Source organism: Synechococcus sp. C9, from assembly GCF_022984075.1.
GTDB lineage: Bacteria > Cyanobacteriota > Cyanobacteriia > Gloeomargaritales > Gloeomargaritaceae > Gloeomargarita.
On the sequence record NZ_JALAAD010000001.1, the window covers coordinates 1950742 to 2008046 of the forward strand.

Here is a 57305-nt window from a genome sequence, read left to right on the forward strand (position 1 = left end):
CACCGCCGTATCCCCTGGTGCCAACCGCTGGCGCAACCGCCGGGCAATGGCGGCTAACAGTTTATCCCCCACCCGGTAGCCCAAACTGTCATTCACCTGTTGCAGGCGGTCAATATCCAAATGCACCACCGCAAACAGTAAACTGGTTTCCACCGTCAACCGCTCCCACAGGGTTTGCAGGAGGGACATGAACATATTCCGGTTGGGCAGACCGGTGAGCGAGTCATGGTACACCCCCGGCAAAACCGCTGTACTATCGGCGGGTAAACGCATGGACGGGGAGGGGGGGAGGGTGCCTATCGTACTGAGGGCGATTTTGTAGGGTCCAATTTGGAAGCGGTCCCCATCCTGAATCTGGCGGTTGGTGCCCAGAAAGTGTTGCCCATTCAAAAACGTGCCGTTGGTACTCTTATCCACCAATTCCAGTTCGCCCTCTTTGCCCACAATCAGGGCATGACACCGGGAAACCTGCTTATGGGGCAAAACCACCAGGGTGCCCTCGCTGTCATTAATCGCTGTCCGCATGGCTTGTTCATCCCGCCCAAATGCTACCGGTACCGTGACCAGCCGTTGTTCCACAGTGCTTGTGGCTGGGTCTTCCCAACTCAATTGCAGTTCCACTGCCATGTTTGCCTGGGTGATTTGTCCATACTAATAGATAGTAGTCTAACGGGGGAGACCGCCTTACGGAAATCTAACCTTATACTAGAGCCAGAGTCCCGTGCCAATTCAGGTGTGGGCTTGTTTATCCGTGTCATCTTTGGGGATGAGGAGTTATGACCAATTGTCCTGTTGCCATGTCCACGCAAGTGCTCCCGGAGAAAGGGAGTCAAATCGTTCGCCAACACTACCCGAACTACAAGGTGATTGTTTTGAACGATGATGTCAACACCTTTGAACACGTCGCCCGTTGCCTGGTGCAATACATTCCCTGCATGACCCCCGACCGCGCCTGGGAATTGACCAATCAGGTGCATTACGAGGGGCAGGCGGTGGTGTGGGTGGGTCCCCAGGAACCGGCGGAACTCTACCACGAACAACTCAAACGGGCAGGGTTAACGATGGCTCCCCTGGAAGCGGCATGAACTTTCGGGTACAGGCTCCCTTTGTCCCCACCGGCGACCAACCCCGAGCCATTCACCAGATGGTGCGGGGACTCCAGGCGGGGCATACCTACCAAACCCTCCTGGGGGCAACGGGGACGGGGAAAACCTTTGTCATGGCGAAAGTCATCGAGCAGGTGGGGCGACCCACCTTAGTTTTGGCGCACAATAAAACCCTCGCCGCCCAACTTTGTAATGAATTGCGGGAGTTTTTCCCCGATAATGCAGTGGAATATTTTATTAGCTATTACGATTACTACCAACCCGAAGCCTATATTCCCGTCACCGATACTTATATTGCCAAAAGTGCTTCGATCAATGATGAAATTGATATGTTGCGCCATTCCGCCACCCGGTCTTTATTTGAACGGCGGGATGTGATTGTGGTGGCTTCCATTAGTTGCATTTATGGGTTGGGGATTCCCAGCGAATATCTAAATGCTGCCATCCGTTTGCAGGTGGGTTTGATGGTGGATTCATCCCAAGTCTTGCGGGCATTGGTGAGCATTCAATACGAGCGGAATGATGTGGAATTGGGGCGGGGTAAATTCCGGGTGCGGGGGGATATTTTAGAAATTGGTCCCGCCTACGAAGACCGGGTGATCCGGGTGGAATTTTGGGGGGATGAAATTGAAAGTATCCAATTACTAGACCCAGTGACCGGAGCCATTTTAGAACGGGTTGAGCAAATTAATATCTATCCTGCCCGTCACTTTGTTACCCCCCAGGAACAGTTAGAGCAAGCCTGCATCAATATTGAACAAGAATTAGAAGCCCAGTTAGCTTATTTAGAATCCCAAAATAAACTCCTAGAAGCCCAACGGCTTAAGCAACGTACCCGCTATGATTTGGAACTTTTGCGTACTGTGGGTTACTGTAATGGGGTGGAGAATTATTCCCGCCATCTGACCGGTCGTCCCCCCGGCTCCCCCCCGGAATGTTTGGTGGATTATTTCCCGGAAGACTGGTTATTAATTGTGGATGAATCCCATGTGACCGTGCCCCAATTGCGGGGGATGTATGAAGGGGATCAATCTCGCAAACGGGTGTTGATTGAACATGGGTTTCGCTTGCCCAGTGCCGCCGATAATCGTCCCCTGAAAGCCGATGAATTTTGGCAAAAGGTGAAACAGTGTATTTTTGTGTCGGCAACCCCGGGGGATTGGGAGCTAGAAATTTCCCAACAGGTAGTGGAATTAATCATCCGTCCGACGGGGGTATTAGACCCAGAAATTGATGTGCGACCTACTACGAACCAAGTGGAAGATTTGACTGGGGAAATTCACCAGCGGGTACAGCGAGGCGAGAAGGTTTTGGTCACCACGTTAACCAAACGTATGGCGGAGGATTTGACCAGTTATTTCCAGGAACATCACCTGCGGGTCAATTACCTCCATTCGGAAATTGATGCCATTGGGCGGATTGAAATTTTACAAGGACTGCGGGCGGATGAATGTGATGTGATTGTGGGGGTGAATTTACTGCGGGAAGGACTAGATTTACCAGAGGTTTCTTTGGTAGCAATTTTAGATGCGGATAAGGAGGGATTTCTACGTTCAGAACGCTCTTTAATTCAAACCATTGGTCGGGCGGCTCGGCATGTCAACGGGCAGGCGATTTTGTATGCGGATGTGATTACCGAAAGTATGGAACGAGCCATCCAGGAAACCCAACGCCGTCGCCAAAAACAAATCGCTTACAACCAAGAACATGGCATTACCCCCCAACCCATTCGCCGCCAAGCCACCAATCGCATTTTGCAAACCTTGGAATTTTCCCGGCGGGTACAGGCGAAAGAATCTCCAGGCAGTTATGAAACCGCCCCGATTCCTAGGAGTGAACTGCCGGGTTTAATTCAGGAATTAGAAGCACAGATGCAAACGGCGGCGCAAAATTTAGAATTTGAACAGGCGGCTCGTTACCGGGATCAAATCCAGAAATTGAAGCAACAACTCGCTTCCCCAGAACGATGACCTACTGCCTGGGAATTTTAACGAAATCAGGTTTGGTGATGGCGGCTGATTCCCGTACCAATGCGGGGGTTGATTACATTTCCACCTATCGGAAATTATTTGACTTTTCCGTACCCGGAGAACGGATTGTGTTGATCTGTACCTCTGGGAATTTAGCCATGACCCAGGCGGTGATCACCCAATTGCGCCAGGACATTCATCACCAACACCCGGAGAATTTGCATACCCTCGGTTCGCTCTATGACATTACCAATTATATTGGCAAAAAAATTCGCAAACTTCAGGAGGAAAATCGCCCTTGGCTGGAGCGGGATCACATTGATTTTCAGTGTAATTTATTACTAGGGGGACAAATTCCCGGAGACGAACCAGAATTGTTCCTCATTTATCCCCAGGGAAACTGCATTCACGCCACCCCGGAAACCCCTTTTTTACAAATCGGTGAAACCAAGTATGGGAAACCAATTTTAGACCGAACCTTAACCTATCATACGTCCCTGGAAGCGGCGGCTAAATGTGCTTTATTGTCCATTGATTCCACCATGAAATCGAATATTTCCGTAGGACCGCCCATTCATTTAGTTCGATATGAGCGGGATAGTTTTCGGCTTAACCATTGGCTGGAATTACGTTTGGGTGACCCGTATTTACTGCAAATGCGCCGCTCCTGGGAGCAGTCTTTGAAACAGGCGTTTGCTCAGATGCCTGACCCCCAGTGGCAGGGGAGTTCCCAGGAGGTTTCGGGCTGGGACTATCCTGGTTAAAAGCTCGGAATGACAACGGATGGGACTACAGCGATCCTGATCCTCGGAGCCGCCATTTTAGATTACCTGGTGGGTGACCCGCCCCAATGGCTCCATCCCGTGCAGGTCATGGGTTGGATCATTAATCATTATTGCCGGTTAATTTGGGCAAGCAATTTGGGAAAAGCCGGGGAAAAAATCGCCGGTATTGTATTAGTTATTGTGCTGATTGGCAGTACCATTGCTAGTGTGATAATTTTAATTATCTTTACGCAAATACGGCATAGAAATTTAGCCCTAATTTTACAAATGATTCTGTTAGCGAGTTGCTTCGCAGGACGCAGTTTACACCGGGCGGCGATGGAGGTATTAGCCCCATTAAATTCGGGTGATTTACCCCAAGCTCGCCAAATTCTCAGTCAATATGTGGGGCGGGATACGGCACATTTGGATAGGGCAGAAATCCTGCGGGCGGTGCTGGAAACCGTGAGTGAAAATGCCACCGATGGGGTGATGGCTCCCCTATTTTATGCACTTTTGGGGGGATTCCTGGGGCAATCTCCGGCGGTGTGGGCTTTGGGCTACAAGGCTGTAAGTACATTGGACTCAATGGTGGGCTATCGTACCCCCCCCTACACCCACCTGGGTTGGGCAAGTGCCCGTCTGGATGATGTATTAACATGGCTTCCCTGTCGTTTGGTGGTCATGACGATTGGGTTCCTATCAGGAAAACCTCGGTATGTGTGGCGCATTTGTAGTCGCGATGCCCCCTTTGATCCCAGTCCCAATTCCGGTTGGAGTGAATGTTGTTATGCGGCGGCGTTGGGGGTGCAATTGGGCGGGGTGAATACCTACCGGGGGGTGGTGAAAATCAAGCCTAAATTGGGGGAATCGCACCGAGAAATTACCCCAACAGTGATCAAACAGGCATTGCACCTAACTCGATGGTGTTTTTTGATTTGGTTGGGGCTGGGACTGTTGCTCCTGGGGATATTGCCAGGTTAATTGTGCAATTGGGGCTTGGGCGGGTTCACCCCAAATCACCTGTTCGTGGCGGTAATGTACCGTGCCGGGGGGTTGACCTTTGAGCCGTTGCACATATTTAGCGGGGGTGTAAATCACAGGCACTTGCTGGCTGTGGCGACTGCGGCTGTAGTAGGCGGCAATGTTGGCGGTTGTCTGTAAATCGGCTGTACTAGGGCGAGTGCCTGGGGGGAGGCGCAAAATCACATGGCTACCGGGAATTTCCTGGGCGTGAAACCAGAGGTCATAGTCGTTTGCATAGGTGAAGGTTAGGGCTTCATTTTGGCGATTGTTGCGCCCCACATAAATGGGATGACCGTCAGGGGTAGCAAAAGTTAAAAAAGGGATGGTTTTCGGTCGGGAATTCGGGCGATAGGTGCTGGGTTGCCAATCGTAGCCCTGTTGGGCAAGTTCGCTGTAAATTTCCGCCAAAATTGCCAAAGCATTGGGGGAAAGTTCCAATTGTTGCACGAGGGTTTCCACCTGTTCTAGGTACGCTAATTGTTTTTTAACTTCTGCCAGCAGGGGTAATACGGTATCGTTGGCTCGTTTGAGTTTTTGATATTTTTTGTATAAATCCTGGGCGGTTTGCAGGGCGTTTTTCTCTGGAGGAATGAGGATGGTCATGAGGGTGCCAGTGCTAAAATCCGGTAGTTGCATTTCCCGCATGCCGGGTGCCCATTGGTGCAAGTGTGCCATGAGTAAATCCGCTTGGGTACGATAGGATTCGGCGTTGGTAACTTGGCTGAGTTTTTCGCTGAATAGTTGGGCTTTTTGGTGGAGTTTTTTTTGTTGATTTTGCAGTTTTTGCCCCAGTTGATGCACCTGCTGTTGGAATGTTTGTGTCCCCAAATGGTGCTGATAATAATCCTGAAGTAATTCACTCACGGTGGCATAGGATTGGGTGATGCCCCACCCCAACACGGTATAGCCTTGAGCCGTTAATCCGGGGGTAAACTTTTTCGCCTGCAATGTTTCTAACCAGGTCTGCCAAAGTGCCCATAATTGCTCCCATTGCTGGGATGTTATTTGATTAACTGGAATGTCCGGGTCAAGCTGAAGCATATACCCCATTTCCCGTACCAATTTCATGCTCAGTCCCCGGTAGTTTTGGAGCAATGCCCGGCTGAGTGGGATGGGGATCAAGGTCAGCCGTTGGTGCCAACGCTCAAACGGTTCCTCCCGCTGGGGTGGGGGTTGGGTTAAGCTGGGGGGCAGTTGGTACAGGGTGCCGGTTTGCAGGGGGCGTACCCGGGACTCCTGGGCGCTGACCTGGTGGGCGCAGGTGAGGATGGTGCCGTCAGCGTGGGTGAGGATGGCGTTGCTGTAGCGTCCCATCACTTCCAGGTAGAGGTGCCATTGGGCGGGTTCACCGGGGCGGGGGGCAAAGTGCAAGTCCACCACCCGTTCCCAGGGGTCGCTCAGGCGCAGGTCGGTGAGCGCCAGATGCCCCAGTTTCTGCCACAGTTGTTGACTAAAGGTAAAGGTGTCCGGCTCGGCGGGGGGCGCAGGGCTGAGGTGGAGGCGGCTCGCCTGGGGATGCCAAGAGAGGAGCAACCAACCCCGTCCGTGCAGGGTACGCAGGTTCAAGTACAGATGATGTTTATCCGTTTGCAGTATTTTTTCAATACGACTAGGCACCCAATCCCGTTGCAATTCCTGGTATACGGCGACCAAGGTGGTGAGGTCGCAGGGTTGGAGGCTGGTTTTGGCAGGGTTCATTTGTGCAGATAGGCAATCAGTCCCCGTGCCCGATGGTAGGCGGTGGTATTGCCCTGTTTGTCGAAAATTTGGGCGGCGCGGCGGGCATCTTCTAAAGCGGCGGTGGTTTGCCCCAACAAAGAATAGACCAATCCCCGTTGAAACCAGGCTTCCCCGGCGTTGGGATTTAACTGCAACGCTTGGCTAAAATCCTGAATTGCCCCTTCCCGGTCGCCCTGTGCCGCCCGTACCGTCCCCCGCCCGTAGTAGGCTTTGGGTTCCTGGGGTTGGTGGCGCAACCAGAGGTCGTATTCCGCCAGACTGCGCTGGTAATCCTTCATCTCCTGGTAAAGGGTCGCCCGGTGGGCATGGGCTTCGGTGAGTTCCGGTTGGAGCAGTAACGCCCGCCCCCAATACTCCAACGCCAATTCCTTCTCTCCCAGGGCGTGATAAACCAGTCCTAAATTGTAGCAAATTTCCCCACTGGTCGGTTCCAGGTGCAATGCCCGTTGTAAATCCTCCTGCGCCGCCTGCCAGCGTTCCAAACGGCTATAAACCCAGGCACGGATGGCATAAACTGTCCACCAGTCAGGGCGCAGGGCTTGTACCTGGTCTAAATCCGGGAGGGCACGGGTGGGTTTTTTGCCCAGGCAGTACAAATAGGCTCGCAGTACCAGGGCTTCCGTCAGTCCATCCTCCAGATACAACGCCCGTTGACAGGCGGCTAAAGCCTCTGGAAATTGCCCCTGTTGGGTGTAAATCAGTGCCTGGAGCAGATGGGTTTCCGCCTGCTGGGGTTGCAGGGCTAACGCCTGTCGCAGGGAAGCCAAAGCCGTTGAACTCTCCCCGCTGAGGGCTTGCTGAACCCCTTGGGCTAGATAGTGGGCAACTGGCGCCAGCGGTTCCATAGGGTCACCACAGGGATTACCCCCATGTTCGCACAGGCAGAACCGGGTCGCAACTAGCGGGGCAGGGGGAACCGGCGCAGGGGTTGGGTAGGGGGGGGCATTTGCCGCAGGGTGGCTCGTCCGGGAATCTCAATGAATCCGCCGGTACGGATGGAGTCTTCTAGTTCCGTGCCCGTGAGGATGGCTCCGGTAAAGTCCGCTCCCCGCACGTCCGCCCCTTTCAAATTGGCATAGCGTAGGTTGGCGTTGCGGAAATTCACTCCCCGCAGGTCCGTATCGGCTAAGTTGGCACCGCTCAAATCCGCCCCGCTCAGGTTGGCACGGGTGAGGTCAGCCCCGGACAAATCCGCATTCCGCAGTTCCATGCGCCGCAGGTCGGCTTCCCGCAGGTCACAGTTGACACATTTGTTGGTACGCAGGAGTTGACGCACCTGTTCCGGTTCGGCACTGGCACCCGGCAGGGCGATCAGGGTGACTAAGGCAAGGGTGAGGATGGGGATTTTCATGGCAAACACTCCTAAGTAGTAAGTGAGTTAAACATAACTAGAATTTCACCACTCAAGACGCTCAGGGTTCGGGAAAAGTTCCGTTGCGACGGGACGGGGGATTTAAGATGGACTATAGATGGCAAGGAATTTAGGGGCTGGGATACCTTGTCCATTCGATTCAATTTGCACCCTGTGGATACTATGATTTTAGCGATTGGGTCATCATGGGTTTGGATTTGATGCCTGTTCATCGTTCCTGCGGATGCCCATTATGATTGTGGAAAATTTCTTCATCCGGGCTTTTGATAAGGCACGACGAGGGGATTATCAAGGAGCAATTCTGGATTACACCCAGGCATTACAGGTGAATCCGGGGGATGCGAAGGCGTTTAATAATCGGGGGTTTGCCCATTTCATGATCGGGGATTACAGCCGGGCGGTCAGTGACTATACCAGTGCGTTACAGCTGGACCCCCGGTTTGGGGAGGCGTATTACAATCGGGGGATTGCCCGGTTCATGCTGGGGGATTACGAAGGGGCGGTGGCGGATTATACCCAGGCGATTCACCTGCGTCCCCGGGACCCCAAGGCGCATGGCAATCGGGGTTTTGCCCATTTGATGCTGAAGAATTATGCTCAGGCGATTGAGGATTACACGGCGGCGCTGGCATTGCACCCGGAGGATGCCAAGGCGTATTACAACCGGGGGGTGGCGTATCTGGGGTTGGAGCAGTACCGGGCGGGGTTGGCGGATTTAGACCGGGCGTTGCAGATCAATCCTGAGTTTGCGGAAGCCTACAACAAGCGGGGCAGTGCCTATTTTGAACTGGGACAGGTGCAGGAAGCCCTGCAAGACTACCAGGAAGCCCTGCGTTTGAATCCGACCCTGGCGGAGGCGTATTACAATCGGGGGGTCGCCTACGGGGAACTGGGGCAGGTACAGCGGGAGATTGAGGACTATTCCGAGGCGATCCGGTTTAACCCGGAGTTTGGGGAGGCGTATTACAATCGGGGGATTGCCCGGTTTATGGCGGGGGACAAGCTGGGGGCGGTGGCGGACTATACCAAGGCGATCCAACTCAACCCGGAGGATGCCCGGGGGTATAGCAACCGGGGGTTTGCGTACCACAGTTTGAACCAGATTGCGGAGGCGGTGGCGGACTATACGGTGGCGTTGCAACTGGACCCGAATTTGGCGGAGGTGTACAGCAAGCGGGGGAATGCCCGGTTTGATTTGGGGGATGTGGCGGGGGCGATTGAGGATTACACGGAGGCGATTCGGATCAACCCGGATTATGCGGTGGCTTATTATAATCGGGCGACGGCTCGGTTTGATTTGGGGGATGTGTTGGGGGAAATTGAGGATTACAATCGCACGTTGCGCTTAGACCCAAATTTTGCGGATGCCTATTTGAACCGGGGGTTGGCTCGTCTGCGCTTGGGTAATAAACGGGAGGCGTTGGTGGATTTTCGCAAAGCGGCTTCCCTGTTTGAGCATCGGGGAGACCAGGTGATGCACCAGCAAATTCTTGAACTGATGCAGACGGTGACCAAAAGCAGTCTTTAACCGATAATTTGTAAGTTTTTACCCTATACTAAGTCCTTTTTCAAGGGTATCTATAAAACTCTATAAAATTCAGTAGTTTGTCTGTTGCAGGCATATAGAAATTTTCCAGAACCAAGGACGGGGGCGGTGCCCCTGCGACCCCTATTCCATTTTCATTTATAGTCAAGCAGGGTAAGGTCGTCCTATTGTAAAATAGATATTTTGAAGAAAAGCGATGGCAAGACCATACAGTTACGATTTGCGTCAAAAAGCAGTCGAAGCAGTCTTAAATGGGGCAAAACTAGTTGAGGTTAGTGAGTTACAGCCTATTCATGAATTAAAGGATGCAGAGAATCTTATTTCCAAGGTCTATTTGCTTAGAGCCAGTGGGTTTACAGATGTATCCCTTAATCACTTAAAAGGCTGTATTTTTTAATCTCTTTGAAATAGCTGGTAAAAAGTATTACTAACAATGACTTCAAAGTCAACAAATAAGCTATGATCATGAAGTTGGCGTGCTAGGGTATGGTGACGACGATTGCGACGAATAGCGGTCAAAGAATTTTGATTGGTATCAGCGTTCAAAGCCTGATCAACAATCGGTTGTATTCCCGTATTTCGACGGACTAAAATATAGTCAACTTGGGTTTCCGGTTGACTCAAAGCAACACTAAATTCATACTGATGAGGTAAGATAAATACATGGGAATCGTGCAGTAAGTAAATAAAGCTAAAATTCACCGCATCATCCAACAAAACCTTCTGCCCTGGACGCAGTCGCTGAAATAATACGTTACTGATTTCCTGCTGGTCTAGTTGCCTCTGTCGCCAACGAAAAACAGTTCCACTTTGGGGAATGTCTTGTCCGGTGATTTGTCGCCAAACTAAACTCTCATCAGGCATGAGCCAGTTACGATTTAATGAATTTCCAGCCAGATAGATACTTAAAATTAAACCAAAAACTGTGAACCAAAGAAATTTAGAATCCACTCGGTCAGGCTGTAGTAATGTGACTGGAATCAAAATGGAAAATGCACCAAAAATAGCTACTTGTGGCAGAAAATTATTTTGCCAAAACATAATAATTAGCAGTAAAATTGGTGAAACTATTAATAGAATTCTAGCTACTAAAAAATTTCTGATTTGATAAAAAACCAGAATACATAATACATAATAAACCGGAAGCATTCGTCCCATCCAAACAATACTCGTTCCCAGGGCTGTTAATCCCGGTGCTTGTTCCAATAAAAACTCCAGACTCGCCCACCGTAAACCATTACCGGGAGCATAGGTAAAATAAAATGGATCATCACTAATTAGCCAGTTGACATATAGGAAACTAGCGATACTCACAAAACTCATAAACCCAGTGACTACGACCAGGGTAAATTTGAGTTGTAGATGATGACCTTGCACACAAAACCAGGATAAAATCATAAAAACTGGTAGTAAAAACCAAAATTCGTAACGCAGGAGAAATAGGGGAGCTAAGGTCAAACCGAGTAACACTAAATTCACACTCAGAGGGTATTTACGGTCACGGGGATTGATTAAATGCCAATAAAAAAGCAGACTTAATCCCAGAAATAAACTGACTGCTGTCCAGGTGGGACTGGTCATTAACATGATTAAGAAAGCTGGGTTAATAACCAATAAAATGAGAATAATTCCTCGCCATAACCTACTACATGGCAATTGACTCCCTAACCAGAGAATCAACCCGACCAAGCCCGTGCCGATTAACACTTGGGTAGAAATTGGTGAACCCAAGAGCATGGTTAAATAAATTAAAAAAGGGGGAAATGCAAATCCAATTGCACTCAAACGGGGGTCAGGACCTTGGGCGGCAATAATCGCTTTAGCCCCAATAAACTGAAATTCTAAGCTCAGCAAATTCTGAGTATCTAAAAATATCAAAATGCCTGTTAAAGCGATACTGACAACCGTGCCAATCCCAAAATTACGCCAGAAGTTAGGAAAAGAATTCATAACCATAGTTTGTAGTAATCTAGGTTTATACGCTAGGCTTCGCCATTTATTTTACGGGAAAAACCCCTAACAATCTATAGAACCTGTGGGCAATTATTTTAGGGCACTTCTAAAAATAGGTCGCAGGGGGGCACCCCCGCCCTTGGTTCTGGGTAATATGGGTATCTCAGCGAAATAATCTGCCAGTGGTGACAATAAATAGAGGTGCCCTAAACTTAGTAAGGCTACTTTTTTATGCCCTTTTGTGAACATTTATGGTAATTTCAAACAAATTTGCGACATTCGCCTTTACCTGCAAACCTTGTCCTAGAAGGGGATACAGTGATTACCAGTGCCTCAAAGTGTTGCATTTTCTTGTGAAACGACTATAACATTGCTGGGTTGGTGGATCATTGTGAACGGGAATCTCTTTGAAATGGCAATTTTTGAACCCCAAATGGTTTAAGAAACGCACCAAATGTTCCGGCAATGGTGCTACTACCGTCAACCATTCCCCTGATTGGGGGTGCTGGAAATGTAATCGCCAGGCGTGCAGGGCTTGCCCCGGTAATTGGGTTGTCCCTTTGCGACTGTACACCGGGTCGCCGACCAAAGGATGCCCCAAATGGCTCAGATGCACCCGAATTTGATGGGTTCGCCCCGTTTCCAACCGAAAGTACACCCAACTGTAGTTCCCCTGGGTCGCCAACACCCGCCAATGGGTCACCGCCGGTCGCCCGGTGGGAATCACCGCCATTCTTTGCCGTTGCTGGGGATGCCGCCCGATGGGAGCGTTGATGGTGCCCGTTTCCTGGGGCAATCGCCCGTGAATCACCCCCAGATATTCCCTGACCATCCGCCGGGTTTGGATTTGGTTCTGCAAATGCTGTTGCGCCAGCGCCGTTTTCGCCACCACCATCACCCCGGTCGTGTCCTTATCCAAACGATGCACAATGCCAGGACGTTGTTTGTCCGCCATCCCCAAAAAATGCGGGCAATGGGCGAGCAGGGCATTCACCAACGTACCGTCCCAATGACCGGGCGCCGGATGTACCACCAACCCCGCCGGTTTGTTGAGAATCAGTACATAGTCATCTTCATAGAGAATGTCCAAAGCAATCGGCTGGGCGGGCGTATCCAGGGGTTGCGGGTCGGGAATGTGCAGATGCACCCAATCCCCCGGGCGCAGGGGGTAATTTTTGTCCGTTTGCACCTGCTGGTTGACCTGCACACAGCCCTGTTGGATCAGCTTTTGCAGGCGACTGCGGGAAAATTCTGGACATTGCTGTACCAACCCCTGATCCAGGCGGGACATGGGCTGAACCACCTGAAATGCCCGCACTTCCATTGGCATCCTTAGTGGCGGTAACTCCAATCTGGGCGCAACCGTTTGGCTCCCCGCAGATAGGGATGGACGAGCCGCTGGTGGGCTGGCAAATGGACGTGGGCAAGCAGGCGAATGCACCGGGGCAGTTCCTCATGCACCCGCATATGCTGTACATCCAACATCGCCACCTCATCCCAGTGTGGGCGTTCCCGGGCAATGGTCGCCGGATAAATCGCATCCAAATCCGCCGTCACACTAAACGTCACACTCAGCAATTGCCGGGGGTCAAGCTGATTTTCCCGCTCCAGGGTATCCAACAACTCCAACACCGCTTCCCGCATCGCCGGAATGGTATTGGCTTCCGCCGTCGTCGCCCCCCGCAGTGCCCGCCAAGTCCAGCCATCCACCATATCAGGTCTGACTTGTGACTACCGGGGTGGGTTGCTGTTGCAGGGCATTGTACAGCCGATTCAGGGCATTCATATACGCCTGCGCCGAAGCCACGATGATGTCCGTATTCGCCGCATGACCGCTGTAGGTGCGCTGGTTGTGCTCCAGGCGAATCGTCACCTCCCCAATCGCATCAATCCCCGCCGTCACCGACTGGACGGAAAATTCCACCAACCGATTGGGCACAGGCACCACCCGGTTAATCGCCTTATAGACCGCATCCACCGGTCCCGTTCCCGTCGCCGCATCCGTCCGTTCCTCGCCACTGGGCAAGCGTACCGTCACCGTTGCCGTGGGAATTTCATGGTCACCGCAGGACACCTGCACCCGCTCCAGGCGGAAATTCACCACCAGGGGGGTTTGCATCTCATCGCTGGCGATCGCTTCCAAATCCCGGTCGGTAATCTCTTTTTTCTTGTCCGCCAATTCCTTAAAGCGCAAAAACGCCCGGTTCAATTCCTGTTCATGCAGGTCAAACCCCAACTCCTGCAGACGTGCCCGGAACGCATGACGACCGGAATGCTTGCCCAACACAATCTGATTCGCCTGCCAGCCGATGGTACGGGCATCCATGATTTCATAGGTCTGCCGATGCTTGAGTACCCCGTCCTGGTGAATCCCCGACTCATGGGCAAAGGCATTCGCCCCCACAATCGCCTTGTTGGGCTGTACCACCATCCCCGTCAAACTGGACACCAGACGAGAGGTTTTGTAAATCTGAGTCGTATCAATGCGGGTCAAAGGTTCAGTAGATTCCGCCGGTCGCCCCAAAAACGGATTAAAGTAACTGCGCCGCACGTGCAGAGCCATCACCAACTCTTCCAACGCCGTATTCCCCGCCCGTTCCCCAATGCCATTGATCGTCACTTCCACCTGCCGGGCACCCTGCTTGATCGCTTCTAAAAAATTCGCCGTCGCCACCCCCAAATCATTATGTCCATGCACGGAAATCACCGCCCGGTCAATGTTCGGGACATTTTCTCGGATGCCTTTGATCAATAAACCAAATTCCTCCGGCATCAAATACCCCACCGTATCCGGGATATTTACGGTCGTCGCCCCCGCTTCAATCACCGCCGTCAGTACTTGGTACAGATACGCCGGGTCAGAGCGAGCCGCATCCATCGGGGAAAATTCCACATCATCCACATAGCTTTTCGCCTTTTGCACCATCGCCACCGCAATATCCAACACCTCACTGCGGCTTTTGCGTAACTGATGCTCCAGATGAATATCCGAGGTGGAAATAAACGTGTGAATGCGAGGATGCGCCGCTGGTTCCAACGCCTTCGCCGCCGCCTCAATGTCCGCCGGAATCGCCCGTGCCAGCGAGCAAATGATGGATTCCCGCACCTCCCGGGCAATCGTCTGCACCGCCTCAAAATCCCCCGGACTGGCGTAGGCAAACCCCGCCTCGATAACATCCACCCCCAGCCGTGCCAACTGGCGGGCAATCACCAGCTTTTCTTCCGTGTTCAAACTCGCACCGGGGCACTGCTCGCCATCCCGCAAGGTGGTGTCAAAAATCAAAATCCGGTCACAGGTCATGGCAGACAGGGCAAAAATTCATCTTTTTATCATAGAGCAACCGCCGGGAACTTGGGAATAGATGCCGGGGAGAGTGTCAACGGAGACGAATGTTACCAAAAATTAAAAATTTACTCATGTCATCTATCTGTATGAAAAATCCGGGTGACAGAGAGTACAGCCCCAGACATAGAGGATAAACATTACTTGACAAATAACGGGAAAGCAATTAATACGAAGACATCCCAAGGTTAAGGAATCATTATGACTAAAAAATGGGTACAAATCAGTCCTTATCAGGCTAAGGTTATTGAAGAGCCTCTTGGTATAGTAGCTAGTATTCGCCTTAGCATGGGTATTTTAAGTGAATTTATGTCTTTTTCCATTATGGGTTTGGATCTATTGAAGGTTATCTCGCTTCGAGAACCAAAGCCGGGGGCTACGCCCCTGCGACCTATTTTTAGAAGTACCCTTATTTTATTTGTAATTTTTATTATACTTTTTGCGATTTTGTCTCGTCTTATAATCGAATTGATTGAATTCTATTTGCTACATGGTGAGCCTATTTCTAAGTCTGTAATAGATGTAATAGAGCTGTTACCACTTATATTTTCTTGCACTATTTCCATTGTCCTATCTATACTAATCTGTCTGGATATACCAGTTAATGATGAGTTGATTTTTGATTTAGATCAAGGAACCTTAACACACCTTGTCCGCTCTCGTTTTGCCAAACTATTAAAACGCCCAAGTTCTATAAAAAAAAGATTGCGTCTATCTAATTATTCTAAGGTTTCTTTGCGGGTTGACTCCGACTTGGATAGTGATAATAATCGGTACTATTTCTATTCCCTGGTGATGAGCGGTGATTCACAAAATAATTATTTCCAGATAGACTGCTCAAGTGGTTCTTATTCATTAGATAAACTAGACCGTAAAGAATTAGCTGAACTTGAGCATTTAGGTCGCCAGTTGGCAGATTTTTTGCAGATTCCTTTGGTTTCAGAAATAGATAGAGATATCGAAACTGCTGTCGAAAAAATCTATAAAACTCTGAAATCTAGCTTTGGTCAAAGCCATGAATACCGCATTGTCAACTCGGAAGATTTCTGGGGTTACGTTGACTTAGCCTACTACCATCGCCTGCAGTCTGCCCTCGTAGAACAGGGATGCACTTGGGCAGGGGACATTGAAGATATGACCGTTGCGGAAGAATTACGAGAATATAATAGTCGAACCTTTATTCGAGTAATGATCAACTCTACCCACAATACCAGCATCGGTTTTTACCATTTTAATCCCAAAATACCCCTGGGATTTTTAGTGCAAGCAAAAGTTATAGACTGTGAAACAGAATTTAGTCCAGAGAAGTACTTAGTGACCACCAATGTGAGCAAAACTCCTTTTGATTACCCACCAGGTTTTGATGTCGTTCACTTACCTGGCAATACAAGCTATAAAAATGTCCTGAAAACCCATTACCAAAGATTACAAAGAGCCATGTCGAATTGGGGTCTATTCCCCACTAATTTACATAGCTTAGAAGATGTTTTAGCAATGCAAAAACGGATGCAACAGGCGAAAGTTACCTACAGGAAACGAATTGGCTACATTACCCAGGAAGAACTCAATCGCTTCAAGGTTAGTCCCGAAATTGCCAGAGAAGTTGGTCGCCGCCTTCGGGAACGATTTACCCACGATTCTTGAAATATAGGTCGTAGGAGTTTATTCCTTACTAAAGGCTTTTATGGTACATGGTTTTACAAAATATGTATTTGTCAATCCTGGGAAACGGTAGCGATCCTAACTGAGTTTAGAATAGCAGGCTTACCATCCCTAGTTCTGCGGAACTTCTGCTTATAAAGCATTCAATTAAAACTATTATCATATCCCCATATGCATCACTGATAGTGAATAACGGGTGAGTTTGGGAAAAATTCTGGCGGGGCGAGGGAGTGCCGGTTGATCTAGAGCCAACAACCATATTCATGATCATTTCATCTTAAACGGGGATGGTAGGAACGGAGGCAAGTCATTGGGGTCGGCATTTTCCGAGGAAACTTCCGGTTGCAGTCCAGAAAATAGGTCTCTATCGGGGATATTCTGGGGTAATATCAATTCCGATTGGAATGTGCCAGCTAACCCCGTCTTGAGCATTCATGCGGTTATTGTGTTTGAGTAATGGCCACGGGGAAGACCGGATCGCCGGGACGATTTTGGCGGCTTTGCAACAGATGGAGGCGGCGGCTATCCTGCGGGCACTCCCCCTGGTGGGAACGGGGCAGACCTACCGGCAGTTGGGGATTCCTCTGGTGGGGCCAGCACGAAATTTGCCCTCGGGGGGGTTTTTGCAGACCGGGCTGGCGGAGGATATGCGGGCGGGGCTGTGGGGGCTGGTCTGGCAACAGCGGCGGGCGGTGCGGGAATGGGCGCAGACATCCCCCCGGGGGGTCGTGTTGGCGGTGGGGGATATTTGGCCTTTATGGCTGGCATGGCAGAGTGGCCGGTCGTTTGTGTTTGTCGCTACCGCTAAGTCTGAGTACCATCTGCGGGATGAACAGGGGCCCTTGCCCAAAACCCATTGGTTTGAGGGGTGGGCGGGTTCGGTCTTTTACCCCTGGGAACGCTGGTTGATCCGCCGCTCCCTGGCGACGTTTCCCCGGGATGAATTGACCACTACCTGGTTAAAACGCTGGCAGTTGCCGGTGACCTGGGTGGGTAACCCGATGATGGATGACCTGGAACCCCAGGGGGAATTGCGGATTCCGGGATTTACGGAGGCGATGGTCATTGTGTTACTGCCCGGTTCTCGTGCGCCCGAAGCCTACCGGAATTGGGAATTGATACTCCAGGCACTGCCGGGGGTGATTGAGAGTTTGACGGCTCCCCAGATTTTGTTTTTGGCGGCCATTGCGCCGGGACTAGACCGCACCCAAATCGAGGCGACCTTACAAAAATATCGCTGGCCGGTGTTTCCGGGGGTGGGGTTTGGCTACGACCAGGTGGGCATGGTGGTGACCCAAGGGCATTTCAACGATTGCCTGCATCTGGCCCATGCGGGGATTGCCCTGGCGGGGACGGCGACGGAGCAGTTGGTGGGTCTGGGCAAACCGGTGGTGAGTTTTCCGGGCAGGGGACCCCAGTACACGGCGCATTTTGCCCGCTATCAACAGCGACTGCTTGGCCCTTCCCTGCGGCTGGTGGAGAAACCGGAGGCGGTTGGGCCAGTGTTGCAGGACATTCTCACCAACCCGGATGAGTTGAATTTTATCGCCCGCAATGGTCACCAACGCCTGGGCAAGCCGGGAGCCAGTGTTGCCATCGCCCGTTTTATCCGGCAGTATCTACGGAGTTAATGCACTGCTCCACTCCCAGCTACAGGGTAGGAAAATTAAGGGCACCTCTATCAATTCAAAGTTAGCGGTCGTAGCGCCCTTGGTTCTGGGTAATAAGGGCATTCCCACGATGGGAGTTCTGGTTGGCTCAAATAAATAGAGATGCCCTTGAGATAATTTAAGAATCAAATTGCCATAGCACTTCTACTCGATTAACGAACAAAAATCGCCCAGAATCAAAGAACCAAAAAAAGAACCAAATAAGGGGGCAGTGTCCCTGCAAGCTAGGTTCTAAATTTAGTTAGGATGGCTGTATCTGAAAATAGCGATCCCAAGGGCGCAATGTCCCTTGTTTGATTTTTTAATTTTGCCCAATATTGCTGTGTTCAAGCTCCATTTCATCCTCCGGTAATTCCAAGCCAATTTGCCCCAAGGCTCCCTTGCGAAAATCGTTGAGTACCATTTGGGCACTGCGGTTGAGGTCACCCCCACATTTTTTTTCTGCCAAGGCCGCCAAATACCCTGCCGGTGTGTGGTCTTGGGGGCGGAGTTGATAACGTTTTTCCAGTCCATTTTGGGGGTGCCTAGCCTGGGCGGGCAAGTGCCACCACCGTTCCAAAAATGCCAAAGCTATTAAATAATGGTCATATACGGCTTCGCTAATATCATCACAGATTGCCAGGTGAATTGCCGCTTGCTGGTCTTCCAAACGGGGTGGGAGAATGCCGGGCGTATCCAGCAGTTCTAAATCACCCCCCAGGCGTACCCATTGACATTGCCGGGTCACCCCCGCTTTAGGGGCACTAGCGGCAACCCTGCGTCCCAACAACCGATTGATCAAAGCCGACTTCCCCACATTGGGACAGCCCACCACCGCTACCCGCACCGCCCGGGGAAGCATCCCCCGCCCCTGACGACGTTGATTCAGCCGTTGACCCACCCGTGCCAAGGCCTGGCGTAGCTGGCTTAACCCCTGTCCCTGGCGGGCTTCGGTCAAAATTACCGGACGGTCAGGGCGGGTTAAATACGCCATCCACGCCTGAGCCAGGGGGATGGGAATCTGATCCCGCCGGTTCAGGACAATGACCCCCGTGGGAGCCAGGGTCGCCAGCAAAGGATGGGTACTACTGCGGGGAATCCGGGCATCCCGCACCTCGATCACCACATCCACCCGTTGGAGATGCGCCGCCAGGGTTTTGACCGCCCGAGCCATGTGACCCGGGTACCATTGCAAAGGAGGTGACTGCATCAGGCGACAAAGGCTTACAATAGACAATACAACTAGGTCTAATAAGCCCAAATAAGTCCAAATACCTCCACCATTATCCCCAATTCATCTCCTGAGTATCCTGCCCCGCATGAGCAACGACCGTATCCGCATCTATGACCTCTCCCGTGACCTGAACTTGGACAACAAATCCGTGCTGGAGTTGTGCGACCGTTTGAACGTCAGTTACAAAACCTGTAGTAGCACCATCACCGAAGAAGAAGCTGAGCGTATCCGGCAGGCGGTGCAAAATCGCCCTACCCCGCCCCGTCCCATCCCCAGAGGCGAAACCCGCCCCAGCCCACCCAAGGAACCCCCCACCCCCCGGAACAAGGAATTACAAATTCGGAGCTACACCTATCGCCAGAGCGAGGAAGGGCAACCCAGCCACAAACCAGAAGCTCCCGTCCGCCGGGAACCCCCTCGCCCCAGCCAACCCGCCGCCCGCCCTCCCCGCCCGGAACAAGGAATTACAAATTCGGAGCTACACCTATCGCCAGAGCGAGGCACCGGTGTCCCGACCCGCCACCCCTCCCCGCCGCCCTGCCCCCGCCACCCCCGGAACCAGCGGTCGCCCCTGCCCTCAAAGCCCCGCGGATGCGTCCCGACCCTACCCCCGAACCCAGCACGGTGGAAGTGGTACTGTTTCCGCCCAAGCCCAAACCGGACAGTAAAACCCCCCCCAAACGCAAGACCCGGGAGCAGGAACTGGCGGACGAAGAAAAGCTGAACAAACTCAGCGCCAGCCTCAAGGGGAAACGGCGGCACCGGGGACGGGAATTAGACGAGGATGAGGACCTAGACCTGGTGGATTTGGAACCAGACATGGACACCCGTGGCACCACCGACGGGGGAAATAGCACCGCCAGTGTGTACTTAGTGCGCCCGCCCAAACCGAAAAGTGCCACCACCCCCACCACCGTCAAACCCAACCGCCCCCAAACCAGCCGTCCCCGCCGGGGCGAACCCGTGAGCCGCACCCCAGAGGCCACCCCCCCCTCCCCCAGCAAACCGGAACTATTGGAAGTGACCGGGAGTTTGACCGTGCAACAGTTGGCGGAACAGTTGGCCGTCCCCGAAACCGAGATCATCAAAACCCTCTTTCTCAAGGGCAAAATGGTCACCGTCACCCAAGCCCTCGACCTCCCCACCATCGAACTGGTCTGCCAGGAATTGGGGGTGGAAGTGGTCACCACCACCACCGACAACAGCAGGGCGGCCCGGAAAGAGAGCGAGATGCTCGAAGCGGCCGACTTGGATAACCTGCACCGTCGTCCCCCGGTGGTGACGGTCATGGGGCACGTGGATCACGGCAAAACCACCCTCTTGGATGCCATCCGCAAAACCCGGGTCGCCCAGGGGGAAGCGGGGGGGATTACCCAACACATCGGGGCGTACCATGTGGATGTGCCCCACGAGGGGACGACCAAACGCATTGTCTTTTTGGATACCCCCGGCCACGAAGCCTTTACCGCCATGCGGGCGCGGGGTGCCAAGGTCACGGATGTGGCCATTTTGGTGGTCGCCGCCGACGATGGGGTGCGTCCCCAAACCATTGAGGCCATTCGCCACGCCCAGGCCGCCCAGGTGCCGATCATTGTCGCCATCAACAAAATTGACAAGGACGGGGCGCAACCGGAGCGGGTGAAAACCGAACTCATGAACTATTCCCTCGTGGCTGAGGAATACGGCGGCGACACGATCATGGTGCCGGTGAGTGCCCTCAAGGGGCAAAATCTGGACACCCTGCTGGAAATGATCCTGTTGGTTTCAGAAGTCACCGACCTGTATGCCAACCCGGATCGCCCCGCCAAGGGCACGGTGATCGAAGCCCACCTCGACCGCTCCCGGGGGCCCGTGGCCACCCTACTGGTGCAAAACGGTACCCTGCGGGTGGGCGACCCCCTGGTGGCCGGTGCCGTCTTTGGCAAGGTACGGGCGATGATCGACGACCAGGGACAACGGTTGGAAGCCGCCCCTCCCTCCTCCGCGGTGGAAGTGTGGGGGTTAACCGAAGTGCCCATCGCCGGGGATGAATTTGAAGTTTATCCCGAGGAAAAACAAGCCCGGGCGATTGCCCAGGAACGGGCACAGCAGGAACGGAACCGCCAACTCACCCACCGGCAAATCAGTTTGGGAACCTTCTCCCAACAGGCCCAGGCCGGGCAATTAAAAGAATTAAACCTGATCCTAAAAGCGGACGTGCAGGGTTCGGTGGAGGCGATTGTCAATTCCCTGAAACAACTGCCCCAGCAGGAAGTCCAACTGGGGATTCTCCTGGCCGCCCCCGGAGAAGTCACGGAAACCGATGTGGATTTAGCCGCCGCCAGTGGTGCCGTGATCATTGGTTTCAATACCACCCTCGCCCCCAGTGCCCGCAAGGCCGCGGACATCGCCGGGGTAGATATTCGGGAGTACAACATCATCTACAAACTCCTGGAGGACATCCAGGGGGCAATGGAAGGCTTACTGGAGCCGGAATTGGTGGAAGAACCCCTGGGGCAGGCGGAAGTCCGAGCGGTGTTTCCCCTCTCCAAGGGGGTGGTGGCCGGGTGTTATGTGCAATCCGGCAAACTACAACGCAACTGCCATCTGCGGGTACACCGGGGCAACCAGGTGGTCTGGCAGGGCACCCTGGATTCCCTGCGTCGGCTCAAGGACGATGTGCGGGAAGTGGCCGCCGGTTATGAATGCGGGGTCGCCTGTAGCGATTTCCAAACCTGGCAGGAAAACGACCAGATCGAAGCCTTCCTGCGGGTCACCCAACGGCGCAAACTCTCCTAACTGGACAAACCGGGGTGGGTGATGGACAATAGCAGAAAAATTGCAGTATGAATCCATGCGTTTATCATCACCGAAACCCCCCAGTCAGGCGCGCCATCCCCAGCATTTAGCCGAGGTGGTGGAAACCAGCACCAGCGAATTTTGTGCCCAGTGTTTAGAGCCACCGGTGTTGGATTTTCCCGTCATGCCCCCCTTTGGGTGTTGGGTGCGTTCGGAGGACAGCGAAACCAAAAATCAAATTTTCGGCATCGTTTATCATGTCAGTTCCAGCCCCATTGATAGCGTCCATCGCACCCGGGCGTTGGGCTTATCCTTAACGGAATTGCAGGAACAACAACCCCAGATTTTTGCTATGTTGAAAACCGAATTTCGGGCGGTGATTGTTGGTTTTCAACCCCCGAAAACCCGCACTTATTATCAATATCTGCCCCCCCGCCCCCCCCAAATTCACCAGGCGGTGTATCAATGCGAACCAAAGGAAATTATTGCCTTTACGGAGCAGTTGGAATTTTTGCGTACCTTGACCCAACTCACCTCGGCACCGGTGGATGGATTAATAGGAGCGGTACTACGTCATCTGTATGAAATTCGCCACGCCGACTCCCAGTGGTTGATTCAAGCGGGCCGGAAATTGAGCTTGATTTTGAAGGATGATTATGACCGTTTGCGGGCGATTTTAGACCAGTGTCAATACGAAGAACATTTTTATTAATTAATTCTAGGGCACGTCTGGGACATTGTTATTTAGGGCATCTCTATAGCGATTCTACTTGATTAACAAACAAGAATTCCCCAGAACCAAGGACGGAGGCGGTGCCCCTGCGACCTATTTTTAGAAGTGCCCTTTATCCATTCGAGGTGCCCATAAATTGCTTGATTGGTAAGTAGAAATATAGTTATTTCGCAAATAGATGCGACACTTTTTAGGCACTGGTAATCGCTCTATCCCCTTCTAGGAAAGGGGTTGTAGGTAAAAGTGAATGTCGCAAACTTGTTTGAAATTACTATAATAGCAAGGAGGGTACCCCAAATTAATGAGCGAGTTCGTTGACGAAAATACTCACCAGTAGTAGTATCCCAGCGACAAATTCCACCAATTCAATCCCAGGCATGGCTAAAATTACCCCAGTTAAGGGGGGTGAACAATCCTCCGTTAGCATACCCGATCATTTGCATGGACAATAGGGTAGCAGTATTTTGCATTGGGTCAAATTCTGAGCGGCGGGAAGCCTTCCTGAAAATTGGTTTATTACTAGGGATTGTTCCTCCTGAAAATGCTTGCACCTTGACCGCTTTGGGAACCTCAATTCTGATAAAAATTTGGTCGGTTAAGTTACTGTTTGATGGGGCATATAGCAATCCTATTCTGGACAATTTTTTAGAGGCTTTATAAAATGAAAGCGTCGGGTTGGTATCAAGTCATGGCCCGCAAAGAAATTATTCTATTATTTTGGGATTGTCCGTACTGCGGTCATAAGCATATTCCAGGGCCTACCCGTCGCTGTCCTGGGTGCTTTTGGTGGCGGGATCGCACAGTTAACTTTTACGAAGCTCCCGATTCGGTGGTGTTGTCGCCCGCAGAGGTGGCTCGTTATGCTGGCCCCGACTGGATTTGTAAGACGTGTGGGGCGGCCAATCCCGAAACCGGCGAACCCCGGGAACAATTGGTATGTGGTAAATGCCATGCGCGGCAAATTGATTTCGGTGGGGGCACGGCACCGCTGGAAACCCTCCCGACCGGCGTAGAGGTGGAACGCCACCAGCCACAAAGTTCGTCACACGGTAACCTGCGGCAACGCAACCCAGGCTTGCCCACCAGCCCAATGACGAGGGGGGTTGTGGCATATTCCCAAACCAGCAATTCATCAAGGTCATGGGGCACTCCTATCAAGTTGGTCTTAGTGGGTCTGTGCGGCTGTTGCAGTTTTGGGGTGGTTACAGCGTTCAGCTGGCTCATTACCCGTCCTACCGTTGTGACCGCCGAGGTACTGCGTCGCCATTGGCGGGTAGAGGTACCCATTGAAGAACAACGCCCCGGTTCTGAAGGGGGTTGGACATTGCCAGCAGGTGCTTACAATGTGCGTAGCGAAAAACGTCAAAAATCCACCCGCCGAGTCCAGGTAGGCACTAGGACGGAGGAGGTCAGAGTCTCTTACGAAGAACGAGTCGGCACCCGTGAACAATGCACCACCGTATCTCGGGGTGACGGCACCGGGGAACGGGTTTGCTCGGATGAACCTATCTACGAAACCCGTTATCGCACGGAGACCCAGAGGGTTCCCATCTATAGGGAGGAGCCGGTCTATGCCACGTGGTACACCTACACCATCGTGCGCTGGCGACCCCTACGAACTGCTGTTGCTGAGGGTACCGAAGACACGCCCCGCCTTCCGCCTGACGTTAAATTGGCAACTCACCCCTACCCCCAGCGGACGTTATCCCCCAAGGAAACCTGTTTTGTAGATGCAAAAGTCCAAGAAGTCCGCTATACCTGGAAGATTGCCTGTGCGGAATACAATTTGGTGGTCACTGAGCAAACCCAAACCTTTTGGAAAAAGCCCAATTCCGATGAGGTGACGTTGCAACCACCCCAATGAGGGTTTTTGGTCACTGGTTTGACCCTGGCTTTCTTCTGTCATGGGTAATGGCGGAGTTGTTATTTTTGAATGCTTTTGCACCCAGGGTAATATAGCAATCCTAAATGAGAATAGAACGAGGCGAGTATTGGTCTATTTTTTTAGGGCACTTCTATGAATGCAAAGTTAGCGGTCGCAGGGGGGCATCCCCGCCCTTGGTTCTGGAGAATTTCTGTATGCCTACGGCACGCAAGCGAACCCTAATCAAATAAGACTGCTATATGACCTTATCGTGAGTCAATTTACTTAGAACGGGTAGCGCAACCCCATCGGCGGGGAATTTTCGGTTACAAATCGCTACCATTGGCACCCATCGGGAAACCCCATCCCCTACACTTGAGAAGCAGTGGGGGCGAGGTTATGGATTTAGACCCAATCACAGCGGCGAGTTTTGCCATCATTGACCGGGAAATTGGTAGCCATCCCTGGGGTTGGACAGCGGCGGAATACGCCATCATCCGACGGGTGATTCATGCGACGGCGGATTTTGAATTTAAGTATCTTCTGCGGTTTAGCCCCCAGGCGATTCCCTTGGGGATACGGGCACTACGCCAGCAGGCTCCCCTGGTCACCGATGTGGGTTTGGTGGCACAAGGGGTGAAAAACCATCTCGCCGCCCGTTTGCCCAATCCCCTGGTCAATGCCCTGGATTTAGCACCCCCAGAACCGGGGGGAGAAACCCGTGCCGCCTTGGGAATGGCGAACGCCCTCGCCCAATATCCGGGTGCCCTAGTGGTGATTGGCAACGCTCCCACTGCTCTTGCCAAACTCTGTGAACTGTACCCCGGATTAGCCACCCCCCCTGCCCTGGTGATTGCCGCCCCCGTGGGATTTGTGAATGTTTTGGAAGCCAAAGCCCACCTCGCCCAGACCCCCGTGCCTCAGATTGTCGTGCAAGGGCGCAAAGGAGGTTCCCCCGCCGCCGCCGCCATTACCAACGCCCTGATTGACTTGGCAACTTCAGAGCCGCCCCACCAAACTGCGAGCCGTGCGGATTAATTCCCCCTTGTCCACCGGTTTGGTGAGATAAGCCGCCGCCCCCTGTTTCATCCCCCAAAATTTGTCAATGTCCCCCTGTTTGCTGGAGCAGATAATGATGGGAATATCCGCTGTTTCCGGTTGTTTTTTCACCTGGCGGCAAAATTCAAACCCACTTTCCCCCGGCAAAACCACATCCAGGACAATTAAATCCGGCTTTTGCTTATCCAAATACTGCCGTGCCTCCTCCGCACTGACCACCCGGTTGACCAAAAAACCTTCCCCCTGCAAATAACCCGCCAGCAGGGCGGCTTCTGGTTGCATATCTTCCACAAGTAATACGGTTGCCATAGGAGTTTACGCCAGGTTCAGCAAATGCGTGGATCACTTTTCTTCTATCCTACATCTTGAATGGGCAACCGGAGCAAGCTACCCACTACCCCGGTCACCGCTTTCACCGGCACGTTCATTTTGTCTTTAGGACTTCAGTACATCCTGGGGTGTCCGAGTCGCCTGGAGAGACTGTTCCAGGTTTTTAATCTGCCGGGATTGCGTCTGAGCGGTCAACCATTGCCCGAGCAGTTGGTCCAGGGAAAACCACCCCGCCCCGTTCACCGCCAAAAACAGGAAACAAGCCGCATACACACTGGACAATTCCAGATAGGGAATGCTGAACCCCGCCACCTTGAGGTGATGGTAAATCGCCACCGCCATCGTTGCTACCAGGCTCAAAGCCGCCAACCGGGTACCCAACCCCAAAATCAACAATACGGAACCCACGATCTCCGTACCAGCCGCCACATAGCTGAAAAAGATGGGGAACGGCAACCCAATCACCTGCACATAGGCTTCCGCAAACCCCGGAATATCCGCCAATTTGTCAAAGCCGTTGTGGATCATCATCACCCCAGCAACAATTCGCAACACCGACCAAGCCACCTGTTGCCCCACCCAAGGGGTACCATCCGACCGCAATAGCCAAGCCATCCGAGCCATCAAACCAGTCATAACCAGACTCCTACAGATCAGAAAAATGAGAATCAATGCTAAGCATTGTTAATTAATGTAACACATATTTTACGGAGTTGGGGGGTGTGCTGGGGAAAGGTAATTGACAAAAACTATTTTTTTGCTATCATGCCGTCAAAGATTGGTAAACTCACATAAGCTCTATTTGGCGAGCGGATTTGTATGTCAGGTATCTCGGATTGCATCGTTCGCCCGGCGGAACTGGAGCAATTATTGAAATTAAGTCAAAAAATTAGAACCGGGGTGCAACGGTTAAAAACCGCCAGTGACCAACTGAATATGCGAGACTATCGGCGAACGATTACGGATTTGGAACAAGACATCGGGCAATTTTGGGGTATTTGGCAGGAATTTATCGGCATAAGCCAGACTTTTGCTGAACAAATGCAGGAATTTCTACACAGTGCCGATTATGCAGAACGGATGACGAATGCCTTAACATCGGTTAAAATTCCCTGCACGGGTGATTTTCCCAATTACGATATTCCCCCGTTCAAACTGTCCATCAAACCGAATCAATCCCTAGCGAAACTGAGCTTGGGGAAAAAAAGTTCCCAGACCCATGCTTTGGCTCCGACAATTTTGGCGGATTGGGTGGTTGAGAAATACAAAGCCTTACTGAACCGTCCTTTTGCCCAAGACCGGTTTTGCAAAGAACTCCTCAGCGTTTACCCCTATCTAACCCAGGGGAATTGGGGGACGCTGGTGCCACTCCAGGAGGTTTACAAACTCCTGACCTTGAAAACAGAAACCCGGCAAGAATATCCCGAATCCCATTTTATTTTTGATTTAGGTCGGCTCCTCGACCAGTATGAAATTACCTACGCAGGATATTACTTTGATTTCAGTTCCCACAAAGAAACAAAAAAGAACTATACCGTCATCAATCCGCAGGGGCGGGAGAAGGCAATTGGCATGATGAGTATTCGGCAAATCCCTCAGGAAACCCAGGATACGACACCGATTCAACAGGGAACTAATTAGAAATTTTTATGTTGATAGAACCCGATGATTTATGGCTTTTGAGTAAGGGACAACCCCCCCAAAGTGATGAGCTATTGCAACAAATGACCCTTAGTCGTCATACTTGGCTAGATTATATCCATGACCGTTATCTCAAAAACTATATTGCCCAGGGGGGGAGTAAAGTTAAATTGCTCGTAGGCGGGCAGGGCACCGGCAAAACCCATCTGTTACGGGTTGTGCTTGCGGATGGGAAAAAATTAGGGTATCAAACGGTTTATTTATCCGCCCGGCAGTGTCCCTTGAATGATTTGGTTGGTCTCTATCAACAGATCGCCCGCCAAGTGGTGAATGAGGATTTAGTGCGGGGTCTATGCTGTCGGGTTGCCCGGGCAATTTCGGAAACCACGGACTATGATGGGGCAGGGGTATTTGCGCCCCAAATTTACGACGAATATCCGAGTCCAACTTTGGCGAATGACCACATCCGCAAAACCGCAGGCAAAATTATTAAAAAAACTGACTTAAGTTCTTCTTTTAAGGCTTTTGCTTACCAAGTGGTTTGTCACCGCATGATCAATCATTCCCCCGCCAATATTGAGTTAGTGTGTCAATGGCTGATGGGACAACCTTTAGAGCGACAGGATCGGGAAGCCTTCTATTTGTTTGAAAAATTAAATAAAACGAACGCTAGGGATTGGTTAAATTCCCTGATTTTATTATCCCAATTCGCTGGTAAAAAAGGCTTAATTATTGCCATTGATGACCTGGAGGTTATCGCCGAAAAAGCGCACGGCAATCGCTACAATTTTACCAAGAGGCAGGCGGATGACATTTGCGAGTTAGTCCGGCAGATTATTGATGATACGGAAATTCTGAGTGGTTGCTTCTTTTTATTGAGCGGTAGAAAAGAAATCATTGCCGACCACCCCCGCAGTTTTCGTTCCTATGATGCGCTATGGATTCGTTTACAAACCGGTTTGGCTGATTACAAACGATTTAATCCTTTTGCGGATTTAGTAGATGTGGACAAACATTTAGCCGCCCAGGGGGACACCTTTGGGAGCCGGATTTTTGCCAAGATCAAAAGTTTACTTAGGGATGTGGAATTGGGTGACATTCAGCCCCCGGAAAACTATCGTTCCCTCACCAGTGAACTGCAACAGATGGTGATTGATGCCGTGTGTGAACGGGGAGGTAACTAACTCATGAATCCCACCTTGGCAACGCAGATTATTGAATCCTTACGGGCGGGGATTCCCACCAGAGCCTCCACCTTGAATTTGAAAAGTATGCGAAATCGGTTGCATGAACAATTCAACCAGGATTTGTCCCAGTTATCGGAAGGCAGAGGTATCCCGCAAGGACGGTTGATTTGGGGGAAATATGGGCAGGGCAAAACCCATGAATTGACCTGTTTAGAACACCTAGCCCTTGACCAGGGATTTGCAGTCAGTCGCATTACCCTAAACCGTCAACTTTCGGGGCAGAGACTCGATCATTTATACAGCAAACTGGCGGCTTTCATTCGCACACCCCAATCCCGTTTGTTAGGCATTCGGCATATTTTAGACCAAAAAAGTTCTGCGGATTTACCCCACACTTTGATCCAAAATTTTGACCGATATACCCATCCCTTACCGGCGATTATTTTAGAAGCCTATTTTCACACCTCATCGGAAGAACAGGAATTATTGTATAACCTCCTACTGGGTGGACAGATGCCCATTTCCGAAATTCGCAAAATTTATAAAAGAACAGTGGGAAGTTCCTTGCCCCCCTTGCCTGGGAATTTTGTGCGGACAAGACATAGCCAAGCCTACTTTGAATTGATGGCTGATATTCTGATTTGGTGTGAGTATCGGGGCTGGGTGATTTTGATTGATGAAATCGAATTAATTGCCCGTCTAGGTACAGTAGGTCGTCTGAAAGCCTACCATCATTTACATTGGTTGCTGAATTGTGGCGGGGAACAAACCCTGCCCATTTACACGGTGGGGGCGGTGGCGACATCTTTACTGGATTTGTGGCAAAATCCCCAGGGGCGCAATCAACTCCCTGACCAAAGCCGGATGTGTGAATTGGCGAAAGAACGGAATAACGGTTATTCAGAAGCAAAAATGCGTACTTTTTTTACCTATGCTCAGGACGAACGGATATGTCCATTTATCGAACCCATGAACCGGCAACAATTAAAAGAATTACTATCAGAAATTACCGCTATTCATGGTATCAGCTACGGGTGGCAACCGGAAATTGATATTGACCGGGTGATCAATGCCATCGGCAATGACCCCGTTCGCACCCACATTCGGGGTTTATTGGAAACCTTAGATATGCAGTATTTAGGGGATAGGGAATTTGTGCCCCGGACAAGCACCCTCACGGAATTAAGTACCGAGGAACAAGAATCCTATTTTCAAGAAGAAGTGGAACCATAATCTTGCTATATAGCAGTCCTAAATGAGAATGGAACAGGGGTCGCAGGGGCACCGCCCCCGTCCAAGAAGCACCTGCGGTGTATGGTTCTGGGAAATCTCTATTCACTAATCAAGTAGGATTGCTATAGTCAGATTGGAGACATTTTGGAAACCCCTTGACACCTAATGAAATTAGTACGCTATCTCCACACGGCACTCACGGTCAATGACCTGGAACGTTCCCAGCATTTTTATGGGCAAATTTTGGGCTTGAAATTAGTGGATCGTGATTTGAAGTTCCCTGGCTGTTGGTATGAAATTCAGGGCATCCAAATTCATCTGATCCACCAGCCCCACCCACCCCTGCCGTTGATTGACCCGAACCGATGGGGACGCAATCCCCACTTGGCTTTGGCGGTAACGGATTTAGCCCAGGCGGCAGAGGCGTTATCATCTGCCGGTTATCCCGTGCAACCGAGCAGTTCCGGGCGGGCGGCTCTGTTTACCCAAGACCCGGATGGTCATGTGATTGAACTCAGCCAGTGGGAACCGGAACCCAGCGGTTGCCATCTATAGAAAATGGTTGAATGTTGGCGGTCAATGCCATTTTGCCCATCCCACCCCAAGGTACTGTAAAATATGGCAAGCTATGGTTAGTCACCTTTTGCTGATGGTTTTCTGTCATACATTATGCTGACCCTTGACCCGCTGGTTCAGGCTTCCCAACCGGATATACCTATGACCTTTCCCCGGCGGCGCACCCGTCCGGTACCGGTGGGGGATGTGACCATTGGCGGGGATCAGCCGGTGGTGGTGCAGTCCATGATCAACGAGGACACCCTGGATGTGGCGGGGTCGGTACGTGCGATTCAACGGTTGCATCAGATGGGCTGTGAAATTGTGCGGGTGACGGTACCTAGTTTAGCCCATGCCCACGCCGTAGCCGAGATTCGTCAGCAGTTACAAAAACAATATAAGGATGTGCCCTTGGTGGCGGATGTGCATCACAACGGCATGAAAATTGCCCTGGAAGTGGCGAAACACGTCCACAAGGTGCGGATCAATCCGGGGCTATATGTGTTTGAAAAACCGAAGGAAAACCGCACGGAATATACCCAGGCGGAGTTTGATGAAATTGCCGAAAAAATCCGGGAGACTTTGGCACCTTTAGTGATTTCCCTGCGGGAACAGGGCAAAGCCATGCGAATTGGGGTGAATCATGGTTCTTTGTCGGAACGGATGCTGTTTACCTATGGGGATACCCCGGAAGGCATGGTGGAATCGGCACTGGAATTTATCCGCATTTGTGAATCCTTGGATTTTCGGAATATCGTCATTTCCCTGAAAGCCTCACGGGTGCCGGTGATGCTGGCGGCGAATCGGTTGATGGTCAAACGCATGGATGAATTGGGGATGGATTATCCGCTGCACCTGGGGGTGACGGAGGCGGGGGATGGGGAATACGGGCGGATCAAGTCCACCACCGGCATTGGGACGCTGTTGGCAGAAGGGATTGGGGATACGATTCGGGTGTCCCTGACGGAAGCCCCAGAAAAAGAAATTCCCGTGTGTTATGGCATTTTGCAGGCGTTGGGTCTGCGCCGGACGATGGTGGAGTATGTGGCTTGTCCTTCCTGTGGGCGCACGTTGTTTAACCTGGAGGAAGTCCTGCACAAGGTACGGGCGGCAACGAGCCATTTGACGGGGCTGAATATTGCCGTGATGGGCTGTATCGTCAACGGGCCGGGGGAAATGGCGGATGCGGACTACGGTTATGTGGGCAAAACGCCGGGGATGATTTCCCTGTATCGGGGTCGGGAGGAAATTAAAAAAGTACCGGAGCAGGATGGGGTAGCGGAGTTGATTAACCTGATCAAGGCGGATGGACGTTGGGTTGAACCACACACAAAAGGGGATGAATGATGATGCAGAAAAAATGGCCGCTGGAACTGGCACGGGGGGTAGCGATTGGGGCGACGGTGACGGCGGCGGCGGGACTGCTGGCGACCGGGGCGGGCAAGCAGAGTTGGGCGGGGTTGAAGGAAAGTCCGAAGCAGTTGGTGGATGAGGTCTGGCAAATCATCTACCGGGACTACGTGGATGCCTCGTTTAATAAGAATGATTGGCGGCAGGTGCGGCAACAGGTTCTCAGCCGGGAGTACAGCAGTAAGGAGGAAGCCTACAAGGCAATCCGGGAGATGCTGGAGAAGTTGGGCGACCCCTACACCCGGTTTATGGACCCCCAACAGTTTGCCAATTTGCGGGTGGACACCTCTGGGGAGTTGACGGGGGTGGGGATTCAACTGGCGCAGGAGGAGAAAACCGACCGTTTGGTGGTGATTGCCCCGATTGAAAATACCCCGGCGGCACGGGCGGGGATTTTGGCGCAGGATTACATTGTTTCCATTGATGGGCGGAGTACTAAGGGCATGGACATCAACGAGGCGGTGTCCCTGATCCGGGGTCGCCCTGGCACGACAGTGCGTTTGGTGATTGAGCGGGGCAAACAAACCCTGGAATTTACCCTCAAGCGGGAGCGGATCGAAATCCATGCGGTGCGCCATGAGCTGCGGGAAACGCCGACCGGCAAAGTGGGTTACATTCGCATGACCCAATTCAATGGCAACGCCTCCCAGGATGTGCGGGAAGCCATCCGCAAGCTGGAAAGCCAGGGGGTGAGTGGATATATCCTCGACCTGCGTTCCAATCCGGGGGGGCTGTTGCAAGCCAGTATTGACATTGCCCGGATGTGGATGGACAAGGGGACGATTGTTTCCACGGTCACCCGGGTGGGGGAAGCGGAGCGGTATGAAGCCTCTCGGCGACCTTTGACCGAACGCCCGCTGGTAATCCTGGTGGATGGGGGTTCTGCCAGTGCCAGCGAAATTTTGGCAGGCGCATTGCAGGACAATGGGCGGGCGACCCTGGTGGGCACCAAAACCTTTGGCAAAGGGCTGGTGCAATCCGTGCGGGAGTTGCAGGATGGTTCCGGGGTGGCGGTCACGATTGCCAAGTATCTCACCCCCAGCGGCAAGGATATTAACAAAGAGGGGATTGTCCCGGATGTGGAAATCAGTCTTACGGATGAGCAACGGGAAAAAATCATCCGAGACCGGGCGATTGGCACTCCCGCTGACCCGCAGTATGCCCGGGCGGTGGATGTGCTGACGGATTTGGTGCGCCGCAATACCAATACCCTGCGCCAAGGTTCTGCTCGGTAACGTCCCCCATGTCCCACGGGATCATTTTAGGCTGGTTGCTGGGGTTTGCCCTGGTGCATAGCGGCTTGGCGGCACTGCGTCCCCGGGGGGAAAAGCTTCTGGGGGCACGGGGTTATCGGGTTCTTTTTGCCAGTGCCAGTCTGTTGGTGGTGGTGCCACTGCTGGGTTATTTCTTGAAACACCGCTATGATGGGGTGCAGTTGTGGCAGGTGCAGGATGTGCCAGGGGTACGGGAATGTGTCCTGGTATTAACGGTCATTTCGTTTTTATTTCTCTTTCCCGCCACGTTTAATTTGGGGGAGATTAGTGCCATTCAAAAACCACAAATTCACCTTTATTCCGAGGGGATCATTCGTATCTGTCGGCACCCGCAGATGGTGGGGCAAATTATTTGGTGTATCGCCCATACCCTGTGGATTGGCAGTTCATTTATGGTGGTCACATCCCTGGGGTTGATCGCCCATCATCTATTTGGGGTGTGGCATGGGGACAGGCGGTGGGCGGCGCGTTATCCTGAGGCATTCCCAGCGTTAAAGGCGAGTACTTCCGTTATTCCCTTCCTAGCCATTATCCAGGGCAAACAAAAGTTGATACTTCGGGAATTTCTGCGTCCGGCTTATGCGGGGGTGGCGGTGTTTGTGATTGCCGTTTATTGGTTGCACCCGCAGATGTGGCTTTGGGCGGAAAAGATACCTTGGTGAAGGAATTTTAGGTTTTTTCAATACGGATTCATCAGCGATGTCCGTTCATGGGCGGGGGGTTGAGTAAGGCATCCAAAATCCGGCGGGTATCCTGGCGCAATTCTTCGATAGTTGCAAAGAAGATATATAGCAATCCTAAATAAGAATGGAACAGAGGTCGCAGAGGCACCGCCCCCGTTCTTGGTTCTGGAAAATTTCTGTATGCCTACGGCACGCAAGCTAACGCCAATCGAATAGGACTGCTATGTAATCACTGTCCTTGGATAACATGAATATTATAGCAAGATGATTTTCTGCTGGTGCCAGTAAAGAAAATAGAGTTTTCCTAAATCCTAGGAGCTTTTGGTAACACCTAAAATCAGTACTGGAATATCAATGTCGGCAACACCTCGATGTTCCAAATCCCATACAAACTGTTCAAAGTAAGAAACACCTGTGGACATTTGCTCAGCAAACTCTTTAATCGGAACAATTTCTATACCAACATTAATGGCTTTCAGATTGCTAAAAATAGTCATCTTTGCACACACATTATAAACCATAAAAGCGTACTTGCCAAACTAGACTTCTACCCCCACCTTATTCTTAATAAAATCCATTTCTCTGAATGGGCTTTTAGAAGAATGAATCCTACTTTGATATTCAGGAGTATAGTATTTTTGAGAATAGTTACAGGGAATTCGGTGTTTTTGCCAGTGCCTTGCCACGAATGCACTTTTAAATGACTTATTGAGTTTAGATGGTTGATAGAGTAACCGTCCTGGCATCGTTTTCTCTTTACTAATTTTTGTCTTGCATATTTCACTATCAATTGAACAAATAATTTCCTGGACTTCTCGAAGTTCTTGAGCATAATCTTCTTCGATGACTTCTTGACCATTGTTAAAAGAATAGATACCAGAAGTGTTGAAAGGTAGGTAAAGGCAGAAAAAGAGGGGTCAAAATATGGTATTCTAATCCATATAAACCAAAACATGAAACAACTATGAAATTCAATTCTTTTCCAGGGATTGTCAAATTTTTGCTCAAAGACCTGCCGACTAATGATTATCCAGTTCTAAATTCTCGCTTATTTTGTTCAATCTGGTTTACTGGCATTTTAGACAAAGGAATCAACAGTTTACGGGACTTATTTTACCAATTAAATCATGCGGGCATTAAGGTTGACTTATCCACATTTTCTAAGGCGAACAAGACAAGAGACCCACAAATTTTTATGCATCTTTATCATAAATTATTGCATTATATTGAGTCAGCTTATCCTGAAAAGAGGTTGGTTTTATGTCCTTTTGATGCTACCGTAATACCGCTGATGAGTAAGTTATTTTGGCTCCAAGGCTATCGCCAAGTAAAGTTAATAACCACTTTGAATCAAGATACGAAATCCACGGGTCATTTAATCGTTAGTCCTGGAGGGGCACATGAGATTAATTTTGGTGAAGATATTGTGAAAATGTTGCCGGAAAATGGAGTCGCAGTCGGGGATAGAGGGTTTTGTAGTCACAAAGTATTTGACCAATTTATCGAAAATGATGCCCTTTTTATTATCCGTATTAAGTCGAATTGGAAATGGGATGAAAACTATCATATCACCACAGAACGAGGTAAGGTGAGAGTCGTTTGTTTTGGCAATGTTCAACAGAAAGTAGACTATTATTTAGCTACCAATATTCCTGAGGATGTAATGAGTAATGAAGAGATAGGGGAAGCCTACAGACAACGCTGGGCGATAGAGGTACTATGGAAATTTCTAAAGATGAACTTAAAGCTGGATAAAATGATGAGTAAAAATTTGAATGGAATTACCATCCAAATTTATGTAATTTTAATAGTTTATTTGATATTGCAACTGTTAAAAGTTCCACGGATGTATGGAAGTAAATTAGTAGATAAGTTCCGATATATACAAATTTTAATACGGCAGGAGTGGAATTTTGTCCATTGGCTCAATCGGGTCGTCCCACGCCTCAATATGTAAAGTTTTGTTGCAGGATTCAACACTTGTGAATAGATACCTGCAATCATCATTTATCTTTTACTCACTATCTTTAGGCTTTATATGAGAATTAGCTTGCCATTCATCTGGAATTTGAGCCACCTTTTCCCTGCCAGTAGGTTGATGTACAGGTTTACCTAAAGGACGAATTTTTAGCGACCCATCCCAGTAACGGTGAATTCTATCTCTAGCAATTTCAATATAACTTTCTTCTTTTTCACTTCCTATCGCTCTCCGAGAATGCATGATAGCGGCGATCAAAGCACTGCCAACTCCTGCATAGGGGTCAAACACCCAATCTCCTTCGTCGGTCATAGCTAAAATGCACCGTTCTACCAATTCTATCGGATACTGACAGGGATGAATAGTTTTTTCAGGATGATTTGATTTAACATTGGGAATATCCCACAGTAGCTCATCCCATTCTTTCGCTATTAACTCCCAAATATCCGATGGATTTTTCCCAAGGGGATTACCCGAGGGTTCACCAATTTTTTTCCCTTTGAAATGACGTTTACCCGGATATTTAGATGGGACTCTGACAGCATCAAGATTAAATTTGTAATCGTTGGTTTTGCTAAACCATAAAATTGTCTCATAGCGACCAGAAAATCGTTTAGAAGCGTGTAATCCGTGCCCAAAGTACCAAATAATTCGATTTCTCAAGTAAAATCCTAATTCCTTAAAAATGGGATAATAGAGAATATCTAAGGGGTAAACTTCACCATTTTGAACGAAATTTCCAACTTGCCAGCAAATACTGCCGTCGTCTTTTAAGATTCGTTGTAGCTCTTTAATAATATTTGCTTGAGATTCCAGATAAGCATCTATTGAGGTTTTATTTTCATAAATTTTACCTATATTATAGGGGGGAGAAGTAATAATTAAGGCAATACTTTTAGCCGGTATTTCTCGAATTAAATGACTCGCATCCCCCGGATAAAGAATGACCTGAGCATCAGGTTGATAGTGATTAACAATCTTGGGAGTAACATCCGCAAATAAAGGTAGGTTAAACATCGGTTAATAAAGGTATTCAAAGCTATTGATGCCTGGGTTTGACTGCTTCATGATTCCGGTTGAACTATCGATTCCATACTACGTCCCTGCGCTAACCGGAGTGCCGCTTGTAACCGGGGTTGGTCGTACTGACGTTGGTGCAAAATTAACCAGGATTGCATTAAATCGGGACCGTGCATCGCTCCCATTAACGCCGCCCGTAAGGTTTTCATCACGGCTCCTTTTTTTACCCCGCACTGTTGCACTGTCGTTTGCACAATTTGCTTGGCAGTGTCCACATCCCCTGGACTGGTTTGATCCATGAGGGCGGTTAGGATTGCTTGGCTCTCAGGTGGTTGCAATTGGGCAATGGCTTCCGGGTCATAATCCGGCAATTCACTCATATAAAATCGGGCTAATTCTACCCCATCTTTGAGGGTGACTAAACTGGGGGCAATTAACTCCGTAAGTTGCTGTAACCAGGGCTGATCCGCTTCGGGATCAAATAGATAACCCGCCTGTTGCCAAAACGGGATCAATTCACTGCACAATTGCTCTGGGGATAATTGGCGGATATAGTGGCTATTTATCCAGTTGAGTTTATCCCAATCAAATTTGCTACCCGCTTTGTTCACCCGCTCTAGGGAAAATAAGGGTATGGCTTCCGCTAGGGTAAATAGTTCTTCGCCCGCCGGGGGAGACCATCCTAAAAGGGTCATATAATTAGTTAAAGCTGGAGCTAGATAACCCATATTCCGAAAGTCGGAAATGGAAGTGACCCCATCCCGTTTGGAGAGTTTTCGCCCTTCCGAATTGAGAATTAAAGGGGTGTGGGCAAAGTAGGGAATCAGGGCATTTAGGGCTTCATAAATTAAAATTTGTTTCGCCGTATTGGCTAAATGGTCTTCCCCGCGAATCACATGGGAAATTTGCATATCCACATCATCCACCACCACCGCAAAATTGTACAAGGGTTGCCCATCGGCACGGGCAATCACCATATCTCCGCCTAAATCACTCCCCTGCCAACGCATTTCTCCCCGGATGAGATCGTGCCAGCGGATTTCCCGTTGGTCATCAATGCGAAACCGAATCACGGGTTGCCGCCCCTGGGCTAAAAATTCGGCTTCTTGTGCGGGGGTCAAATCCCGGTGCTGATTGTTGTAGCGGGGGGCTTGTTTTTGGGCTTCCTGTGCCTGCCGCATCGCCTGCAATTCCGCTTCAGTTTCGTAACTGCGATAGGCTAATTTTTGCGCCAATAGTTGCTGGATAACTTCTTGATAACGATGGCGGCGTTGGGTTTGCCAAATCGGACCAATATCCCAATTCAAGCCCAACCATTGCAGACCGGTGATGATATTTTCGGTAAATTCCGGGCGGGAACGCTCCTGATCCGTGTCCTCAATCCGCAAAATAAATTCCCCGCCGTGATGTCGGGCAAATAGCCAGTTGAATAGGGCGGTGCGGGCGGTACCGATATGTAAATTCCCCGTCGGGCTGGGGGCGATGCGGACACGAACGGTCACGGTGGTTCTCTATCCTTGGCAAAAGGAACAATCCCCATCTTAGCCCAGTAGGTTGGTGCACCCATGACCCCCGCTTCAGTTACAAAAATTTATTTTCGGCTTGACCTGGTTTTATTGCTATCAAGTTGCATTAATTCTAATATGGATAAGGAACTTTGTTAGGACCTATTAGCAATTATGGGGATTTCACGGCGTTCGCTTTTGTGGGGGGGTGGCTCCCTGGTGACAGTGATGACGGTGGGGCGTTTAACCGACTCTGAACGGGTTTTGGCGCAAACCAATGTGGTCAATGTGTACTCATCTCGGCATTACGATAGTGATAAGGAGTTGTTCCGGCGGTTTACCCAAGCGACGGGGATTCGGGTGAATGTGGTGGAGGCACCGGATGACCAACTGATTGAGCGGATTCGCAGTGAGGGGAATAATTCCCCGGCGGATATTCTATTTACGGTGGATGCGGGGCGGTTGTGGCGGGCGCAGGAGGCGGGGATTTTTCAGCCGGTCAATTCGCCGATTTTGACCCGTTCCATTCCCAGTGCGGTGCGGGAACCGGGGAATCATTGGTTTGGCTTTACCCGCCGGGCACGGGTGATCATGTACCACAAGGACCGGGTGAAACCGAATGAGATTTCCACCTATGAGGAGTTGGCGGACCCCAAGTGGCGGGGGCAGGTGCTGATCCGCTCGTCCCGGAATGTGTATAACCAGTCGTTGGTGGGGGCGTTGATTCGCCATATCGGTCAGGCACGCACGGAGAAGTGGGCGCAGGGGGTGGCGCAAAATTTGGCACGTCCACCGCAAGGGGGGGATACGGATCAAATCCGGGCATTGGCGGCGGGTGCGGGTAATTTGGCGGTGAGCAATACCTATTACCTGGCACGGTTGCTGAAATCCCCCAAACCGGAGGACCGGGAGCTGGCGCAGAAAATTGGGATTATTTTCCCGAACCAAAACTCCTGGGGCACTCATGTGAATATCAGTGGGGCGGGGATGGTGAAAACGGCTCCCAACCAGCGCAATGCCCAGCGGTTTTTGGAGTTTCTGGCGACCCGGGATGCCCAGGAGGCGTTGGCAAAGGGCAACAATGAATACCCGGTGGTGGAGGGGGTGCCCATTGACCCGGTGGTGGCGAGTTTTGGGACGTTCAAGGCGGACCCGATCAATGCCAGTGTGTTTGGGCGCAACAATGCCCTGGCGTTGAAAATTACCGACCGGGCGGGCTGGGCTTAAATCAATCAGTCCCTTGGTGAACCGAGAGCGGCTGACCCATTGGTGGCACAATAGGTTTAATTTCTGTGTGCCTGAGGTGGGTTAGCCATGCAATCTTTTGAGCCAGTTGCGACCTTGGAACAGCGTTTGCCCCAAGACTTAAAGCCCTTGGCGACTTTGGCGTTCAATTATTGGTGGACGTGGTCGGGTCAGCAGTTGCGACTTTTTAGCACGATTGACCATCAACTCTGGGAGGAGTGTCACCACAATCCGGTGCTGTTTTTGCAAAAGGTGTGCCGGGAGCGGTTGGATGAGGTGGCGACGGACCCGGACTATGTGCAGATGGTGCAAACCCTGATGGTGCGGTTCCGGCAGTATATGCAACCCCGGGATTGTGTCTTAGCTCCCCGGATCAGCCCGGAGCGTCCGGTAGCCTATTTTTGTGCGGAATTTGGCTTGCACGAGTCCCTGCCGATCTATTCCGGGGGGTTGGGGATTTTGGCGGGGGACCACCTCAAGTCGGCTTCGGATTTGGCTTTGCCGATGGTGGGGGTGGGGTTGCTCTACCGGCAGGGCTATTTTCGCCAACGGTTGAACCGGCAGGGTTGGCAGGAGGATTATTACATTGACAATCAGTTTACCGAATTGCCCCTGGAATTGATGCGCTCCCCGACGGGGCAACCCCTGACCGTGACGGTGGAGATTCGGGGGCGCCGGGTGGTGGCGCAAATCTGGCGGGTGCGGGTGGGACGCACTGACCTCTATCTGATGGATTCGGATGTGCCGGAGAATGACCCGATTGACCGCTGGTTGACCGGGCATTTGTACGGGGGGAACCAGGAGACCCGGATTGCCCAGGAAATTTTGCTGGGGATTGGCGGGGTGCGATTGCTACAAACCCTAGGGCTGGAGCCGGGGGTGTACCACCTGAATGAGGGTCATGCCGCCTTTGCCCTGTTGGAGGTAGCCAGGATGGAAATGGCACGCACGGGGCAGTCCTTTTATGCGGTGGAAGCGCAGGTGCGGCAAAAATGTGTGTTTACCACCCATACGCCGGTGCCAGCGGGGCATGATGCGTTTTCGCCGGATTTGATGGATTCGTTTTTTGCCAGCTATTGGCCCGAGTTGCAGTTGTCCCGGGAGCAGTTTTTGGCGCTGGGTGCCCGCCGGTTGGGGGACCCCTGGGAGCCGTTTAATATGACGGTGCTGGCGTTGCGCTTGACCCGGGCGGCGAATGGGGTGAGCCAATTGCATGGGGAGGTGTCCCGGCAGATGTGGTCCATCCTGTATCCAGAGCGACCGGTGGCGCAGGTGCCGATTGGGGCAATTACCAACGGGGTACACGCCCAGACTTGGACAGCGCCCCTGATCAGCGAATTGTTCCGTACCTATGTGCATCCCGAGTGGGAAACCCACCTGCCGGACCCGGAACTGTGGGAGCGGGTGAGCGAGATTCCCGACCGGGAACTGTGGCAGCGGCACCAAACCCTGAAACAACGGCTGATTAGTTATACCCGCACCCGGGTGTTGCACAGTCGGGAACAGCGGGGGGAAACTCCGGCGCAGTTGGAGGCGATTGCCCATTGGCTTGACCCGCAGGTGTTGACCATTGGCTTTGCCCGTCGGTTTAGCCCCTACAAGCGGGGGCATTTGATCATCCGTGACCCGGCGCGGGCGAAACGGTTGCTCACGAACCCACAACGCCCGGTGCAATTGATTTTTGCCGGGAAAGCCCACCCCGCCGATGAGGAGGGCAAACGGATTATCCAACGGCTGATGGAATGGTGCCATGACCCGGAGGTGCAACAGCGGGTGGCGTTTATCGAGGACTACGATATGCACACGGCGCGCTGTTTGGTGCAGGGGGTGGATTTGTGGCTGAATAATCCCCGCCGTCCCCTGGAGGCTTCGGGCACCAGCGGTCAAAAGGTCTGTTTCAACGGGGGGATCAATTTCAGCGTGTTAGACGGTTGGTGGTGCGAGGGCTACCAAGCGGGGGTGAATGGCTGGGCGATTGGGGAGGATTTGCACACCAGTAACCAGGAATTGCAGGACCAACTGGACAGCGAGTCCCTGTACCGTTTGCTGGAAACGGAAATTGTCCCCATGTACTACGACCGGGATGGGGAGGGTTTGCCCCGGCAATGGTTGCAACGGATGAAGGCTTCCATTCGCACCAATGCGCCCCGGTTCAATACCGCCCGGATGCTCCAGGACTATATTGACCAAATCTATGCCCCCAGCCCGGAATTGGCTCTGAGCAGGGGGTAAGGGATGGCCCGGGTGATTTGGGAGGTGGATTTTTATTCCCGCCCGGTGCTGGATGACCAGGGCAAAAAACTCTGGGAACTGCTCCTGTGCGACCCCCAGGGGACGGAGTGTTTTGCCCAACCCTGCCCCCCGGATCAGGTGAATAGCCAATGGTTGCGGTCTGCCCTGGCTCCCTGGGTGCGGGACAATGCCATTACCCACCTGCGCTCGTTTCGTGCCCCCATGCTCCCCATGCTCACCCGGGCCTGCGAGGGACTACAGGTGACGGTCCTGCCCAGTCGGCGGGTGGTGGCTTTGGCCCATTGGCTCAACCAGCGTTGGCGGACGGTTTACAGTCAAATGCCGGGCTTTCAACCCCTGGCCGCTCCCCCGCCCGTCGGGGTACCCATGACCCCCCAACCCCTGCCGGAAGCCCTACGGGGGCAGAAATGGGCGTGGGGAAATCTGTTGTGGGGGGATATTTGCCAGGAGGGAAGCGAGTGGGCAAACTTTGGGGAGTTATTACCTTGGCAATACATTTCCCTGCCTGATAACACGGTGATTCCTGGGTTAATTATCTATTCGCCTCGTGCCCAAGCCCTGGCCGCCTGGATGAGTGGCTGGGAATTGGCGCAGGTGCAGGTGGAGGGACAGCGGGTGATTTTGGAAACGGGAATTGAGGAGCGGTGGTTGTTTGCCGCCCAAAATTTCGGGGCAGGGGATTTTCAAACCGCCCAAACCCACGCCCAGGGGGTGCATTTCCTCGCCATTCAAACCGACCCAGACGCAGACACGCTGGCGGGTTTTTGGTTGATGCAGTCCCTGGCTTTGGAGTAATTAACGCTGGCCAGTGATGATAAATGCCACCCGTTGCCCGATATTCGTGGCATGGTCGGCCATCCGTTCCAAATGGCGGATTGCTAAAGCCAGCAGGAGATAGGGTTCCAAGCGGGAGGGGTACTGCTCCGGGGTTGCCACCGCCTGCAAAGGGGTTTCCGCCAACCGCCGATACACCTTGGCGTACAGTTCATCCACCACCTCGTCCATTTCCTTGATGTACTGCCCGACCGTGGCATCCAAATCCGCCAGCGCCACCAGACTGGTCGCCAACATCCGCTGGGAGTGGGTGGACATGGCTTGGATGTCCGGTAAACATTCATGCACCGGGTAGGGGAACAGGCGAATGGCAATTTCCCCCAGGTCTTCGGCGTAGTCGCCAATCCGCTCCAAATCCCGCACCAATTGCATAAATGCCCCCAACATCCGGGTATCCTGGGCTTCCAGAGGGGGCAAGGTCATCATCCGCAGACAGTCCACCTCGATCTGGCGGTAAAAGCGGTCAATCTGCTGGTCCATCAGGGGAATTTCCTCGGCGGCTCCCAAATTCCGATGAAATAGGGCTTGATGGCAAAGTCGAAAGGAATGCTCCACCAATGCCCCCATACGGAGTACATTTTGCTCCAATTGGCGTACCTGCCGCCGAAATGAAGCACTGTTAGCCGGGGAGGGGGTCGCTGTCAAGCAGGGTGTTCCTAAACGGGCAAATTGATAACATCTCTATCTGTAGCGTAATTCCTGGGGGTAAAGTTTTCGTTAAGGTTTGGTGGGCATGGGCATGATCAAAACTCCCAGTGAACTGGCGTGAACCGGTGGCGTAAACTGGGATCATTCACGCTTGCCCCCGCTAATTAACGCATGGTTCGCACCGTATTGACATTACAAACGTACAAACAACAGCACCGCAAAATCGTGGCGGTGACCGCTTGGGATTACCTGTTGGCGGAAATTTTAGACCAGGCGGGGGTAGATATGATCCTGGTGGGGGACTCCCTGGGAATGGTGGCGTTGGGGTATGAAACCACCCTGCCAGTCACCTTAGCGGAGATGATCCACCACGCCAAGGCGGTGCGGCGGGGGGTCACGTCGGCGTTTCTGGTGGTTGATTTGCCCTTTTTGAGCTATCACATCAGCCCAGAACAGGCACTTCAGAATGCGGGGCGAATGCTCAAGGAAGCGGGGGTGCAGGCGGTGAAACTGGAAGGGGGGAACCCGGCGCTGGTGACAACGGTGGGGCGGCTGGTGCAGGCGGGGATTCCGGTGATGGGCCATCTGGGCTTACTGCCCCAGGCGGTGCATCGGTTGGGGGGCTACCGGCAACAGGGCACCACCCCAGACACTGCGGCCCAACTGCTAGAGCAAGCCCTGGCGCTCCAGGAGGCGGGGATTTTTGCCCTCTTACTCGAACACATCCCGGCGGCATTGGCCCGGGACCTGACCCAAAAATTAACGATTCCCACCATCGGCATCGGGGCGGGCGCAGACTGCGATGGACAAATTTTGGTCACGGCGGACCTGTTGGGGTTAACCGCCCATCCCCCCCCCTTTGCCCCAGCCTACGCCAATCTTCGGGCGCAGATCACCCAAGCGGTGGCCGCCTACAGCCAAGCGGTGCGGGGAGCAACGTTGCCCTAGTCTGCCCCGATTCGCTATAGTAAACAAAACGTTAACATTCTGTAATAATTCCCATGTCCTTGGTTTCGGTTGTCCCCTGGTTCCGGTTGGATTGTGTTTGGGAGGGGGAGGAGGCGGATGTACCGCCGGGGATGCTGTCCCCTTGGTGGCGGTTGCTCCTGCTCAGTGATGGTTCCTTGACCCGGCATTTGCACTTTATCACCGGGCAGGAGGTGTCGGTGCAGGTGATTGACATGGCACCGGTGGGGTGGTTGCGGGAGGATGCCCCGGCAGAACTGAGCCAAATCCCAGGGCCTTGGGTGCGGCGGCAGGTGTGGTTGCAAACCGCCAGCGGGGAACGCTTGGTCTATGCCACCTCCTGGTGGCCGGCGGGGTTGGTGGATCAGTATTTACAAAACCGGGATTGGCCGATTTGGACCAGTCTGCGGGAGTTGCGCCTGGAACTGTACCGGGACATTCGCCGCCTGTACTATGGGCATTCGGAGGTCTTGGCCCGGGAATTTGCCAGCCCTGACCCGTTTTGGGGGCGGCATTATCTGTTTTGGCACCAGGGGCGGCCCTTGACTTTGATCTATGAGGTGTTGTCCTCCCGGTTGAGCCGCTATCTGGGGGTCTCAGGTGCCGCCGAAGAACTGCTCAATCTGCGCCCGTAGTGCCGCTAGGGGTTGCCCCTGATGGAAAATCACATCCGCTTGGGCGGTCTGTTCAATTTGATCCACCACCTCAGGGGGCAGGTTTAACCATTCTACGAGGCGGCGGTACGCCCTCTGCTCAGCGGGGACAATGGCGGTTTCCCCAGGGCTGGCACCGGCTTGGATGAGTAAATAGCTCAGCCGCAACAGCCACTCCCGGTGATGGTCGGGGGGGGATTTTTGGAGCAATTCCTCCAGGTCGTAGTAGGCAAACAGGCGGTCGTAAAGTTCGCTCCACAGGTGATCCTGGTTGACCCCATCCTGACCGGCAAATTCCGGCACCAGTTGGTCCAACAGCAGGCGAATTTCCTGGCGGGTGAGACGGCCATCACTCCAGGCCACGGCGGCTAAAATTTGTAATAACAATTCCTGTTCAGGGGACATCAGGGTTTCGGGGGTTTGGGTGGAGGTTCTGGTGTCGCCAGCAGTTGGGCGACGGTAACCAATTCTAAGCCCTTGGCACGCAGGGTACCAATCACCCCCGCTAGGGCATCGGCGGTACTGCCGTAAATGTCGTGCATGAGGATAATCGAGCCAGCCCGGGCCTGATCCCGCACCGTCTGGATAATCCGTTGGGGGTTGCGGTGTTGCCAATCCCGGGTATCCACGTCCCAGATCACCACAGCCAGCCCCAATTCGGCGGCCAAACGGATGGTACTGCGGTCAAAACTGCCGTAGGGGGGTCGAAAATACTGGGGACGTAGCCCCGCCGTTGCGCAGACCAAATCCTGGGTGGTGTGAAGTTCCTGATATACCCTGGCCTCGCTCAGGGCGGTCAAGGTCGGGTGGTTGGTGGTGTGGTTGGCGACCTCATGCCCCTCGGCGCGCATCCGCCAGAGCAATTGAGGGGAGCGGCGAACCATCCGTCCCTGGACAAAAAAGGTGGCCGGTACCCCCTCCTGGTGGAGAATATCCAGAATCCGCCGGGTCTGTTTGGCATCCGGGCCATCGTCAAAGGAGAGGGCGACTCGGGGGGTGTGGGTGGGTCCCCGGTAGATCACCCGGCCATTGACTGGGTTGGGGGGGGTGGTGCAGGCAGTAGCGGGTTCTGGGAGCGTCACTTTTTGACTCTGGTAGGCCACCACCTGATCGCCCTGCCACACCTGTACCCGTAGGAGCCGTTCCCCGCCCTTGGTAATCCGGGTCAGCCAGCGGTATTCCGGCCCAGCACCGGTTTGCTCCCCCAAGGACTCCTGGTCCAGCCAGACCACCACCCGGTCCGCCCCCGTCACCCGCACGACCACCTCGTACACCCCATTGCGGGACAGCAGTTGCGCCTGCAGTGGCAGACCCCGATTCGGTTGGTGGGTCATCCCCCCCGGAGGAACCGTCCGCAGGGCGGTCAAGACCTGCTGTGCCACCTGGGACAACCCCTGGCAATTGTCCCCCGCTCGGTAAGCAGGCATCGCCACCGCCAATAAATACCGTTCCGTCCCCGCCAGTACCACCCCACTGTCCACGCAGTCCCGGCTGAGTACCCACCCCGGTTTGTGGCAAATGCGGGGGGTACGCCCCAACGCCGCCCTCGCCCCCGGTGCCAAAAACGACGGCTCCGCCCGACAGAGGGACTCGGTTAAGCGAGCTACATCCTCTGGGGAAATGCGAAATTGCTCCTGTGGCTCCAACTCCCCATGCAGCACCACCCGCCGCACCGCTTCGGTCATTTCAAACAAATTGGCGCAATTTCCCTGAGCCGGACATCGCTCACCCCCTTGAGAACGCCGGGGTGGAATGTACTTTTGCCGGTTCCCCTCCCGCAGGGTCAGCCCCGGACTGGCATAGATATTCACCGCCCCACTGTACCCCCGTTGCACCTGAGTAGTGGGAAACCCCCGCTCTGGGGTGAGAAATTTTTGATTCAGCCAATCCAGCCCCACCAATTGCACCGTCAGGTCATAGTCCAAATTGGAACTTTCCCGAATCGAACGGTCAATGATCCGCTCCAGCCGGTCCCGCATCCGGGGCAATTCCACCGTCGCTTGGCTGGTAAATCCCTGGGTATAGGCCCATTCCAACGCCGCCACCGCTGGTAAAATTTTCACCGTCGAAGCGGGCCAAAACCGCTGACTAAAGGCTCCCAACCCCGCCTCATAAAACCGATAGGCCGGCCGCCCACCCACCCCCGGTTCAATCCGCACCGCATACACCGCTGTCCCCGCTGGTAACCGCACCCCTTTCCGCCCCAGGGTTTCGGGGAGAAACTGCCGATCCATCACCCGTCGCACCCCCCATTCCCAGGGCACCGGCGGCACAACCGGCTGTGGCTCCACTGGGGCAACGGCTTCCGACTCCGGGGATTGCTGAGCGTGGGCATGATGGAAACGGTGCCACCCCCACCCCAACCCGCTGACCGCCAACACAAGTCCCAGGGGTAACGCCCAGGCAAATCGCCGCTGGGGGACAACAATTTCCGTCTGCCAAAGCACCTGTGCCGTCTCCTGCGCCACCCGCAGATGGATTTGGGCAAACCCAAAGGAACCCCTACCCACCAGCCGCCCCAGACGACGTGCCAACCGCCCCTGTTGTTGGGGTGTGAACGCCTGCCCCGCCCAGGTCAGTTCCACCTGCAAAACCGGCGGATGTTGGACATAGACCGCCCGCACCACACCTTTACCCAGCACCGAATGCACCACCCGTTGCACCCGATGAATATCCCCCTGGCCAGCCAACTCAGGCCACCGTTGGGCTACCATCTGCCTCACTCCCACACCGTTGGGACACTTCACACGTCACTAGGATAATAATTAATTAATAACGATGGCTGTGGGTGAGGTAATTTCGGTCAGAAATGATCAAGATACCTACAAAACTAACACCCGTTTCCCAGAGGTGCAAGGGCTGGAATTTGTTGATGGTGAAATTTAATTTTGGAACAAGGCCACATCCTCTAACAATTGGGGTAAACCAATCTGGGTACTCACCCGCACCTGGGGATGTTGCACCGTGACCAAGACCTGCGCCGCAAAGGGACTCGGCCAGACATTGGGGTTACAAAATAATTCCAGATAGACCGGCTCGGTATGCACAAAATTCCATTCTGGGCGCGGGATGGGACTCTGCCAACTCTGTTTCAGGGCATGGAGTTGTTGAACCAATTCAGAGACAGCGGCGGGGGGAACATCCACCCCCAGGGAACCCTCCGGCAAATGCAAGACCAGCATGATCATCCCCAGAAATCAATGATGGACTTAGCGTACAATGCAAAGGCTAGACTTGATCCACGCCCATGTCCCCCAACCCCCGCCAAGACCTGCTGGAACTGATTACCGGGTTAGCCTATCAGGAAGGGGACTTTGTACTCAGTTCTGGGGTGAAAAGTTCCTACTACATCAACTGCAAGACCGTCACCCTCCATCCCCAGGGGGCTTATCTGGTGGGGCACCTGTGCCGAGCCTTACTTAGCCCGGATACGGTAGCGGTGGGGGGCTTGACCCTGGGTGCCGACCCAATGGTGACCGCCATCAGTTTGGTTTCCGCCACCACCCCCCAACCCGTCAGTGGTCTGATTATCCGCAAGGAACCCAAGGGACACGGGGCACGCAGTCAAATCGAAGGTCCCCTACCGCCAGCGGGGAGCCAAGTTACGGCGGTGGAAGATGTGGTGACGACCGGGCAATCCTTGGGGTTGGCGGTGCAGGTGCTACGGGCGGCGGGCTATCAGGTATCCGCAGGAATTACCCTGGTGGATCGCTTGGAGGGGGGGCAGGCGTACTTGGCGGCAATGGGGGTGCGTTTGACCGCCTTATTCACCCTATCTGACATTCAAGCCCATTACCGACGGGGTTAAATGCCTCAGCCGCTCGTCCATCGGTTGCGATTGCCCACCCTATATAGCCATCCTAAACGAAGGGCATTTTTATTTAATTTATTTTATTTATTTGAGCCAACCCATAGCCTGCGTGGCGTAGCCATAAATCTCATCGCTGGCATACCCACATTACCCAGAACCAAAGACGGGGGCGGTGCCCCTGCGACCCCTATTCTATTTTCAGGGAACCTCTATTTATTTGAACCAATCATCAATCCCATCCTGGGAATGCCCATATTAGCCAGAACCAAGGGCGGGACTAACTTTGAATTGATAGAGGTGCCCTTATCAAAGAACTTGGGTCTAAAACCCCGCCTAATGCCTCCGGCACGGCTACGCCTAGGAAGGCGGCTTTTGCTATACTAAAACCAGAGGCGAAGGTAATCAACCTCTCTAAAAACCTGATAGCCTAACGGCTAAAAAAACGGCTAAGAAACGAACCAAGATTTTGCGTGGCCACTTGAACGGTACCGTAGGGCATACGGGAACCGCCATTGCTTCGCAACACTTTGTGAACGCAAGAGGGAACGCTATGGCTTGCGCCACCTGCGGAAGGGGAGAGCTTGACCGCTACTTTGAGCAATGAAAATTGTTGGAAGCAAGTCATCTTGTTGAACCAAGAATCCCCGCACCTTTAGGTCGGGGAGTGTCAATTCACTTGCTTTTTTTGGCATACCACTACCCGCCACCCAAACTATGAGAAGCGAGTTCTCTGTAGTGGTCAAGGCATGACTCGTACCAGGAGTCATCGGGGCACTGGCTAAGGACATCCTTGCCCCATTGGTTAATTATGCTAAACTAAGGCTTTGGGATAACGGGTCGGTAGCTCAGCGGTAGAGCATTCGGCTTTTAACCGATTGGCCCTGGGTTCGATCCCCAGCCGACCCATAGACCCATACCTCAAATCAAAATCTGGGAATTTCCTAGGGCTTTTAGCAGAGATACGATTGCCATAGAACCACCCCCAGTTGCAAAAAACCAGCAAATTTGGGAAAAATAGAGGCATTACTCCCGCACCAAGGCTACGCACAAACGGTCAGTCAGCGAAGCAAATAAGTATGCTATCTAATAATCTGTACGAAACGGATTTCTATGCCTGGACATTGGAGCAGTCCAAGTTGCTCAAGGAAGGAAACTTTGAGTACCTAGATATTACCCATTTGGTGGAGGAAATTGAGTCCTTGGGGAGACAGGAACGCCGAGAATTAGAAAGTCGTTTAGGGGTATTAATTGGGCACTTGCTCAAGTGGGACTACCAGCCGGAAAAGCGTAGCAAAAGTTGGCGGGCAACGATTCGGGAGCAACGGCGGTCAGCCCAGAAACTGCTTCTACAAAACCCTAGTCTTAAACCCTATCTGCTAGAGATCATTGCTGATGCCTATGAATCCGGTAAGAATTTAGTCATCGGTGAAACGCCCTTAGACGATAGTGATTTGCCCGAAAACTGTCCTTACACCTTTGAACAACTATTTGATCCTAATTTTCCCTTTAACTCTGAAAATAACGGCACCAACTAAGTCCCACCTCCAGAAATATAGCAGTCCTATTTGAGGTAGTGCTATCTTTGTAATGCTCAAGAAATGGTAACAAGGATTCTCAGGCAGGTCGGTGGCTTTGTCTCTTCAGGGAGAAGCGTCACGGGTGAATATAGGATGAGACATTGCTCAAATACCGATGAGATAAGGCTTTGTGGGAATTTGCTACCTAGAACTTAGAGAGCCTATCGTCTGGAATGGCAGACACTCCTTTGGGAAGACATGGTGCTGATTGTAATAAAATTGTAATAATAAACAATTACTTGGATAGCACTACCGGCATCTCTTTGTCCTCTCATTTCAATGGCGTGTATCCTACAATAATGCAAAAGACTGTATTCGATCAGTAGCGGTTCCCAAGAGTTAATTACTTTTTGTTTTTGGTTCTAATTTCTGCACGTCTTTTTCTTTGTGGGGATGGGTGCCCTGGGATTTTTTCCAACTAATTCCAGCCGCTTCAAGCAAATCATAGTAACTGGTACGGGAAGCAAAAACCACATTAAATTCTTCGGAAATATAAGATTCCAATTCCTGGATATTCCAAGAGTTTTTTGCCTGTAGCCACTTAATCACTTGCTCCCGTTCCTCGGCGGACAAAAAACCTTCTGAACCACGATATTTTAATGCTAAACCCGCTACTCCTTCTTCCACAAAATGCTGTTTCCATTTACTGATAAATCCAGAAGATACACCGAGAATTTCCATAATTTGCGCATGGGTGTACCCCTGCAAGGTCATCTTGACCGCCAGTGCCCGTTTGAGTACCCTTGGGTCACAGTTTGACTTGATTAGCTCATTTAATTTGTCCATCCTTACGCTTCCTTGGCTCAGCTACATTTGCATCCATTTTCTCACATATTATCTGAGATTACCAGGTGAACGCCCCGTTGGTTTGAACCTGTACAAGTGCTTTCCCTCGGCTGGAGAGTTTTGGAGAAGCGAGATGGTGAGGTGTCTGCGCCCACGGTTTTTCTTGAATGGCTGGCACTGGGTCGTGATCAGTTTACCGAATGGGCGGGTTGGTGTTCAGCAGAGTTATGGACGTGGGGGGTGGGCTGTTTACAAAAGACGGAAGCTACGCCCCTACGACCCATTTTTAGAAGTGCCCTATAATTGAGTTTAGTTACTAACTCGCTTTGGTACGGATTTTATGAATCGTTGGCCGCCCCCGGACACGCCTTTGTACAATCATTCCCTTGCCACGATTGAAGACTGGTTGGAGACTTTGGGGGCACGGCGGGATGAACAGGAATTGCATCGGTGGTCCTTACAGCGGGGGGCGTGGCAGGCGGAGTTGTCCCTGGAAATTGAGGAATTGCAGGTGCGGTATTTGGGAGCGGCGGCGGGACGAGACCTGGTGCAAAATTTCAAATATGCCCTGAGCCGTCAGGAGATGGAAGCGGCTATTTTGCGGGGGCCGTTTGGGGATGCCCCAGCTACCAGATTGGATTAATCTATAAAGAAACAGAACCCCCGGAGGATTGGTGATGGATGTGGTGTCGTTGGCGGCTTTGAATACGGGCACAATTCTGCCGGAACTGGTGGTGGTGGTGACCCTTACCCTGGTGCTGTTGGCGGATTTGTTGGTAGGGCGGCAGGCTAGCCGTTGGACACCCTATCTGGCGGTGGCGGGGTTGCTTGGGGCGGTGGTGAGTTTAGCCTTCCAGTGGAATATGCCGGTTGCGGAGGGGTTTTTGGGCAGTTTCCAAGCGGATCATCTGGGGATTTTGTTCCGGGGGTTGGTGGCTCTGGCTGGGGCACTGAGTATTTTGATGGCGATTCGCTATGTGAATGAGGCGGGCAGTGCCCTGGGCGAATACATGACCATCCTGCTGGTGGCGACGGTGGGGGGGATGTTCCTGGCGGGGGCGGATGAGATGGTGATGGTGTTTGTCGCCCTGGAAACCCTGGGATTGGCGTCCTATCTGCTGGCGGGGTACATGAAGCGGGATGTGCGCTCCAATGAGGCGGCGTTGAAGTATTTGCTGATTGGGGCGACGAGTTCGGCGATTTTCCTGTATGGTTTGTCGCTGTTGTACGGTCTGTCCGGGGGAGAAACCCGGTTGAGTGCGATTGCCCAGCAGTTGGTGCGCCAGGAGGCTAGCCAGTCTTTAGGGGTGTTGATGGCTCTGGTGTTTGTGATTGCGGGGATTGCCTTTAAGTTGTCGGCGGTGCCGTTTCACCAGTGGACGCCGGATGTGTACGAGGGTTCACCGACCCCGGTGGTGGCGTTCTTGTCGGTGGGTTCCAAAGCGGCGGGGTTTGCCTTAGCCATTCGCTTGTTGGTGACGGTGTTTCCTGGGGCAACGGAGCAATGGCAATTTGTTTTTGAATCCTTGGCGATCTTGAGCATGGTTTTGGGAAATGTGGTGGCGTTGACCCAAACCAGTTTGAAACGTCTGTTGGCTTATTCTTCGATTGGGCAGGCGGGTTTTTTGATGATTGGCTTGGCGATTGGTACCCCGGAAGGTTACGCCAGCATTGTGTTTTATACGTTTATTTATTTGTTTACCAATTTGGGGGCATTTGCCTGCGTGATTCTGTTTAGTTTGCGGGCGGGTACGGATGAAATTAGTGAGTATGCCGGTCTATACCAAAAAGACCCATTGCTCACCCTCGGTTTGAGCTTGTGTTTGCTCTCGTTGGGCGGGATTCCGCCGTTGTCGGGCTTTTTTGGTAAGTTGTATATTTTCTGGGCGGGTTGGCAAGCGGGTGCCTACACGTTGGTGCTGGTCGGGTTAGTGACCAGTGTGATTTCCATCTACTATTACATTCGGGTGGTGCGGATGATTGTGGTCAAAGAACCCCAGGAAATGTCCTTGGCGGTGCAAAATTATCCCACCCTGACCTGGGATATGGCGGGTTTGCCGGAATTACGAGCGACTTTAATCACCTGTGTGGTGGTGACGGCGGTGGCGGGTTTATTGGCGAATCCCTTGCTCACGTTAGCCAATAATGCGGTGACCAGCACCCCGTTTTTGCAACCCCAAATCCAGGTGGCGCAAAAATAACCCCATATATGCCTCTGCCGTCTAGGCAAGGTAGGGGATGAAGGTGACTCAGGGGCATTTTTTTGCTAGCAGATGCTCGAATTAACCCCAGCATTTCGCTCGGTTGTTAACTAAGCATCTACGGCAACTTCAAGTCATTGGTATGCTTGATTAAGCTAAAATGGCTGTCAGGAAATGCCCCTATTTATGGATGCTCTCAATAAATTATTGAGCGTCTATAGCAATCCCAAAAGAAGAACGTTGGGTGGTTGCCGTGGCACGACGCTTAAATGGCGATGGTTTTTTAATCACCGCTTACCAAACTAACGCAATTAAGGAGGGGGAAACCGTATGGCGCAAATAAAAGTTTTTTATGAACCAGAAACAGAGCTTTTGAGCGTGTTTTGGCAGGTTCCACGCAAAAACCAAATTGCCACGGAGCTTGGTGATGGGGTAATTTTGATCAAGGATGGGGTGAGTGGTGAACCAATTGGTTTAGAAATATTGTCCTATCATCCGGGAGATAACCGCTTTGACGCTGTAAGTGTTGAGTTGGGGCACATGGGTCTGATGCAGTTCACCCGTTCATCCTGACCAACTGGAATGAGTAACCCCCCCAAATCTAGGTGGCGCAAAAACAACCGCCCCGGTGGAGAACCAAGGCGGCGTAGTGCAAGAGGCGGGTTGAGTGAATGTTAGTGCAGTTTGTACACCTGCATTACTAAGAAGTTACGCTCCACATTACCCGTACTGGGCACGGATAGGGGGTTTTGCCAACCATCGGGAACCTCATCTATTATCGGACCTCCACCGAAATACAGTACGGATAGGTAGCCCTTTTTGCCCTGGGCGTTATCGGGAACCGTCAAGGAATATTTACAGCCCAGACTCAGGTGGTCGCCGGTCATGTTCACCTTCACTGGGGCAAAGCCCTCGCCCGGGAATTTAGACTTTTTGGGCTGGTTGGGATCACTATCCGATAACATAACCTGCATCAAACTGCACTTCTGTGAACCCAATTGATTTAGGTTTTTCAGTTGCTGTGGGTCTTTCACCGTGATCGTCCCGCTAATTGTCGTTCCCATTTTGATCGGGGGAATTTTTTTCAGGTCAGGGGCAGGCATTTCCTGAGGGTTCGGCATCCGTTGGGCTTGGACTGCCATTGGGGCAACGGTCGTCAAAGCCAACACCAAAGGTAAGAAACGCAGATTCATAGAAAACTCCTGAAGGGTGATGAGGTGATTTAAGAAGCTACAGAATGTAACCTCTATACTTTTCAAATTAACTGATGCAAATGAGGCTGTATAGGATCAAAAATACTGCTTAGAAGTGATCTCGATCTCTATAGCAATTCTAAATGAGAATGAAACAGGGGGTCGCAGGGGCACCGCCCCCGTTCTTGGTTCTGGAGAATTTCTGTATGCCTACGGCACGCAAGCTAATGCAAATCAAGTAGGATTGCTATATAACCACTTCAGAAAAAAGCCGACAAATTTCTAGGTATAAATTACCCTTAAAAAATGTCTATTCAACCGCACCAAAACCCCCGCAACCAATGCCAAAAGTCCCGGATTTTTTGCTCCCAGAAGTACAACACCTGATCCAGCCACTGCAGAAACTGTTCCAGCCAATGGGGTTCATAACCTTCCGTAACCGATGCCACCTCCAAAGTCGGTTCCGGCAAAACCGGGGCTACCGGCACAATCGGTAAGGCGGGTGGTGGTGGCGCACCAGGGAGTTGTTCCACCGGCGGCGCACCTCGCAAAAGGGGAAACCGGCTGAGTTGTTCCCGCAATTTCTTTAACCAACGTTGCCACCAAGGGACTGGGGGCGGGGTGGCGGGGGTCAAAGTCGGTGGCGGCACCGGGCGTAACCGCATCCACCGGAACCATTGCCACAGTTGCACCCACCCCTGTCTGAGCCGCTGAGGCATCTGCAACAACCAAGTGATCAGCCAACTGCGATAGACCATAGCCGCAGATGAAGTGGGATTAAATCAATCCTCTTATTATAGGCAACCCGCATCCAACTAATTGTTGCAACTGGTTAACGAACCCTTGAAAACTTAGCGTCAAACCCCTATACTGCACTAGGGTTATGTAACCCTAACTACAAAAAACCCAACTCTCACACGTTTTAGGAGGAGAGCGCTTTGGCTAGAAGACGTAAGCGCAGAAGTCGTCGTCGCCTGGAAGGTCGAAAAATCTTAGAATGTGTTCCCCAATTCACCCTGGAAACCGGTGAAGACAAGCCGGTGACAGCGGCTCGGCGTTTTATTCAGGCCAACGGGATTGCTCCACCGGCATTACTTTTGGTGCGGCGGAATGAGCATACGGTTGACCGGTATTTCTGGGCAGAAAAGGGCTTGTTTGGGGCACAGTACGTCGAAGAAAATCACTTCCTCTTCCCCAGTCTGCGAACGCAAGAATTAGCAGAGCAAGTTGGGGCGGCCAAATAGGTTGCGGACGGTTTTTTGCCCTAGTCACCCCTAGAAATCGTTGATAAGCTCGATCCTAGGGTCGAGATGGTTCAACCATGTCCTTAATCAACGTGTTTCCCAGGGTGGGGCAGTTACCGCCGGGAATGGGTTTGTGCCACTGGGAAGTGGGGGCAAAACTGGCCGTAGGACTGCTGGCGGAGGATATGCCTGCTTGGGTGTTGGTCTCCCCGCCAGAGATGGCTGGGGCAACGGCACTGTGGTTGGATAGCCGGGAATTGGCTCCGGGTAACCATTTGCTCTGCATCCGTAGCGCCCAGTGGGTCTTTGCCCTGCTGGCTACTCCGACGGGTCAGGTTGCCCATAGCTTCCATCCCCAAGTGGTGCAGCGGCTGTGGGAGGAACTTTTAGCGCAGGTGACGGAGCGGGCGTGGCTCGACCGCCTCAAAGCCTTGCCGGATCACTGGCCGGTGGCACCGGTGGAGATGGTGGAGCAATTTTATCAAGGGTGGCTCTACCAAACGGTTCAACCCCCGGAGGAGTGGGCCCGTTCCGTACTGCATGAAATTTATACTCCCCTCAGCACCATCGGCATTTGGACGGATATGTTGCTCAAATATCAACAGCAACTCCCCCAACGGGTCCAGGAGGGGTTGCAGGCCATTGCCCAGGAGGTACGGGTGCGCCGGGAACGCTGGCAGTCCTGGTTTGAACCCCAACACTGTCAGTCCGGGTTGGGGGATTGGCGGGCACAGGCGCAGGCTCGGGGCATCCAGATGGATTTTGACCTGGGAACCCCTTTGCCGGGAATTTTGCGCCACCTGCTCGCCCAGGTGATGCCCCTGCTGCTGGGAGAACTGCCTGCGGGTGCCCAGATTTATGGGGCGGTGAAACAAACCCAACAGCAGGAACGCAAAGTCCTTGTTTTATACTTACGTTTTACGGATTTGGGGGAACGGCGCACCCTGGGGGCAGGTTGGGAATGGAGTCCCGCCACCGGGCGGCTTTACCCCAGTTTGACCCAGTGGCAGGAACGGTTGGCGGCTCTGGGGGGGGAACTCCACTGGCAGGCGCAGGGGTTGGACTTGACCTTGCCCCTAGAATCCCTGGGTCAACAGGGCTTGGGCGATGAGTAGGTCGGGGGGGGTGGTGATTTTCAGGTTGGTGTCCTCCCCAGGGACGACCTGCACCGGGTACTGACACCGTTCTAACAAAGCCGCATCATCGGTAACCTGCCATTGGTGGGTGAGGGCGTGGGTGTGGCAGGTTTTGAGAATGGACACCTGGAAGCCCTGGGGGG

54 protein-coding genes, 1 tRNA gene and 2 pseudogenes (2 of these 57 only partly in view) are annotated in these 57305 nt (G+C 52.3%); 34 read left to right on the top strand and 23 right to left on the bottom strand.

The genetic code is table 11. From position 1 onward, the window contains the following. Window positions 1-627, bottom strand: partial view of an EAL domain-containing protein gene (locus tag MLD66_RS09560; RefSeq protein ID WP_247217311.1) — the start only. 1056 nt of this gene lie to the left of the window's left edge; only the first 627 of its 1683 coding nucleotides appear in the window; the start codon lies at window positions 625-627; the stop codon falls past the left edge of the window. Window positions 628-797: 170 nt separating this feature from the next. Here MLD66_RS09560 and clpS point away from each other — a divergent pair, with 170 nt between their 5' ends. The 4 genes from clpS to cbiB are packed head-to-tail and all read left to right on the top strand — an operon-like array spanning window position 798 to window position 4824. Next, a complete protein-coding gene (gene clpS, locus MLD66_RS09565; protein ID WP_247219052.1) occupies window positions 798-1085 on the top strand; it encodes an ATP-dependent Clp protease adapter ClpS in 288 nt (95 codons plus the stop codon). After that, complete coding sequence (gene uvrB, locus MLD66_RS09570) at window positions 1082-3076, top strand: excinuclease ABC subunit UvrB (RefSeq protein WP_247217313.1); 1995 nt, start codon at window positions 1082-1084, stop codon at window positions 3074-3076. Before clpS ends, uvrB begins: the two co-directional genes overlap by 4 nt. Then, entirely contained in the window at window positions 3073-3840 is a 768-nt protein-coding gene (locus MLD66_RS09575) for a proteasome-type protease (RefSeq protein ID WP_247217315.1), read from the top strand. The genes uvrB and MLD66_RS09575 overlap by 4 nt, the downstream gene beginning before the upstream one ends. 9 nt (window positions 3841-3849) lie before the next feature. Then, window positions 3850-4824: an adenosylcobinamide-phosphate synthase CbiB gene (cbiB, locus tag MLD66_RS09580; RefSeq protein WP_247217317.1), complete on the top strand. Its 975-nt coding sequence runs from the start codon at window positions 3850-3852 to the stop codon at window positions 4822-4824. On the opposite strand, the gene MLD66_RS09585 is transcribed toward cbiB, so the two are convergent. From MLD66_RS09585 to MLD66_RS09595, 3 genes are read right to left on the bottom strand one after another with little or no spacing between them, the layout of a single operon-like run. Then, the gene (locus tag MLD66_RS09585; RefSeq protein ID WP_247217318.1) at window positions 4756-6564 is read right to left on the bottom strand and encodes an NFACT RNA binding domain-containing protein; all 1809 of its coding nucleotides are present in this window, start codon (window positions 6562-6564) and stop codon (window positions 4756-4758) included. The genes cbiB and MLD66_RS09585 overlap by 69 nt on opposite strands. Beyond that, window positions 6561-7451, bottom strand: a complete 891-nt coding sequence (locus tag MLD66_RS09590; RefSeq protein ID WP_247217320.1) for a tetratricopeptide repeat protein — start codon at window positions 7449-7451, stop codon at window positions 6561-6563. Before MLD66_RS09590 ends, MLD66_RS09585 begins: the two co-directional genes overlap by 4 nt. A gap of 53 nt (window positions 7452-7504) precedes the next feature. Continuing rightward, on the bottom strand, window positions 7505-7957 hold the full coding sequence (locus MLD66_RS09595; protein ID WP_247217322.1) for a pentapeptide repeat-containing protein: 453 nt from the start codon (window positions 7955-7957) through the stop codon (window positions 7505-7507). Window positions 7958-8201: 244 nt separating this feature from the next. Here MLD66_RS09595 and MLD66_RS09600 point away from each other — a divergent pair, with 244 nt between their 5' ends. Further along, entirely contained in the window at window positions 8202-9506 is a 1305-nt protein-coding gene (locus MLD66_RS09600; protein ID WP_247217324.1) for a tetratricopeptide repeat protein, read from the top strand. Window positions 9507-9720: 214 nt separating this feature from the next. Further along, the gene (locus tag MLD66_RS09605; RefSeq protein WP_247217326.1) at window positions 9721-9921 is read left to right on the top strand and encodes a hypothetical protein; all 201 of its coding nucleotides are present in this window, start codon (window positions 9721-9723) and stop codon (window positions 9919-9921) included. Here the strand turns inward: MLD66_RS09605 and MLD66_RS09610 are convergent. The 4 genes from MLD66_RS09610 to MLD66_RS09625 form a co-directional block, all read right to left on the bottom strand. Next, entirely contained in the window at window positions 9918-11474 is a 1557-nt protein-coding gene (locus tag MLD66_RS09610) for a hypothetical protein (RefSeq protein ID WP_247217328.1), read from the bottom strand. The genes MLD66_RS09605 and MLD66_RS09610 overlap by 4 nt on opposite strands. 325 nt (window positions 11475-11799) lie before the next feature. Continuing rightward, complete coding sequence (locus tag MLD66_RS09615) at window positions 11800-12807, bottom strand: RluA family pseudouridine synthase (RefSeq protein ID WP_247217330.1); 1008 nt, start codon at window positions 12805-12807, stop codon at window positions 11800-11802. Window positions 12808-12809: 2 nt separating this feature from the next. After that, the gene (gene aroH, locus MLD66_RS09620; RefSeq protein WP_247217332.1) at window positions 12810-13190 is read right to left on the bottom strand and encodes a chorismate mutase; all 381 of its coding nucleotides are present in this window, start codon (window positions 13188-13190) and stop codon (window positions 12810-12812) included. A 1-nt stretch (window position 13191) separates the two neighbouring features. Continuing rightward, window positions 13192-14778 carry a 2-isopropylmalate synthase gene (locus MLD66_RS09625; RefSeq protein WP_247217334.1) on the bottom strand — a complete coding sequence of 529 codons (1587 nt, stop codon included), beginning with the start codon at window positions 14776-14778 and terminating at the stop codon, window positions 13192-13194. A gap of 243 nt (window positions 14779-15021) precedes the next feature. On the opposite strand from MLD66_RS09625, the gene MLD66_RS09630 reads away from it, so the two are divergent. Then, window positions 15022-16464 (top strand): cadherin repeat domain-containing protein, encoded by a 1443-nt coding sequence (locus MLD66_RS09630; protein WP_247217336.1) that lies wholly within the window; start codon window positions 15022-15024, stop codon window positions 16462-16464. 452 nt (window positions 16465-16916) lie between these two features. Then, window positions 16917-18113: a lipid-A-disaccharide synthase-related protein gene (locus MLD66_RS09635; protein WP_247217338.1), complete on the top strand. Its 1197-nt coding sequence runs from the start codon at window positions 16917-16919 to the stop codon at window positions 18111-18113. A gap of 340 nt (window positions 18114-18453) precedes the next feature. Here MLD66_RS09635 and ylqF read toward each other — a convergent pair whose 3' ends face one another. Then, a complete protein-coding gene (ylqF, locus tag MLD66_RS09640; RefSeq protein WP_247217340.1) occupies window positions 18454-19341 on the bottom strand; it encodes a ribosome biogenesis GTPase YlqF in 888 nt (295 codons plus the stop codon). A gap of 109 nt (window positions 19342-19450) precedes the next feature. Between ylqF and infB the strand changes: the two are divergent. From infB to MLD66_RS09660, 4 genes and pseudogenes are all read left to right on the top strand, one after another. Beyond that, window positions 19451-22143 (top strand): annotated as a pseudogene (gene infB, locus MLD66_RS09645) (translation initiation factor IF-2). A gap of 55 nt (window positions 22144-22198) precedes the next feature. Then, a complete protein-coding gene (locus tag MLD66_RS09650) occupies window positions 22199-22855 on the top strand; it encodes an HAS-barrel domain-containing protein (protein ID WP_247217342.1) in 657 nt (218 codons plus the stop codon). 682 nt (window positions 22856-23537) lie between these two features. After that, complete coding sequence (locus MLD66_RS09655; protein ID WP_247217344.1) at window positions 23538-24740, top strand: hypothetical protein; 1203 nt, start codon at window positions 23538-23540, stop codon at window positions 24738-24740. A 399-nt stretch (window positions 24741-25139) separates the two neighbouring features. Beyond that, the gene (locus tag MLD66_RS09660) at window positions 25140-25778 is read left to right on the top strand and encodes a precorrin-8X methylmutase (protein ID WP_247217346.1); all 639 of its coding nucleotides are present in this window, start codon (window positions 25140-25142) and stop codon (window positions 25776-25778) included. On the opposite strand, the gene MLD66_RS09665 is transcribed toward MLD66_RS09660, so the two are convergent. Next, window positions 25740-26108: a response regulator gene (locus tag MLD66_RS09665; protein ID WP_247217348.1), complete on the bottom strand. Its 369-nt coding sequence runs from the start codon at window positions 26106-26108 to the stop codon at window positions 25740-25742. The two genes, MLD66_RS09660 and MLD66_RS09665, sit on opposite strands and share 39 nt — an antisense overlap. Before the next feature lie 126 nt (window positions 26109-26234). Then, window positions 26235-26765: a DoxX family protein gene (locus tag MLD66_RS09670; protein WP_247217350.1), complete on the bottom strand. Its 531-nt coding sequence runs from the start codon at window positions 26763-26765 to the stop codon at window positions 26235-26237. A 183-nt stretch (window positions 26766-26948) separates the two neighbouring features. On the opposite strand from MLD66_RS09670, the gene MLD66_RS09675 reads away from it, so the two are divergent. The 7 genes from MLD66_RS09675 (at window position 26949) to MLD66_RS09705 (ending at window position 34091) form a co-directional block, all read left to right on the top strand. Next, the gene (locus MLD66_RS09675; RefSeq protein WP_247217352.1) at window positions 26949-27770 is read left to right on the top strand and encodes a hypothetical protein; all 822 of its coding nucleotides are present in this window, start codon (window positions 26949-26951) and stop codon (window positions 27768-27770) included. A gap of 8 nt (window positions 27771-27778) precedes the next feature. Then, a complete protein-coding gene (locus MLD66_RS09680; RefSeq protein WP_247217354.1) occupies window positions 27779-28954 on the top strand; it encodes a BREX system ATP-binding domain-containing protein in 1176 nt (391 codons plus the stop codon). A 3-nt stretch (window positions 28955-28957) separates the two neighbouring features. Next, the gene (locus MLD66_RS09685) at window positions 28958-30190 is read left to right on the top strand and encodes a BREX system ATP-binding domain-containing protein (protein ID WP_247217355.1); all 1233 of its coding nucleotides are present in this window, start codon (window positions 28958-28960) and stop codon (window positions 30188-30190) included. Between the two features lie 165 nt (window positions 30191-30355). Further along, window positions 30356-30745 carry a VOC family protein gene (locus MLD66_RS09690; RefSeq protein WP_247217357.1) on the top strand — a complete coding sequence of 130 codons (390 nt, stop codon included), beginning with the start codon at window positions 30356-30358 and terminating at the stop codon, window positions 30743-30745. Between the two features lie 114 nt (window positions 30746-30859). Next, the gene (gene ispG / locus MLD66_RS09695; protein ID WP_247217359.1) at window positions 30860-32092 is read left to right on the top strand and encodes a (E)-4-hydroxy-3-methylbut-2-enyl-diphosphate synthase; all 1233 of its coding nucleotides are present in this window, start codon (window positions 30860-30862) and stop codon (window positions 32090-32092) included. Further along, window positions 32092-33390, top strand: coding sequence for a carboxyl-terminal processing protease CtpC (ctpC, locus tag MLD66_RS09700; protein WP_247217361.1), 1299 nt, complete (start codon window positions 32092-32094; stop codon window positions 33388-33390). Before ispG ends, ctpC begins: the two co-directional genes overlap by 1 nt. Before the next feature lie 8 nt (window positions 33391-33398). Next, window positions 33399-34091, top strand: coding sequence for an NnrU family protein (locus MLD66_RS09705; RefSeq protein ID WP_247217363.1), 693 nt, complete (start codon window positions 33399-33401; stop codon window positions 34089-34091). 31 nt (window positions 34092-34122) lie between these two features. Here MLD66_RS09705 and MLD66_RS09710 read toward each other — a convergent pair whose 3' ends face one another. After that, the gene (locus MLD66_RS09710) at window positions 34123-34260 is read right to left on the bottom strand and encodes a hypothetical protein (protein ID WP_247217365.1); all 138 of its coding nucleotides are present in this window, start codon (window positions 34258-34260) and stop codon (window positions 34123-34125) included. A gap of 163 nt (window positions 34261-34423) precedes the next feature. After that, window positions 34424-34987: pseudogene (locus MLD66_RS09715) on the bottom strand (BglII/BstYI family type II restriction endonuclease). A gap of 89 nt (window positions 34988-35076) precedes the next feature. On the opposite strand from MLD66_RS09715, the gene MLD66_RS09720 reads away from it, so the two are divergent. Next, on the top strand, window positions 35077-36069 hold the full coding sequence (locus tag MLD66_RS09720; protein WP_247217373.1) for a transposase: 993 nt from the start codon (window positions 35077-35079) through the stop codon (window positions 36067-36069). A 57-nt stretch (window positions 36070-36126) separates the two neighbouring features. Here MLD66_RS09720 and MLD66_RS09725 read toward each other — a convergent pair whose 3' ends face one another. Both MLD66_RS09725 and gltX read right to left on the bottom strand, forming a co-directional pair. Continuing rightward, window positions 36127-37107 (bottom strand): site-specific DNA-methyltransferase, encoded by a 981-nt coding sequence (locus MLD66_RS09725; protein ID WP_247217375.1) that lies wholly within the window; start codon window positions 37105-37107, stop codon window positions 36127-36129. A 47-nt stretch (window positions 37108-37154) separates the two neighbouring features. After that, window positions 37155-38612 carry a glutamate--tRNA ligase gene (gltX, locus tag MLD66_RS09730; RefSeq protein ID WP_247217376.1) on the bottom strand — a complete coding sequence of 486 codons (1458 nt, stop codon included), beginning with the start codon at window positions 38610-38612 and terminating at the stop codon, window positions 37155-37157. Window positions 38613-38789: 177 nt separating this feature from the next. Between gltX and MLD66_RS09735 the strand changes: the two genes are divergently transcribed. The 3 genes from MLD66_RS09735 to MLD66_RS09745 all read left to right on the top strand — a co-directional run bounded on the left by MLD66_RS09735 (window position 38790) and on the right by MLD66_RS09745 (window position 42908). Next, complete coding sequence (locus MLD66_RS09735; protein WP_247217378.1) at window positions 38790-39842, top strand: Fe(3+) ABC transporter substrate-binding protein; 1053 nt, start codon at window positions 38790-38792, stop codon at window positions 39840-39842. 87 nt (window positions 39843-39929) lie between these two features. Further along, window positions 39930-42092: an alpha-glucan family phosphorylase gene (glgP, locus tag MLD66_RS09740; RefSeq protein ID WP_247217380.1), complete on the top strand. Its 2163-nt coding sequence runs from the start codon at window positions 39930-39932 to the stop codon at window positions 42090-42092. Window positions 42093-42095: 3 nt separating this feature from the next. Next, window positions 42096-42908: a Tab2/Atab2 family RNA-binding protein gene (locus MLD66_RS09745; RefSeq protein WP_247217382.1), complete on the top strand. Its 813-nt coding sequence runs from the start codon at window positions 42096-42098 to the stop codon at window positions 42906-42908. Here MLD66_RS09745 and phoU read toward each other — a convergent pair whose 3' ends face one another. Further along, complete coding sequence (gene phoU, locus MLD66_RS09750; RefSeq protein ID WP_281438451.1) at window positions 42909-43592, bottom strand: phosphate signaling complex protein PhoU; 684 nt, start codon at window positions 43590-43592, stop codon at window positions 42909-42911. Between the two features lie 174 nt (window positions 43593-43766). Between phoU and panB the strand changes: the two genes are divergently transcribed. Continuing rightward, window positions 43767-44543 (top strand): 3-methyl-2-oxobutanoate hydroxymethyltransferase, encoded by a 777-nt coding sequence (gene panB / locus MLD66_RS09755; protein WP_247217384.1) that lies wholly within the window; start codon window positions 43767-43769, stop codon window positions 44541-44543. Window positions 44544-44596: 53 nt separating this feature from the next. Next, window positions 44597-45196, top strand: a complete 600-nt coding sequence (locus MLD66_RS09760) for a chorismate lyase (RefSeq protein WP_247217385.1) — start codon at window positions 44597-44599, stop codon at window positions 45194-45196. Here the strand turns inward: MLD66_RS09760 and MLD66_RS09765 are convergent. From MLD66_RS09765 to MLD66_RS09775, 3 genes are all read right to left on the bottom strand, one after another. Beyond that, window positions 45158-45619: a TerB family tellurite resistance protein gene (locus MLD66_RS09765; protein WP_247217387.1), complete on the bottom strand. Its 462-nt coding sequence runs from the start codon at window positions 45617-45619 to the stop codon at window positions 45158-45160. The two genes, MLD66_RS09760 and MLD66_RS09765, sit on opposite strands and share 39 nt — an antisense overlap. Further along, window positions 45619-47928 (bottom strand): polysaccharide deacetylase family protein, encoded by a 2310-nt coding sequence (locus MLD66_RS09770; RefSeq protein WP_247217389.1) that lies wholly within the window; start codon window positions 47926-47928, stop codon window positions 45619-45621. Before MLD66_RS09770 ends, MLD66_RS09765 begins: the two co-directional genes overlap by 1 nt. Before the next feature lie 168 nt (window positions 47929-48096). Beyond that, the gene (locus tag MLD66_RS09775) at window positions 48097-48402 is read right to left on the bottom strand and encodes a hypothetical protein (RefSeq protein ID WP_247217391.1); all 306 of its coding nucleotides are present in this window, start codon (window positions 48400-48402) and stop codon (window positions 48097-48099) included. 59 nt (window positions 48403-48461) lie between these two features. Between MLD66_RS09775 and pyrE the strand changes: the two genes are divergently transcribed. The 3 genes from pyrE (at window position 48462) to MLD66_RS09790 (ending at window position 50560) form a co-directional block, all read left to right on the top strand. Then, entirely contained in the window at window positions 48462-49022 is a 561-nt protein-coding gene (pyrE, locus tag MLD66_RS09780) for an orotate phosphoribosyltransferase (protein WP_247217392.1), read from the top strand. 837 nt (window positions 49023-49859) lie between these two features. Then, a tRNA-Lys gene (locus MLD66_RS09785) sits at window positions 49860-49931 on the top strand. Between the two features lie 170 nt (window positions 49932-50101). Then, the gene (locus tag MLD66_RS09790) at window positions 50102-50560 is read left to right on the top strand and encodes a DUF29 domain-containing protein (protein ID WP_247217394.1); all 459 of its coding nucleotides are present in this window, start codon (window positions 50102-50104) and stop codon (window positions 50558-50560) included. Between the two features lie 381 nt (window positions 50561-50941). Here the strand turns inward: MLD66_RS09790 and MLD66_RS09795 are convergent, their stop codons facing one another. After that, window positions 50942-51388 carry a helix-turn-helix domain-containing protein gene (locus MLD66_RS09795; RefSeq protein WP_247217396.1) on the bottom strand — a complete coding sequence of 149 codons (447 nt, stop codon included), beginning with the start codon at window positions 51386-51388 and terminating at the stop codon, window positions 50942-50944. A 141-nt stretch (window positions 51389-51529) separates the two neighbouring features. Here MLD66_RS09795 and MLD66_RS09800 point away from each other — a divergent pair, with 141 nt between their 5' ends. From MLD66_RS09800 to MLD66_RS09815, 4 genes are all read left to right on the top strand, one after another. Next, complete coding sequence (locus MLD66_RS09800; protein ID WP_247217398.1) at window positions 51530-51691, top strand: hypothetical protein; 162 nt, start codon at window positions 51530-51532, stop codon at window positions 51689-51691. 37 nt (window positions 51692-51728) lie between these two features. Continuing rightward, entirely contained in the window at window positions 51729-52031 is a 303-nt protein-coding gene (locus MLD66_RS09805) for a DUF3143 domain-containing protein (protein ID WP_247217400.1), read from the top strand. Between the two features lie 34 nt (window positions 52032-52065). Beyond that, window positions 52066-53589, top strand: a complete 1524-nt coding sequence (locus tag MLD66_RS09810) for an NAD(P)H-quinone oxidoreductase subunit N (protein WP_247217401.1) — start codon at window positions 52066-52068, stop codon at window positions 53587-53589. A gap of 330 nt (window positions 53590-53919) precedes the next feature. Next, window positions 53920-54162: a hypothetical protein gene (locus MLD66_RS09815; RefSeq protein ID WP_247217403.1), complete on the top strand. Its 243-nt coding sequence runs from the start codon at window positions 53920-53922 to the stop codon at window positions 54160-54162. Window positions 54163-54263: 101 nt separating this feature from the next. Here MLD66_RS09815 and MLD66_RS09820 read toward each other — a convergent pair whose 3' ends face one another. Together MLD66_RS09820 and MLD66_RS09825 are read right to left on the bottom strand one after the other, a co-directional pair. After that, window positions 54264-54782: a hypothetical protein gene (locus tag MLD66_RS09820; RefSeq protein ID WP_247217405.1), complete on the bottom strand. Its 519-nt coding sequence runs from the start codon at window positions 54780-54782 to the stop codon at window positions 54264-54266. Window positions 54783-55096: 314 nt separating this feature from the next. Beyond that, the gene (locus MLD66_RS09825; RefSeq protein ID WP_247217408.1) at window positions 55097-55540 is read right to left on the bottom strand and encodes a hypothetical protein; all 444 of its coding nucleotides are present in this window, start codon (window positions 55538-55540) and stop codon (window positions 55097-55099) included. A 180-nt stretch (window positions 55541-55720) separates the two neighbouring features. Here MLD66_RS09825 and MLD66_RS09830 point away from each other — a divergent pair, with 180 nt between their 5' ends. Next, complete coding sequence (locus tag MLD66_RS09830) at window positions 55721-56026, top strand: DUF3155 domain-containing protein (RefSeq protein ID WP_247217410.1); 306 nt, start codon at window positions 55721-55723, stop codon at window positions 56024-56026. A 77-nt stretch (window positions 56027-56103) separates the two neighbouring features. Then, window positions 56104-57141, top strand: a complete 1038-nt coding sequence (locus MLD66_RS09835) for a hypothetical protein (RefSeq protein WP_247217412.1) — start codon at window positions 56104-56106, stop codon at window positions 57139-57141. Here MLD66_RS09835 and ispD read toward each other — a convergent pair. Further along, a protein-coding gene (gene ispD / locus MLD66_RS09840) for a 2-C-methyl-D-erythritol 4-phosphate cytidylyltransferase (RefSeq protein WP_247217413.1) crosses the window boundary here: on the bottom strand, window positions 57103-57305 show its 3' portion. 475 nt of this gene lie beyond the right edge of the window; the window shows 203 of its 678 coding nt (coding positions 476-678); its start codon lies beyond the right edge, outside the window; the stop codon is at window positions 57103-57105. The two genes, MLD66_RS09835 and ispD, sit on opposite strands and share 39 nt — an antisense overlap.

Bases quoted from the DNA above. Each gene is read 5' to 3' on its own strand.
- clpS (WP_247219052.1), top strand. From the start codon at position 798: ATGTCCACGCAAGTGCTCCCGGAGAAAGGGAGTCAAATCGTTCGCCAA.
- uvrB (WP_247217313.1), top strand. From the start codon at position 1,082: ATGAACTTTCGGGTACAGGCTCCCTTTGTCCCCACCGGCGACCAACCC.
- MLD66_RS09575 (WP_247217315.1), top strand. From the start codon at position 3,073: ATGACCTACTGCCTGGGAATTTTAACGAAATCAGGTTTGGTGATGGCG.
- cbiB (WP_247217317.1), top strand. From the start codon at position 3,850: ATGACAACGGATGGGACTACAGCGATCCTGATCCTCGGAGCCGCCATT.
- MLD66_RS09585 (WP_247217318.1), bottom strand. From the start codon at position 6,564: ATGAACCCTGCCAAAACCAGCCTCCAACCCTGCGACCTCACCACCTTG.
- MLD66_RS09590 (WP_247217320.1), bottom strand. From the start codon at position 7,451: ATGGAACCGCTGGCGCCAGTTGCCCACTATCTAGCCCAAGGGGTTCAG.
- MLD66_RS09595 (WP_247217322.1), bottom strand. From the start codon at position 7,957: ATGAAAATCCCCATCCTCACCCTTGCCTTAGTCACCCTGATCGCCCTG.
- MLD66_RS09600 (WP_247217324.1), top strand. From the start codon at position 8,202: ATGCCCATTATGATTGTGGAAAATTTCTTCATCCGGGCTTTTGATAAG.
- MLD66_RS09605 (WP_247217326.1), top strand. From the start codon at position 9,721: ATGGCAAGACCATACAGTTACGATTTGCGTCAAAAAGCAGTCGAAGCA.
- MLD66_RS09610 (WP_247217328.1), bottom strand. From the start codon at position 11,474: ATGAATTCTTTTCCTAACTTCTGGCGTAATTTTGGGATTGGCACGGTT.
- MLD66_RS09615 (WP_247217330.1), bottom strand. From the start codon at position 12,807: ATGCCAATGGAAGTGCGGGCATTTCAGGTGGTTCAGCCCATGTCCCGC.
- aroH (WP_247217332.1), bottom strand. From the start codon at position 13,190: ATGGTGGATGGCTGGACTTGGCGGGCACTGCGGGGGGCGACGACGGCG.
- MLD66_RS09625 (WP_247217334.1), bottom strand. From the start codon at position 14,778: ATGACCTGTGACCGGATTTTGATTTTTGACACCACCTTGCGGGATGGC.
- MLD66_RS09630 (WP_247217336.1), top strand. From the start codon at position 15,022: ATGACTAAAAAATGGGTACAAATCAGTCCTTATCAGGCTAAGGTTATT.
- MLD66_RS09635 (WP_247217338.1), top strand. From the start codon at position 16,917: ATGCGGTTATTGTGTTTGAGTAATGGCCACGGGGAAGACCGGATCGCC.
- ylqF (WP_247217340.1), bottom strand. From the start codon at position 19,341: ATGCAGTCACCTCCTTTGCAATGGTACCCGGGTCACATGGCTCGGGCG.
- MLD66_RS09650 (WP_247217342.1), top strand. From the start codon at position 22,199: ATGCGTTTATCATCACCGAAACCCCCCAGTCAGGCGCGCCATCCCCAG.
- MLD66_RS09655 (WP_247217344.1), top strand. From the start codon at position 23,538: ATGAAAGCGTCGGGTTGGTATCAAGTCATGGCCCGCAAAGAAATTATT.
- MLD66_RS09660 (WP_247217346.1), top strand. From the start codon at position 25,140: ATGGATTTAGACCCAATCACAGCGGCGAGTTTTGCCATCATTGACCGG.
- MLD66_RS09665 (WP_247217348.1), bottom strand. From the start codon at position 26,108: ATGGCAACCGTATTACTTGTGGAAGATATGCAACCAGAAGCCGCCCTG.
- MLD66_RS09670 (WP_247217350.1), bottom strand. From the start codon at position 26,765: ATGACTGGTTTGATGGCTCGGATGGCTTGGCTATTGCGGTCGGATGGT.
- MLD66_RS09675 (WP_247217352.1), top strand. From the start codon at position 26,949: ATGTCAGGTATCTCGGATTGCATCGTTCGCCCGGCGGAACTGGAGCAA.
- MLD66_RS09680 (WP_247217354.1), top strand. From the start codon at position 27,779: ATGTTGATAGAACCCGATGATTTATGGCTTTTGAGTAAGGGACAACCC.
- MLD66_RS09685 (WP_247217355.1), top strand. From the start codon at position 28,958: ATGAATCCCACCTTGGCAACGCAGATTATTGAATCCTTACGGGCGGGG.
- MLD66_RS09690 (WP_247217357.1), top strand. From the start codon at position 30,356: ATGAAATTAGTACGCTATCTCCACACGGCACTCACGGTCAATGACCTG.
- ispG (WP_247217359.1), top strand. From the start codon at position 30,860: ATGCTGACCCTTGACCCGCTGGTTCAGGCTTCCCAACCGGATATACCT.
- ctpC (WP_247217361.1), top strand. From the start codon at position 32,092: ATGATGCAGAAAAAATGGCCGCTGGAACTGGCACGGGGGGTAGCGATT.
- MLD66_RS09705 (WP_247217363.1), top strand. From the start codon at position 33,399: ATGTCCCACGGGATCATTTTAGGCTGGTTGCTGGGGTTTGCCCTGGTG.
- MLD66_RS09720 (WP_247217373.1), top strand. From the start codon at position 35,077: ATGAAATTCAATTCTTTTCCAGGGATTGTCAAATTTTTGCTCAAAGAC.
- MLD66_RS09725 (WP_247217375.1), bottom strand. From the start codon at position 37,107: ATGTTTAACCTACCTTTATTTGCGGATGTTACTCCCAAGATTGTTAAT.
- MLD66_RS09735 (WP_247217378.1), top strand. From the start codon at position 38,790: ATGGGGATTTCACGGCGTTCGCTTTTGTGGGGGGGTGGCTCCCTGGTG.
- glgP (WP_247217380.1), top strand. From the start codon at position 39,930: ATGCAATCTTTTGAGCCAGTTGCGACCTTGGAACAGCGTTTGCCCCAA.
- MLD66_RS09745 (WP_247217382.1), top strand. From the start codon at position 42,096: ATGGCCCGGGTGATTTGGGAGGTGGATTTTTATTCCCGCCCGGTGCTG.
- panB (WP_247217384.1), top strand. From the start codon at position 43,767: ATGGTTCGCACCGTATTGACATTACAAACGTACAAACAACAGCACCGC.
- MLD66_RS09760 (WP_247217385.1), top strand. From the start codon at position 44,597: ATGTCCTTGGTTTCGGTTGTCCCCTGGTTCCGGTTGGATTGTGTTTGG.
- MLD66_RS09765 (WP_247217387.1), bottom strand. From the start codon at position 45,619: ATGTCCCCTGAACAGGAATTGTTATTACAAATTTTAGCCGCCGTGGCC.
- MLD66_RS09770 (WP_247217389.1), bottom strand. From the start codon at position 47,928: ATGGTAGCCCAACGGTGGCCTGAGTTGGCTGGCCAGGGGGATATTCAT.
- MLD66_RS09775 (WP_247217391.1), bottom strand. From the start codon at position 48,402: ATGATCATGCTGGTCTTGCATTTGCCGGAGGGTTCCCTGGGGGTGGAT.
- pyrE (WP_247217392.1), top strand. From the start codon at position 48,462: ATGTCCCCCAACCCCCGCCAAGACCTGCTGGAACTGATTACCGGGTTA.
- MLD66_RS09790 (WP_247217394.1), top strand. From the start codon at position 50,102: ATGCTATCTAATAATCTGTACGAAACGGATTTCTATGCCTGGACATTG.
- MLD66_RS09795 (WP_247217396.1), bottom strand. From the start codon at position 51,388: ATGGACAAATTAAATGAGCTAATCAAGTCAAACTGTGACCCAAGGGTA.
- MLD66_RS09805 (WP_247217400.1), top strand. From the start codon at position 51,729: ATGAATCGTTGGCCGCCCCCGGACACGCCTTTGTACAATCATTCCCTT.
- MLD66_RS09810 (WP_247217401.1), top strand. From the start codon at position 52,066: ATGGATGTGGTGTCGTTGGCGGCTTTGAATACGGGCACAATTCTGCCG.
- MLD66_RS09815 (WP_247217403.1), top strand. From the start codon at position 53,920: ATGGCGCAAATAAAAGTTTTTTATGAACCAGAAACAGAGCTTTTGAGC.
- MLD66_RS09820 (WP_247217405.1), bottom strand. From the start codon at position 54,782: ATGAATCTGCGTTTCTTACCTTTGGTGTTGGCTTTGACGACCGTTGCC.
- MLD66_RS09825 (WP_247217408.1), bottom strand. From the start codon at position 55,540: ATGGTCTATCGCAGTTGGCTGATCACTTGGTTGTTGCAGATGCCTCAG.
- MLD66_RS09835 (WP_247217412.1), top strand. From the start codon at position 56,104: ATGTCCTTAATCAACGTGTTTCCCAGGGTGGGGCAGTTACCGCCGGGA.